48 protein-coding genes and 2 pseudogenes (2 of these 50 cut by a window edge) are annotated in these 55,894 nt (G+C 61.1%); 32 read left to right on the top strand and 18 right to left on the bottom strand.

Annotated features, from left to right (window positions below):
• Together HZZ13_RS11020 and HZZ13_RS11015 are read right to left on the bottom strand one after the other, a co-directional pair.
• Positions 1–743 carry the 5' portion of a Crp/Fnr family transcriptional regulator gene (locus HZZ13_RS11020; RefSeq protein ID WP_197959628.1) on the bottom strand. It extends 16 nt beyond the left edge of the window, so only the first 743 of its 759 coding nucleotides appear in the window; its start codon is at positions 741–743; its stop codon lies off the left edge, out of view.
• Entirely contained in the window at positions 743–3,910 is a 3,168-nt protein-coding gene (locus tag HZZ13_RS11015; RefSeq protein ID WP_197959627.1) for a CheR family methyltransferase, read from the bottom strand. The genes HZZ13_RS11020 and HZZ13_RS11015 overlap by 1 nt, the downstream gene beginning before the upstream one ends.
• Before the next feature lie 168 nt (positions 3,911–4,078).
• Here HZZ13_RS11015 and HZZ13_RS11010 point away from each other — a divergent pair, with 168 nt between their 5' ends.
• Complete coding sequence (locus HZZ13_RS11010) at positions 4,079–4,255, top strand: hypothetical protein (protein ID WP_197959626.1); 177 nt, start codon at positions 4,079–4,081, stop codon at positions 4,253–4,255.
• Here HZZ13_RS11010 and HZZ13_RS11005 read toward each other — a convergent pair.
• Positions 4,252–4,518, bottom strand: coding sequence for a hypothetical protein (locus HZZ13_RS11005; protein ID WP_197959625.1), 267 nt, complete (start codon positions 4,516–4,518; stop codon positions 4,252–4,254). The genes HZZ13_RS11010 and HZZ13_RS11005 overlap by 4 nt on opposite strands.
• Positions 4,519–4,528: 10 nt before the next feature.
• Positions 4,529–5,536, bottom strand: coding sequence for a chemotaxis protein CheB (locus HZZ13_RS11000; protein ID WP_197959624.1), 1,008 nt, complete (start codon positions 5,534–5,536; stop codon positions 4,529–4,531).
• 85 nt (positions 5,537–5,621) lie between these two features.
• Between HZZ13_RS11000 and HZZ13_RS10995 the strand changes: the two genes are divergently transcribed.
• Complete coding sequence (locus tag HZZ13_RS10995) at positions 5,622–6,017, top strand: response regulator (protein WP_197959623.1); 396 nt, start codon at positions 5,622–5,624, stop codon at positions 6,015–6,017.
• A gap of 54 nt (positions 6,018–6,071) precedes the next feature.
• Positions 6,072–6,263, top strand: a complete 192-nt coding sequence (locus HZZ13_RS10990; RefSeq protein ID WP_197959622.1) for a hypothetical protein — start codon at positions 6,072–6,074, stop codon at positions 6,261–6,263.
• A gap of 361 nt (positions 6,264–6,624) precedes the next feature.
• Here HZZ13_RS10990 and HZZ13_RS10985 read toward each other — a convergent pair whose 3' ends face one another.
• Positions 6,625–7,407 (bottom strand): SDR family NAD(P)-dependent oxidoreductase, encoded by a 783-nt coding sequence (locus HZZ13_RS10985; protein ID WP_197959621.1) that lies wholly within the window; start codon positions 7,405–7,407, stop codon positions 6,625–6,627.
• 163 nt (positions 7,408–7,570) lie between these two features.
• Between HZZ13_RS10985 and HZZ13_RS10980 the strand changes: the two genes are divergently transcribed.
• The 12 genes from HZZ13_RS10980 (at position 7,571) to HZZ13_RS10925 (ending at position 18,141) form a co-directional block, all read left to right on the top strand.
• The gene (locus tag HZZ13_RS10980; RefSeq protein ID WP_197959620.1) at positions 7,571–8,746 is read left to right on the top strand and encodes a zinc-dependent alcohol dehydrogenase; all 1,176 of its coding nucleotides are present in this window, start codon (positions 7,571–7,573) and stop codon (positions 8,744–8,746) included.
• 11 nt (positions 8,747–8,757) lie between these two features.
• A complete protein-coding gene (locus tag HZZ13_RS10975; protein WP_197959619.1) occupies positions 8,758–9,327 on the top strand; it encodes a hypothetical protein in 570 nt (189 codons plus the stop codon).
• Complete coding sequence (locus HZZ13_RS10970; protein ID WP_197959618.1) at positions 9,308–10,912, top strand: alpha-amylase family glycosyl hydrolase; 1,605 nt, start codon at positions 9,308–9,310, stop codon at positions 10,910–10,912. Before HZZ13_RS10975 ends, HZZ13_RS10970 begins: the two co-directional genes overlap by 20 nt.
• A gap of 162 nt (positions 10,913–11,074) precedes the next feature.
• Positions 11,075–11,254, top strand: coding sequence for a CsbD family protein (locus tag HZZ13_RS10965; protein WP_172783307.1), 180 nt, complete (start codon positions 11,075–11,077; stop codon positions 11,252–11,254).
• Positions 11,255–11,316: 62 nt separating this feature from the next.
• A complete protein-coding gene (locus HZZ13_RS10960) occupies positions 11,317–12,396 on the top strand; it encodes a DUF305 domain-containing protein (protein WP_197959729.1) in 1,080 nt (359 codons plus the stop codon).
• Between the two features lie 73 nt (positions 12,397–12,469).
• Positions 12,470–13,027 carry a c-type cytochrome gene (locus HZZ13_RS10955; RefSeq protein ID WP_197959617.1) on the top strand — a complete coding sequence of 186 codons (558 nt, stop codon included), beginning with the start codon at positions 12,470–12,472 and terminating at the stop codon, positions 13,025–13,027.
• Complete coding sequence (coxB, locus tag HZZ13_RS10950; RefSeq protein WP_376707030.1) at positions 13,027–14,031, top strand: cytochrome c oxidase subunit II; 1,005 nt, start codon at positions 13,027–13,029, stop codon at positions 14,029–14,031. Before HZZ13_RS10955 ends, coxB begins: the two co-directional genes overlap by 1 nt.
• A complete protein-coding gene (gene ctaD / locus HZZ13_RS10945) occupies positions 14,028–15,941 on the top strand; it encodes a cytochrome c oxidase subunit I (protein WP_197959615.1) in 1,914 nt (637 codons plus the stop codon). The genes coxB and ctaD overlap by 4 nt, the downstream gene beginning before the upstream one ends.
• Positions 15,938–16,540: a cytochrome c oxidase subunit 3 gene (locus HZZ13_RS10940; protein ID WP_197959614.1), complete on the top strand. Its 603-nt coding sequence runs from the start codon at positions 15,938–15,940 to the stop codon at positions 16,538–16,540. Before ctaD ends, HZZ13_RS10940 begins: the two co-directional genes overlap by 4 nt.
• Positions 16,537–16,881 (top strand): hypothetical protein, encoded by a 345-nt coding sequence (locus tag HZZ13_RS10935; RefSeq protein WP_197959613.1) that lies wholly within the window; start codon positions 16,537–16,539, stop codon positions 16,879–16,881. Before HZZ13_RS10940 ends, HZZ13_RS10935 begins: the two co-directional genes overlap by 4 nt.
• On the top strand, positions 16,869–17,753 hold the full coding sequence (locus HZZ13_RS10930) for a cytochrome c oxidase assembly protein (protein WP_197959612.1): 885 nt from the start codon (positions 16,869–16,871) through the stop codon (positions 17,751–17,753). Before HZZ13_RS10935 ends, HZZ13_RS10930 begins: the two co-directional genes overlap by 13 nt.
• Positions 17,734–18,141, top strand: coding sequence for a c-type cytochrome (locus tag HZZ13_RS10925; protein ID WP_197959611.1), 408 nt, complete (start codon positions 17,734–17,736; stop codon positions 18,139–18,141). The genes HZZ13_RS10930 and HZZ13_RS10925 overlap by 20 nt, the downstream gene beginning before the upstream one ends.
• Positions 18,142–18,148: 7 nt before the next feature.
• Here the strand turns inward: HZZ13_RS10925 and HZZ13_RS10920 are convergent, their stop codons facing one another.
• Entirely contained in the window at positions 18,149–19,066 is a 918-nt protein-coding gene (locus HZZ13_RS10920; RefSeq protein ID WP_197959610.1) for a c-type cytochrome, read from the bottom strand.
• Positions 19,067–19,286: 220 nt separating this feature from the next.
• On the opposite strand from HZZ13_RS10920, the gene HZZ13_RS10915 reads away from it, so the two are divergent.
• Positions 19,287–20,069, top strand: a complete 783-nt coding sequence (locus HZZ13_RS10915) for a Crp/Fnr family transcriptional regulator (protein WP_197959728.1) — start codon at positions 19,287–19,289, stop codon at positions 20,067–20,069.
• A 37-nt stretch (positions 20,070–20,106) separates the two neighbouring features.
• Here the strand turns inward: HZZ13_RS10915 and HZZ13_RS10910 are convergent.
• Together HZZ13_RS10910 and HZZ13_RS10905 are read right to left on the bottom strand one after the other, a co-directional pair.
• Positions 20,107–20,716 (bottom strand): annotated as a pseudogene (locus HZZ13_RS10910) (cysteine hydrolase family protein).
• A gap of 35 nt (positions 20,717–20,751) precedes the next feature.
• Entirely contained in the window at positions 20,752–23,073 is a 2,322-nt protein-coding gene (locus HZZ13_RS10905) for an FdhF/YdeP family oxidoreductase (protein WP_197959609.1), read from the bottom strand.
• Between the two features lie 176 nt (positions 23,074–23,249).
• On the opposite strand from HZZ13_RS10905, the gene fdhD reads away from it, so the two are divergent.
• Positions 23,250–24,137: a formate dehydrogenase accessory sulfurtransferase FdhD gene (fdhD, locus tag HZZ13_RS10900; protein WP_197959608.1), complete on the top strand. Its 888-nt coding sequence runs from the start codon at positions 23,250–23,252 to the stop codon at positions 24,135–24,137.
• Here fdhD and HZZ13_RS10895 read toward each other — a convergent pair.
• Positions 24,119–27,907, bottom strand: a complete 3,789-nt coding sequence (locus HZZ13_RS10895) for a LuxR C-terminal-related transcriptional regulator (RefSeq protein WP_197959607.1) — start codon at positions 27,905–27,907, stop codon at positions 24,119–24,121. The two genes, fdhD and HZZ13_RS10895, sit on opposite strands and share 19 nt — an antisense overlap.
• A 637-nt stretch (positions 27,908–28,544) precedes the next feature.
• Between HZZ13_RS10895 and HZZ13_RS10890 the strand changes: the two genes are divergently transcribed.
• Positions 28,545–29,333, top strand: a complete 789-nt coding sequence (locus HZZ13_RS10890) for a Crp/Fnr family transcriptional regulator (protein WP_197959606.1) — start codon at positions 28,545–28,547, stop codon at positions 29,331–29,333.
• Between the two features lie 180 nt (positions 29,334–29,513).
• Here HZZ13_RS10890 and HZZ13_RS10885 read toward each other — a convergent pair whose 3' ends face one another.
• From HZZ13_RS10885 to HZZ13_RS10880, 3 genes and pseudogenes are all read right to left on the bottom strand, one after another.
• A complete protein-coding gene (locus HZZ13_RS10885; protein WP_197959605.1) occupies positions 29,514–29,750 on the bottom strand; it encodes a hypothetical protein in 237 nt (78 codons plus the stop codon).
• Positions 29,751–30,122: 372 nt separating this feature from the next.
• Positions 30,123–30,470 (bottom strand): annotated as a pseudogene (locus HZZ13_RS36750) (hypothetical protein); the annotation flags it as partial.
• 551 nt (positions 30,471–31,021) lie between these two features.
• A complete protein-coding gene (locus tag HZZ13_RS10880) occupies positions 31,022–31,711 on the bottom strand; it encodes a response regulator transcription factor (protein WP_197959604.1) in 690 nt (229 codons plus the stop codon).
• A gap of 930 nt (positions 31,712–32,641) precedes the next feature.
• Between HZZ13_RS10880 and HZZ13_RS10875 the strand changes: the two genes are divergently transcribed.
• Positions 32,642–32,986, top strand: a complete 345-nt coding sequence (locus HZZ13_RS10875) for an H-NS histone family protein (RefSeq protein WP_197959603.1) — start codon at positions 32,642–32,644, stop codon at positions 32,984–32,986.
• Between the two features lie 69 nt (positions 32,987–33,055).
• On the opposite strand, the gene HZZ13_RS10870 is transcribed toward HZZ13_RS10875, so the two are convergent.
• On the bottom strand, positions 33,056–33,319 hold the full coding sequence (locus tag HZZ13_RS10870; RefSeq protein WP_376707028.1) for a hypothetical protein: 264 nt from the start codon (positions 33,317–33,319) through the stop codon (positions 33,056–33,058).
• Between the two features lie 473 nt (positions 33,320–33,792).
• Here HZZ13_RS10870 and HZZ13_RS10865 point away from each other — a divergent pair, with 473 nt between their 5' ends.
• Both HZZ13_RS10865 and HZZ13_RS10860 read left to right on the top strand, forming a co-directional pair.
• Positions 33,793–34,368 carry an acyltransferase gene (locus HZZ13_RS10865; RefSeq protein WP_246504376.1) on the top strand — a complete coding sequence of 192 codons (576 nt, stop codon included), beginning with the start codon at positions 33,793–33,795 and terminating at the stop codon, positions 34,366–34,368.
• A 290-nt stretch (positions 34,369–34,658) separates the two neighbouring features.
• On the top strand, positions 34,659–35,576 hold the full coding sequence (locus tag HZZ13_RS10860; protein WP_197959602.1) for a sialate O-acetylesterase: 918 nt from the start codon (positions 34,659–34,661) through the stop codon (positions 35,574–35,576).
• A gap of 577 nt (positions 35,577–36,153) precedes the next feature.
• Here the strand turns inward: HZZ13_RS10860 and HZZ13_RS10855 are convergent.
• Entirely contained in the window at positions 36,154–38,088 is a 1,935-nt protein-coding gene (locus HZZ13_RS10855; protein WP_197959601.1) for a PQQ-dependent sugar dehydrogenase, read from the bottom strand.
• A gap of 531 nt (positions 38,089–38,619) precedes the next feature.
• Between HZZ13_RS10855 and HZZ13_RS10850 the strand changes: the two genes are divergently transcribed.
• Genes HZZ13_RS10850 through HZZ13_RS10835 form a run of 4 tightly spaced genes read left to right on the top strand, consistent with a single transcriptional unit; the run spans position 38,620 to position 41,580 of the window.
• Positions 38,620–39,021, top strand: a complete 402-nt coding sequence (locus HZZ13_RS10850; RefSeq protein ID WP_197959600.1) for a glycosyltransferase family protein — start codon at positions 38,620–38,622, stop codon at positions 39,019–39,021.
• Positions 39,018–39,500, top strand: a complete 483-nt coding sequence (locus HZZ13_RS10845) for a glycosyltransferase (RefSeq protein WP_197959599.1) — start codon at positions 39,018–39,020, stop codon at positions 39,498–39,500. Before HZZ13_RS10850 ends, HZZ13_RS10845 begins: the two co-directional genes overlap by 4 nt.
• A 26-nt stretch (positions 39,501–39,526) precedes the next feature.
• Entirely contained in the window at positions 39,527–40,621 is a 1,095-nt protein-coding gene (locus HZZ13_RS10840) for a Gfo/Idh/MocA family protein (protein ID WP_197959598.1), read from the top strand.
• Positions 40,622–40,647: 26 nt separating this feature from the next.
• Positions 40,648–41,580: a hypothetical protein gene (locus HZZ13_RS10835; RefSeq protein WP_197959597.1), complete on the top strand. Its 933-nt coding sequence runs from the start codon at positions 40,648–40,650 to the stop codon at positions 41,578–41,580.
• Between the two features lie 148 nt (positions 41,581–41,728).
• Here HZZ13_RS10835 and HZZ13_RS10830 read toward each other — a convergent pair whose 3' ends face one another.
• Positions 41,729–42,322 (bottom strand): transglutaminase-like cysteine peptidase, encoded by a 594-nt coding sequence (locus HZZ13_RS10830; protein WP_197959596.1) that lies wholly within the window; start codon positions 42,320–42,322, stop codon positions 41,729–41,731.
• A gap of 227 nt (positions 42,323–42,549) precedes the next feature.
• Between HZZ13_RS10830 and HZZ13_RS10825 the strand changes: the two genes are divergently transcribed.
• Complete coding sequence (locus tag HZZ13_RS10825; RefSeq protein ID WP_197959595.1) at positions 42,550–43,131, top strand: hypothetical protein; 582 nt, start codon at positions 42,550–42,552, stop codon at positions 43,129–43,131.
• On the opposite strand, the gene HZZ13_RS10820 is transcribed toward HZZ13_RS10825, so the two are convergent.
• The 3 genes from HZZ13_RS10820 to HZZ13_RS10810 all read right to left on the bottom strand — a co-directional run bounded on the left by HZZ13_RS10820 (position 43,118) and on the right by HZZ13_RS10810 (position 49,013).
• Positions 43,118–44,431, bottom strand: coding sequence for an HlyD family type I secretion periplasmic adaptor subunit (locus HZZ13_RS10820; RefSeq protein ID WP_197959594.1), 1,314 nt, complete (start codon positions 44,429–44,431; stop codon positions 43,118–43,120). The two genes, HZZ13_RS10825 and HZZ13_RS10820, sit on opposite strands and share 14 nt — an antisense overlap.
• Positions 44,428–46,131: a type I secretion system permease/ATPase gene (locus HZZ13_RS10815; RefSeq protein WP_197959725.1), complete on the bottom strand. Its 1,704-nt coding sequence runs from the start codon at positions 46,129–46,131 to the stop codon at positions 44,428–44,430. The genes HZZ13_RS10820 and HZZ13_RS10815 overlap by 4 nt, the downstream gene beginning before the upstream one ends.
• 326 nt (positions 46,132–46,457) lie before the next feature.
• A complete protein-coding gene (locus tag HZZ13_RS10810; RefSeq protein WP_197959593.1) occupies positions 46,458–49,013 on the bottom strand; it encodes an Ig-like domain-containing protein in 2,556 nt (851 codons plus the stop codon).
• Between the two features lie 948 nt (positions 49,014–49,961).
• On the opposite strand from HZZ13_RS10810, the gene HZZ13_RS10805 reads away from it, so the two are divergent.
• From HZZ13_RS10805 to HZZ13_RS10780, 6 genes are all read left to right on the top strand, one after another.
• A complete protein-coding gene (locus HZZ13_RS10805; protein WP_197959592.1) occupies positions 49,962–50,822 on the top strand; it encodes a glycosyltransferase family 2 protein in 861 nt (286 codons plus the stop codon).
• 398 nt (positions 50,823–51,220) lie between these two features.
• The gene (locus HZZ13_RS10800) at positions 51,221–52,264 is read left to right on the top strand and encodes a glycosyltransferase family 2 protein (protein ID WP_197959591.1); all 1,044 of its coding nucleotides are present in this window, start codon (positions 51,221–51,223) and stop codon (positions 52,262–52,264) included.
• Positions 52,265–52,369: 105 nt separating this feature from the next.
• Complete coding sequence (locus HZZ13_RS10795; protein WP_197959590.1) at positions 52,370–53,431, top strand: Gfo/Idh/MocA family protein; 1,062 nt, start codon at positions 52,370–52,372, stop codon at positions 53,429–53,431.
• Positions 53,432–53,480: 49 nt separating this feature from the next.
• Positions 53,481–54,950 (top strand): oligosaccharide flippase family protein, encoded by a 1,470-nt coding sequence (locus HZZ13_RS10790; protein WP_246504375.1) that lies wholly within the window; start codon positions 53,481–53,483, stop codon positions 54,948–54,950.
• Between the two features lie 38 nt (positions 54,951–54,988).
• Positions 54,989–55,465 carry an acyltransferase gene (locus tag HZZ13_RS10785; RefSeq protein WP_197959589.1) on the top strand — a complete coding sequence of 159 codons (477 nt, stop codon included), beginning with the start codon at positions 54,989–54,991 and terminating at the stop codon, positions 55,463–55,465.
• Positions 55,466–55,574: 109 nt separating this feature from the next.
• On the top strand, positions 55,575–55,894 hold the start of the coding sequence (locus HZZ13_RS10780; RefSeq protein ID WP_197959588.1) for a DegT/DnrJ/EryC1/StrS family aminotransferase. Its footprint extends 850 nt past the window's final position; the window shows 320 of its 1,170 coding nt (coding positions 1–320); the start codon lies at positions 55,575–55,577; its stop codon lies beyond the right edge, outside the window.

The following is a 55,894-nucleotide window of genomic DNA, read 5'->3' as shown; positions in this document are numbered from 1 at the left end:
GTCGTCCGGTAGAGCCGCAGATAGCTCGGCGAATACAGCGCCGCGTTCTTGAGCGCATCGAGGTCGGGGATCGTCAGCGTCCGCTCGCGCAGCACGACCAGGCCCGCGGCGCGCAGCTCCTGGAGCGTCCGATTGAGGTGAACGACGGAAAGCCCGGTGGCATCGGCAAGATCCATTTGCGTCACCGGCATGAGGCAGGAATTGCCGTCGACCATTCCCACCGGTCGAAGCCGCTCGAGGATTTCGCAGAACAGATGCGCCACGCGCTCGAGCGCGACGCGGCGGCCAAGATTGATTGCCCATTCGCGCTGGATTGCGCTGCTGAGCAGCGTCTCGCACCAGAACGCTTCCGAAAGCGTGGGGTTGTTGGCCAGGAGGCTCTCGAAGCGGGCGCGCTTGATCTCGGCATAGACCGCAGGCGTCAGCGCCACGATCGAATGGTCCATCTCCGAGAGCAGGTAGGCATGCGCATCGCAGCTTTCGCCCGGGAAGATGAAATTCACGATCTGCCGCCGGCCGTCCTCCAGCATCTTGTAGCGGCCGAGCCAGCCCGACAACAGCACGCGGACGGCATCGACGGGATCACCCTCGGCGATCAGGTCCTCGCCCGATCCGGCACGTTGCAGGCCTTCGAGCAGGGCGTATTCGAGCAACGCGCGAGCCTCGCTCGACAACGGCCGCAGCGCGCTCAGCCGGCGGATGACCGGCTCCACGACGCTGCGATCGGCTGTCGACAACGGCATCAGGCGGCCACCACCGGCGTGTGGAAGGCGCGCTTGGTCAGGGGGATGGTGATCGTGCATTGCAGCCCCGCAGGATTGAATACCATCGTGGTCTGCCCCTTCAGCTCGAACGCCAGTGTGCGCTCCAGAAGCTCGGTCCCAAAGCCCTTTCGCGGTCCTGTCGTGACAGCGGGTCCGCCGCGCTCCCGCCACTCGAAGACCAGCTCCGCCGGATCGGTGCTTTCGTCGATGCGCCAGGTCACCTCGATGCGCCCGCTCGGCTGACTGAGCGCTCCGTATTTGAGCGCATTGGTCGCGAGCTCGTGGATGGCGAGCGCGAAGGTTTCGGCGGCCTTGGGCTGGAAGCGGACCCTGGGCCCCGAGACCCGCATCTGCTCGCCTTCGCGGGCATTATAGGCGAGCAATTCCTCGACCACGAGATATTCCAGATCGACGCCGCCTTCGGGATCGCGCGTCACCAGCGCCTGGGTGCGGGCGAAGGCGTTGAGACGGCCGTCGAGGTGGGAGGCGTATTCTTCCACGGTCGAGCTCGTTTCCGCCGAGCGGCGCGCGATCGAGCGCACCACGCCGAGCGTGTTGCGAACCCGGTGCTGGAGCTCGGCGAGCAGCAGGCGCTGCCGCTCCTCGGCACGGGTGATTGCGGTGACGTCGATGAAGGTGATAACGACGCCCGCGATGAAATTGTCGATGCTGCGATATGGCAGGATGCGCACGATGTAACGCGTGCCGCTGTCCGGCGCGCTCAGCTCGCGCTCGACGCTGGCGAGCGTGCGCAGAACGCGGCGAACGTCATCATAGAGCTCCTCGATCGGGATACGCGCCTTGATATGGCTGATCGGCCGCCCCGTATCGGTCTCGACGAGATGCAGGAGCTGGGTGATCGCCGGCGTGAAGTTCATCACGCGCAGATCGTTGTCGAGGAACACCGTCGCGATCTGCGTGCTCTCGAGAAAATTCTTGAGGTCGCTGGTGGCACGCGTCAGCTCCTGAACGCGGTGCGCCAGCTCGCCGTTGACGGTGGTCAGCTCCTCATTGACGGACTGCAGCTCCTCGCGCGAGGTTTCCAGCTCCTCGTTGGCCGACTGCAACTCCTCATTCAGCGATTGATATTCCTCGTTCGAGGATTTCAACTCCTCGTTGGTGCTTTCGAGCTCCTCGATCGTCGCCTGGAGGCGCTCGCGGGTCGCACGCAGCTCGCTCTCAAGGCGCTCGACATGCTCGGTGCGCACCAGCGCGTTGGGATTGGACTGGTCGGCCTCGATGGTCCGCGCCGGGCCGTCCTTGAACAGGACCACGAAATTGCGGTGGCCGCCGGCGCCCTCCTGGATCGGCTCGACCGTAATGTCCACCAGCATGCGGTGACCGTTCACCCCGAGTTGAACCTGCTCGGCATGGACGGTCTCGTTGGTCTCGGCGGCGCGACTGAGCGCGGTGCGCAATTCCAGCCGCAGATCGCGATGGACGAGCTGCATCAGGTCGAGCGTGGCGGCGCCGGCGGTCGGCTCGATATAGCGACCGGTGCGCCCGGAGAAATGCAGAACCTGGAAATGGTCGTCGGTGATGACATAGGCCGGCGCGTAGCGCTCGGCGATGCGCTGGGCGCGCCGCTCGAGGCCGACGTCGGGGCCGAAGGCGCGCGTTGCGGGCACTTCGACCGGCACCCGGCCGGCCGTGGTGGTGATCGGAAATTCCGGCGGCAGCCGCGTTCCGGTGTCCAGCTTCTTGAAGATCCGGGCACGGCGGTCGATCGGCGCGAACAGCTTGGGATGCCGGGTCACGTTCTCGGAATTGCCGAGGAACAGGTAGCGCTCCGGCAACAGCGCGAAGTGGAACAGCGGTATCACCCGGTTCTGCAGCTCGGCATTGAGATAGATCAGCAGATTGCGGCAGGAAACGAGATCGAGCTTGGAAAACGGCGCATCCTTGATAACATTGTGCTGCGAGAAGATGCACATCTCGCGCAGCTCTTTCACGACGCAGAAGGTATCGCCCTCGCGCACGAACCAGCGGGCCAGCCGCTCGCTGGTCATGTCCGCCTCGATGTTGGTGCGATAGCGGCCGACGCGCGCGGTTGCCAGCGCCCGCCCATCGATATCGGTGGCGAAGATCTGGACCTGCGGCACGGAGTCCATCCGCGCCATGTGCTCGCGCAAGAGAATGCCGATCGAGTAGGCTTCCTCGCCCGTGGCGCAGCCGAGCACCCAGACGCGGACCTGCTGGCCTGCGCCCTTGCCCTCGAAGATCTTCGGAATGATCTGCGTCTCCAGCACCTCGAACTCGCGCTTGTCGCGGAAGAATTCGGTGACGCCGATCAGGAGGTCATTGAAGAGGTGCTGAGCTTCGTCCTTGTCGTTCCGAAGGAAATCGACATAGGCGGCAATGTCGTCGATCCGGACCACCTGCATGCGCCGCTGCACGCGGCGCAGGAAGGTATTCTGCTTGTAGCCGTGGAAATCGTTGCCGGTCTTGTTGCGCAGGATGTCGGCGATGCGCGACAGCGAGGTGGCAGCCGCCGCCAGAACCTCGTCGAAGCCCTGCTTTTCCTCCAGACGCCTGAGATGGCGGGCATAGACCTGGATATGCTCGGGGATATCCTCGGGCGGCAGCACGTAATCGGCGATCGCCGCAGGCGTGTTGCCGTTGAGATGCCCGGCCTCGTCTGCGTCTCCAATCCTCTCGGCAATAGCGAGGCCGCCGTGATCCTTCAGTGTCGCCGTGCCCAGCGTCCCGTCGCCCCCGGTGCCCGCAAGGATGACGCCGATGGACTGCTCTGCCCGCTCCTCTGCCAGCGAGACCAGGAAGCTGTCGATTGTGGCGCGTTCGCCGGGCGCCTGCTCCGCCTTGCGGATTGCGAATCGATCACCCTGAATGGTGGTGATCATGGCTGGTGGACACAGATAGATGGTGCCGCCTTCGATCGGACGGCCGTCGTCGATCTCGGCGAGCTTGCCGCCATCGGGCGCCTGAAGGATCCCGCGCAACCGCTGCTCGTCGTAAGTCTCGTGATACTGAAGCGCCAGCACGATGGCCTGATCGGCGCCGACAGTCAGCTTGCCGAAGAACCGCTCGATGCTGTCAAGAGCTCCAGGCGAAGCGCCGACCCCTATGATCAGAGGAGTCTTGACCTGGCGCTCTCCTTGGACCGGCTGGTCGCCGACATCATGCATGGCTCTGGTGGCTCTCGTTCGCTCCCGGGACCAACGGGCGCCCGGCTCCTGCAAATAGCAGAAATCGATATTATCCCAACACATTAAACACAGAAATGTCCCCGGCCTTTCAGCGTCGTCAGCTCCGGCCGGCTCTGCATACGCCAAGGCGCTCTGGAGGAACCCGCGATGCCAGTCTCCAAGGAGCGCACCACCCTGATCAGGCGCCCCGAGCGCGCCACCGCGGGCACTCGCCGCCTGCTAGCCGGAAGCGAGCGCTGGCGCCGCTGCGCGGAGTGGCAGCTCGATGCCATGTTCGTCGACCTCAGCGCAGAGTTCGGGAGACCTGCCGCGCGCTCCAACTAGCCCGCCGCGACCTCCTGCCGGAGATACTCGATCCGCTCCTCGATCAGGACGCGGTGCCGCTCCCACTCGACCAAGGTCTGCCTGAGCAAGTCGACCAGCCGCTCCGCCTGGCGCGTGTCGTGTCCGCCGGCCATGAGCTCACGCACGCGATCTTCCTGATCGCGGATGCGCTTCCAGCCCTCCTCGATGTCCTTATCGGCTTTCACCAGGAGGCTCTGCTCGGCATTGAGCTGCGCGGTGCGTTCGGCAAGGGAAATGGCCATGGCCAAGCCTTCAAGCCTCCCGTTCGCCGATGGGAGGATCGAGCGACTTTAGCACGACACGCCGGATCATGTCGGCATATTCGCGGTATTCGCGTGACCGAGCCTCGTACATCTCCGCGACGGCAGCGCGCCCGCTGCGACGGCCGTCCGCTGCCATGCGCTGCACAAGCTCCGCGCGCTCCTCGATGATGCGCAGGGCCACGCGCAGGGCTTCGTCAACGCGCCCCTCCTGTTCCTTGGCGAGCGCGTCGGCCGTGAAGCCGTGCCCCACCTGGCAGCGGAAGCGCATGGGGCGCGCGTCCCTGACTTCCGAGAGCACGCCGCCGCACGCCGGGCAGGTCAGCGCGACAGGTTCGGCAACCGCAACGAGAGTGTCGCTGCCGACGCGCTCCCCGGCCGCAATTTCCACCTCGAGCCTTATCTCGGGCGGAATGGGCAGCGCGGCGCCGGCCTGCTCCCTGACCAGTTCGGACAGCACGTCACCCATGGTGGCGCCGGGAACGCAAAGGTCGACCGTGGTCGCCTCCATGGCGCGCCGCGGCATCTCGTCGGAGATCGCATCGGCGGGGTCCTGCACCACGGCCAAGCCGCCGCAGCGCTTGATGGCGTTGAGGCCGGCCGCACCGTCGGATAACAGGCCGCTCAGGAGCACGCCGATGACGCGCGGACCGTGATAGAGTGCGGCGGAGCGGAACAGGGCATCGATCGCCGGCCGGACCATGTTCTCGCGCGGCCCGCGCCCGAGAAAGATGCGGTCCTCCGCGACGAGAAGGTGATGGTCCGGCGCACCCAGGTAGATCTGACCGGGCTCGATCTTCATGCCGTTTTCGGCCTGCCGCACCGGGAGCGGCCCGGCATTGCTGGCGACGGTGGAGAGGATGCCAATGCCCTGCGCCGGGATGTGCAGCACAACGAAGACGGCGGCCGGCAAATCTGCAGGCAGGCGACCCAGGATCTGCTTCAATGGCGCGGTCGCTCCGGCCGAGCCTCCAATGACAATGATGTCGCGGTTGCTCATGGAACCCGTCTCCAATTGCATCGTTTGCAGTTTGCATCAAGGCGGACCGCCGGCCTATGTTCCTATGCTTGGAGGCCGAGACAGCATGGCGACATCGTCGCATCGAGGCGCGGAGCTCAAGGGGCGCCGCATCTTCGTCGTCGAGGACGAGTATTTTCTCGCCGACGATATCGGCAAGACGTTCCGCGCCATGGGCGCGGAGATCGCCGGTCCCGTCGGCCATCTCGAAGACGCGCTCAAGATCCTGCACGACGGCAGCGTTCTGGATGCCGCCGTGCTCGACGTCAACATCCGCAGCGAGATGATCTTTCCGATCGCCCGCGAACTGAGGGCACGGAACGTGCCCTTCCTCTTCACCACGGGGTACGACAAGATCACGCTCGGTCCTGAGTTTCAGGACGTGCCGCTGCTGGAAAAACCGATCGATCTTCCGGCGATGGCACAGAAGCTGGCTGGACTTATCGGCGCGTCCAGGGCTTGATCACGCAACGAGGCGTGTTCCTTCGCCTTCTTCGCAAGACTCAAGGAACGCTCGATGATCTACGCACCCAATTCTACTGTCGACAAGCAGCTCGTGAAACATTCCCGCGATCTGGTTCGCAAGGCGATAGCATTGCTGCGCAAGAGCGATCATCTCGTCACTGAGCACCGCCTGCGCGATGAGCGCGGGGAAGCGCAAACCATGCCGCCGCGCCATGACGAGCGGAAATCCGGTCAAGACCGCTGACTTGGTCTTGGCTGATCGCGGTCAGAAGACATGCGCGAAGGCAAGCCAGACGGTCACCGCCACGCATAGGATAATTGCGGCGTAAGGTAGCGCGATGCGCAAGGCGACAAGCTCCCCCACTTCAGCTCATCATCATCCAGATGATTGCCACCATCATCACGAGAAAACCCGTAACCGCAGTCGCGACAAAGGCCTGTTCGATACGATCCATCGCCATCGCAGCCCCCGCTTGGTCCAGCTCTTACAATTTGACGGTTTGAGGGCCGCGCCGCATTAGGCTATGTGAATCGAAGGTCTCGTTTCTCCGCCTCACCCCCCGCAAAGCGGTCGCGCCGCTCCGTAAGATTACGAGCGCGTCGCCTTACGATCTTGCGGTACCGGGCTCCGCCATCTTGCGATGCTGCTTGGCCAGCATCTCGTTCGGCGTGACGTTCGCGACCGTCGCCTGGATCTTGTTCTTCAGCCCGGTGACAATGTCGGCTTCCCCGCGCATCATCGCATCGAAGCCGGCCTTGGCAACATCGTAGGCGCCGTCCTTCCTGTCGGTGCCGACCTTGGTGTCCATCATGTCGGCGCGGCGGAAGAACTCGGTCTCGGTCGCACCCGGCATCAGGCAGGTCACCGTGACGCCGCTGTCGCGCAGCTCCTCGCGCAGCGCAAACGAGAATGAATCGAGGAACGCCTTGCTGGCGTTGTAGGCGGCCTGGAAACTGCCCGGCATGAAGCCGGCGATCGAGCCGGTGATCAGGATGCGGCCGGCATTGCGGCGAAGCATCTCATTGCCGACGCGATGGATCAGATACAGCGTGCCGGTAATGTTGGTGTCGATGAGGTGTTTCACCCTGGCAAAGTCCTGGTCGAGGAAAGCCTTGCCGAGGCCGATCCCGGCATTGGCCAGCAGCGCATCGATCGGCCGGTCGCCGATCGCGGCGCAGAGCTTGTCGACGCCCTCGGTGGTGGCGAGATCGGCCTCGACCGGCTCCACGCTGCCGCCGAGCCGGCGCAGATCGACGGCCACCTGCTCGATCTGGGACTCGTCGGCCGCGATCACGAGGTTGAACCCGGCCTGCGCGCAGCATCGTGCGAGTTCCAGACCGATTCCGGTTGAGGCGCCTGTGACAATGGCGAGTTGATTGGCGGACATGCGGCAAATCCTTGCAATTGAGCGCTTGGAATCGAGGTGATCACGCTCAATCGCCGCCCTGCTCTCCCGTTCCAATTTGCGCAGTGCGAAGAATTAGCACGATAGCAACCAATCGTTCGTGCCTGGACTTAGATGGCACGTGGCTCAACCGGGAGGACGGACGATGAAGGCGCTGGTCTGGCACGGCAAGGAGGACATCAGGTGCGACACCGTCACCGACCCCGAAATCCAGGATCCGCGTGATGCCATCATCAAGGTGACGAGCTGCGCCATTTGCGGCTCCGACCTGCACCTGTTTCACAACTTCATCCCGGGCATGCTGCCCGGCGACATCATGGGCCACGAGACCATGGGCGAAGTGGTCGAGGTCGGCTCGGGCGTCGACGGCAAGCTGAAGAAGGGTGACCGCATCGTCGTGCCGTTCACGATCATTTGCGGTGAATGCGACCAGTGCAAGCGCGGCAATTTCTCGGTGTGCGAGACCACCAACCGCAAGCGTCACCTGGCCGACAAGGTGTTCGGGCACACGACGGCGGGCCTGTTCGGCTACACGCATCTGACCGGCGGCTATCCCGGCGGCCAGGCTGAATATCTCCGCGTGCCGTTTGCCGACGCCACCCACATCAAGGTGCCCCCAGGCATGCCCGACGAGCAATTGCTGTTCCTCAGCGACATCTTCCCGACCGGCTGGCAGGCCGCGGTGCAATGCGACATCGAGCCGACCGATACGGTCGCGATCTGGGGCTGTGGCCCGGTCGGGCAGATGGCGATCCGCAGCGCCATCCTGCTCGGCGCCAACCAGGTGATCGCGATCGACTGCCTGCCGGAGCGGCTCAGCATGGCGGAAGCCGGCGGCGCCACCACGATCAACTTCGAGACCGAGAGCGTGGTGGAGCGGCTCCAGGAGCTGACCGACGGCAAGGGCCCGGAAAAATGCATTGATTGCGTCGGCATGGAGGCGCATGTGATGCCATCGCTGCCCGACACCCTGCTCGATCGCGCCAAGCAGATGGTGATGGCCGAGAGCGACCGGCCCCACGTGCTGCGCGAGATGATCTATGTCTGCCGTCCCGGCGGCATCATCTCGGTGGCAGGCGTGTACAGCGGCCTGTCCGACATGCTCCCGATGGGCGCTTTCATGAACAAGGGCCTGACGATGCGGACCGGCCAGACCCACGTCAACCGCTGGACCGACGACCTGCTCCGCCGCATCGAAGAGGGCGAGATCGATCCGTCCTTCGTCATCACCCACACCGTCCCGCTCGCCCAGGGACCGGAGATGTACCAGGTGTTTCGCGACAAGCGCGATTCCTGCGTCAAGGTCGTGCTGAAGCCCTGAAGGAGCCAGCCATGTTTCACTTCTCCAACATCGTGCGCACCAAGGGCGACCCCAAGATCGTCGAGGGCGGACCGAGCCTGAAGCAGCCGGCGGACCAGCTCGCGCGCGCGCTCGGCTGGTTCAGCATCGGTCTCGGCGTGGTCGAATTGTTCGCGCCAAGGCGCGTCACGCGCACGCTGGGCATGGAAGGCCATGAGACGCTGGTCCGCGCCTTCGGCATGCGCGAGATCCTCGCCGGGATCATGTCGCTCTCGGTCGACAAGAACGCCGGTCTGTGGGCCCGCGTCGGCGGCGACGGCCTCGATGCCGCCGCGCTGCTGTCCGGGCTGACGGCGGACAATCCCAAGAAGGGCAATATCGCGCTGGCGCTGCTGATGGTCGGCGGCATCGCCGTGCTCGACTACCGTGCCGCGCAGGACACCAAGCCGCGCCGCCCGCCGCGCGATGCACGGCGCAAGCTCTATCCGAACCGCAGCGGCTTTCCCAAGGGCATCGAGAGCGCCCGAACTGCGGCAAGGCAGATCGCGGCCCATGCCAAGACAAACGAGGTGAAGCAAGGTGATGAGCGTCGAGTCCCGTGACGAAGCTCCGTGGTGGGAATCCGCCGTCATCTACGAGATCGCGCCGATCTCCTTTCAGGACTCGAACGGCGACGGCAAGGGCGACCTTGCCGGCCTCATGTCGCGCATCGATTACCTGAAGTGGCTCGGCGTCGACGCGGTTTGGCTGACGCCGATCTACAAAAGCCCCTTCCGCGACCTCGGTTACGACATCTCCGACTATTGTTCGATCGATCCCGTCTTCGGCAGCCTCGAGGAGTTCGATCGCCTGCTCGAGGCGCTGCACGCCGCGGGCATTCGGCTGATCCTCGACCTCGTGCCCAATCATACCGCGAACGACCACGCATGGTTCGTCGAGAGCGCGAGCTCGCGCAACAGCGCGAAAGCAGATTGGTACATCTGGGCCGATCCTGCCGAGAACGGCGGGCCGCCCAACAATTGGCTGAGCCGGTTCGGCGGCAGCGGCTGGGAATGGTGCGAGGCGCGGCGGCAATATTACTATCATTCCTTCCTGGTGGAGCAGCCCGACCTCAACTGGCGCAACCCGCAAGTGCGCGCCGCGATCGCCGACGCCATGCGGTTCTGGCTCGACCGCGGCGTCGACGGCTTTCGCGTCGACGCCAGCGCCGTCCTGATCAAGGACCGGCTCTTGCGCGACAATCCGCCGAACCCGAACGCCGAAGGCAAGCCGCCGCCGCAGCGGCATACGACGGTGTTCACCGACGACCGGCCTGAAACGATGGATTGCATCGAGTTCATCCGCGAGGTGATTGATTCCTATCCCGGGCGGATGCTGTGCGGCGAGGTCCAGGGCAAGACCGACCGCATCGGCCATTTCTACGGCAACGACCGGCCGCGCCTGCACTTGCCGCTCAATTTCGCCCTACTTGATTCCGAGTGGGACGTCCTCTCGCTGCAGGCAACGATCGACGCCTATCTCAACGCCATCCCGGACGATGGCTGGCCGGTCTGGGTCATCGGCGGCCACGACAAGCAGCGGATCGCGAGCAAGATCGGCGAGGCGCAGATGCGCGTGCTGGCGATGCTGCTGATGACGCTGCGGGGAACGCCGTTCTTCTTCATGGGTGACGAGATCGGCCGCAAGCGCGTGCCGATCCCGCCCGACCGCGTCCGTGATCCCTTCGATAAGCTCGTGCCCGGCTATGGTCTGTGCCGCGATTCCGAGCGCGCACCGATGCGATGGGATGACAGTCCGGACGGCGGCTTCACCACGGGTCATCCATGGCTGCCGCTGGAGCCATCCGATGGTGCGGCCAACATCGCCGCACAGCAGCGCGACGAGCGCTCGATCCTCGCTCTGTTTCGCGCGCTGATGGCGCTGCGGCGCAAGCATGCCGGCCTGCAACGGGGCGAATACGAACCGCTGCGGTCGCAGAACAATGTCCTGGCCTACAAGCGGAGGGATTGCCATAGCGAGATCCTGGTCGCGCTCAATATCGCGGCCGAACCGCGGAAATTCCATTGGCAAGGTCGCGGCCGTATCTTGATGTCGACGCATTTGGATCGGCCGCCCGAGCCGGTGCCGGATGCGTCCATCCTGCTCCGGGGCAACGAAGGCGTGATCATCGCGCTCGAACCTCGGTGACGTCAGGAGGAACCATCCGCGTCGCGAGGAGTCTGATCAATGCTTCCGGCGCCTCCCCCCGCCGCCGGAGGCAATTTGCAAGACCGCAGCCCCGGCGCCCACGCCCCCCTTCAGGCGCCGGGGCGGTGTGAGCCCGACGGCAGGACATAACGGAGGCAGCTCATGGGCAAGACCAAAGGTCTGCAGCAGCGGATCGCCGGCAAGACCAAGCAGGCCGTCGGCGAGATCATTGGCGACCAGGATCTGCATGATGATGGCAAGGCGCAAGCCGAGCGCGGGCGCGCCGAACAGGACAAGCCGAGCGAGCTCAATCCGCTGAAGAAGCTCAAGCAGCTGACGTGAACGCAGAGCCGCGACCAGCACTCGCGGCGTGGCGCACCACCGGCGAGCGGCGTTCGCGCTGGATGGCCGCGGCCGCACTCGGCCTGATCAGCAGCACTTTCTCGACCATCGTCAGCCAGCTCTTCGCGGCCCGCATCGGCCGCGATGCGGCGGTCGACTGGATGACGGTGGCCGCAATTCCCGCGCGCGACTGGGCGATCAGCTCCGAGCCATCCTGGAGCGCAATCCTGGCCGGGATCGCCTTTCACCAATGGGCCGATTTTTCCTGGGCGCTGGTCTTCTTTGGCGTGCTCGGACGCTGGACGGCCGACTTGCGGCCGACGATGATCCTGCTGCTGGCGCTGCCCTGGACCGCGTTCTCTTCAGGCATGGAATGGTTCGTGCTGGTGCCGCTGTTTCCCTTCTGGCAACCGTTGTTCACGCTGCAGCAACCCTACTGGATCGGCCTGCTGGTCCATGGCTCCTCGGCCGTGATGTATCCCCTGTTCGCGCGGCTGCGCTGGAGGCGCCGGACTGCGCCGGCACGCGACGTGCGGTTCACCAATATGTGGATCACCGGCGCGCTGGCCGTGATTGCGCTGCTTGGGGCGGTCGCATTGTTCGGCAATCATGGCTACGAGCCGCCGTGGATGGGCCGCGACAGGGATCAAGACCAGGCCTACATCCGTCACATGACCGCGCATCATGCCCAGGGCATCGAGCTGGCACGGACGGCTGCCGAGCGCGCGCAGGATCCGCATCTGCGGAAGCTCGCGATGCTGATGGTGGCGAGCCAGACCGGAGAGAACCAGATCTTCGAGAATTGGTGGCTGAGCTGGTTCGACACGGAGATGCCTGATTGCAGCAACGAGGAGCGTGCGGCGATGCCTGGCTTCCTGACGCCGGCCGAGATGCGCCAGGTCAAGACCGCGCCGCCGGACCAGTTCGATATGATGTTCGTCGAGGCGATGAGCCGGCATCACCGCGGTGCGGTCAGGATGGCCGACCGGATGTGGCACAGCCGCGGCGACCCTCGCCTGCGCATCATGGCGCACGCCATCCGCCACGAACAGCAGGGCGAGATCGCGCTGATGCACGGCACGAGCGGCTTCGCCGCCGTCACCACAGGCGTCCGCAACATGTTGGGCGACAACGTCAATTGAGCGCGAGGAACCTTGGATCGCCGAGCCGATTGAGGATCTTAGGTTCCTGAATTCAAGCGATCAGATGCAACGGATGGCCGGCGTTCTCCTTGGTCTTGCAGCTGCCTTGGCCGGGTGCCAACGTGAAGAACGGCAGTTGCGGCTGGATCCACCGATCGCCGACGCGCTCGACAAAATAGCGCTGATGCCGAACCGCATCGGCGGCGCGCCGCCCGACGTCTATTTCGTGCTCGGCAGGCCCTATGAGGTCAACGCCTACAATCTCAGCCAGGGCAAGCGGCTCTATGCTTGGTTCGGCTGCAAGAGCTGCCATGGCGACGGCCGGGGCGGCAGCGGCCCCGGCTTCCTCGACGGCTGGTGGTCCTACGGCCCCGAGATGGTCTCGATCTTCGCCTCGATCCGGGACGGGCGGCCGCATGGCATGCCGGCGTTCGGCGGCAAGATGACGACGGATCAGATCTGGCAGCTCGCCGGCTATGTGCAGACGATCGGCTCCTACGAAGGCAAGACTGCCGCGCCGAGCCGCAACGACGAAAAACAGACCCGACCGGCCGAGAACCGCGCGCCAGCAAAGCTGCTGTTCGATGAAGGCCCCTCGCCCGTCCATCCGGATCAGGGACCGACACCGTGATCCGCCTCCGCCGAGCCTGTTCGAGCGCCCTGCTCGCCGCACAGCTGGCCGGCTGCAGCGGCAATTGGCAATCCGCGCTCGACGCCAGCGGCACCTCCGCGATCTCTCTGAAGCATCTCATCATCCTGATCGTCGCGGTGTGCTCATTGGTCTGGATGCTGGTCATGGTTGCGCTGATCGCCGCCCTGTGGCGAAGCCGCGATGCGCGGCCGGCCTCGCCCGAGCCCGGACGCGAGCGACGGCTGACCGTTGCCGTCACCGGCGCGGTGGTCGCCACGGTTCTCATCATCAGCACCTTCACCATCATGAGCTTCGTCGCGACGCGCGCGCTCAGCGTTGCGGGCCGGGACGAGCTGACGATCCGCGTGCGCGGGCTGCAATGGTGGTGGGGTCTCGAATATATCGGCCCCGATCCGACAAGCCGGTTCGAAACCGCCAACGAGATCCACATCCCGGTCGGCCGCAACGTGCGCCTCAAGCTCGAAGGGCTCGACGTGATCCATTCGTTCTGGGTCCCGAGTCTCGCCGGCAAGCAGGATATTGTGCCCGGCCGTTCCAACGAGCTCACCATCCGCGCCGAACACGCCGGCATCTATCGGGGCCAATGCGCCGAGTTCTGCGGCATGCAGCACGCCCATATGGCGCTGCTGGTGATCGCCGAGCCGCAGGCCGATTACGACACATGGGCGGCAACACAGCGGCAGGCGGCAGCGCGACCGACCGATGAAGAGACCGCGACGGGATTGCAGACATTCCTGGCCAAACCCTGTGCGGCCTGCCACACCATCCGCGGCACGTCCGCGGCCGGCACCACCGGGCCCGATCTCACCCATGTCGGCGGCCGCCGCACCATCGCCGCAGGCCTGTTCGAGACCACGCGCGGCTCGCTCGCCGCCTGGACCGCCGATCCTCAGACCATCAAGCCCGGCAACAACATGCCGATGGTGCCGCTGACGCCCGACGAGTTGCGCGCGGTATCCGCATATCTGGCGAGCCTGAAATGAACCGTCCCGTTGCGGCGCCCGATACGCGCGATATCGATATCGAGCGCACGCGCCTGACCGACGCGCTCGCGGAGACATGGAAGACTCCCTCCGGCATCTGGGGCGCGCTCGCGACCGTGGATCACAAGATCATCGGTCGCCGCTACATCTTCACGGCCTTCGTCTTCCTCGCCCTCGGCGGGGTGCTCGCCGCCTTGATGCGAATTCAGCTCGCCCAGCCGGAGGCCCGCCTGCTCGGTCCCGACCGCTACAACCAGATCTTCACGATGCACGGGGCGAACATGATGTTCCTCTTTGCGGTGCCGGTGATGGAAGCGGTCGCGGTCTATCTCGTGCCGCTGATGGTCGGCACCCGCAACATCGCCTTCCCGCGCCTGAATGCTTTCTCGTACTGGATCTATCTCGCCGGAGGCACGCTGCTCTGGACCGCGTTCGCGCTCGACATGGGGCCCGACGTCGGCTGGTTCGCCTATGTGCCGCTGTCCGGTCCGCAATACGGCGCCGGCAAGCGGGCCGACATCTGGGCGCAGATGATCACCTTCACCGAGATCTCGGCGCTCGCGGTCGCGGTCGAGCTCGTCGTCACCATCTTCAAGCAGCGTGCGCCGGGCATGACGCTCGACCGCATCCCGGTGTTCGTCTGGGCCATGCTGGTGACCTCGTTCCTGGTGATCATGGCGATGCCGGCGATCGTGCTCGAGAGCACCAGCCTGATCCTCGACCGCCTCGTCGGCACGCATTTCTTCAACCCGGCCGAGGGCGGTGACGTGCTGCTCTGGCAGCATCTGTTCTGGTTCTTCGGCCATCCCGAGGTCTACATCATCTTCCTGCCCGCCGCGGGCATGGTCTCGACCATGATCGAGCCGTTCGCGCGGCGGCCGGCCTTCGGTTATCTCGGGCTCGTGATGGCGCTGATCGCCACCGGCATCCTCGCCTTCGGACTGTGGGTGCATCACATGTTCGTGGCGGGGCTGCCGCGGCTCGGCGACAGCTTCTTCACGGCGTCCAGCATGGCGATCGCGATTCCCGCCGGCATCCAGGTGTTCTGCTGGCTTGCAACGCTGTGGGACGGCCGGCTGGTGTTCAAGACGCCCCTCCTCTTCATCATCGGCTTCATCGTCACCTTCGTCATCGGTGGGTTGACCGGCGTGATGGTCGCGTCGGTGCCGTTCGACACCCAGGTGCACGACACTTATTTCGTCGTCGCGCATTTCCACTACGTGCTGATCGGCGGCGCCGTGTTTCCGTTGCTTGCCGCCATCCACTACTGGTTTCCCAAGCTGACCGGACGGATGATGAGCGAGGCGCTCGGCCAGTGGTCGTTCTGGCTGATCTTCGTCGGCTTCAACGCGACGTTCTTTCCGATGCATATCCTCGGGCTCGAGGGCATGCCCCGTCGCGTCTACACCTATCAGCCCGATTTGCCCTGGCATGGACTCAACCTGTTCATCAGCCTCAGTGCCGTGATCCTCATTGCCGGCTTTCTGCTGTTCTTCATCAATGCCATCAGGAGCGCGCGCGTCGGCGAGGTTGCGCTGGACAATCCCTGGGATGCGCCGACCCTGGAATGGGCGACCACATCCCCTCCGCCGAGCTACAATTTCGCGATGATCCCGGTCGTCGGCAGCCTGCACCCCCTGTGGGACGATCGCGATAGCCTCGCCGTCGCCAACGGCCTTCGCACCGATCGCCGCGAGCTGGTCGTGACCACGCTGGCGGCAGCCGAACCGCAGGCGCGCGAAGCTTCGCCGCGAAATTCGATCTGGCCGCTGTGGGCGGCGATTGCGACCGCGATCATGCTGATCTGGTCGATCTTCTCGCCCTGGGCCGTGGTCTGGGGCTCCGTCCCCGTCGCGGTCGCACTGATCGGCTGGTTCTGGCCCAAGGGCGCGCCGGAGGACGAGTCATGAGAGAGAAGATCGTGCTCGATCTCGCCAAATTACCCCTGCACGGGATGGGCACAGCGAGCGTCACCTGGTGGGGCACGCTCGCCTTCATGCTGATCGAAGGCACCGGCTTCGCACTCGCGATCGCCATCTACCTCTACCTGATGAGCCTGGCGACGGCCTGGCCGATCAATGCACCGCCGCCCGATCTGCTCCCGGGCACGCTGGTGACGCTGGTCCTGCTGGCCAGCCTCGTCCCCAACATCCTGGTCTCGCGCTGGGCCGAGCAGCAGGACCTGCGCAAGGTGCGGCTCGGGATGGTGATCATGTCGATCGTCGGCATCGTTCCGCTGGTCGTGCGCGTCTTCGAATTCCCCGCCCTCAAGGTGAGCTGGGACAGCAACGCCTACGGCTCGGTGGTGTGGACCTTGCTCGGCCTCCACACCACCCACATCATCACCGACCTCGTCGACACGCTGGTGCTGGCGGCGCTGATGGTCACGCGGCACGGCCGGAACCCGCGGAGGTTCGGCGACGTCCAGGACAACGCCATGTATTGGAACTTTGTCGTCGCGACCTGGCTTCCGATCTACGGCTGCATCTATTGGTTGGCACGGCTATGAGCGCGTCGAAACTCCTCACCCATCTCTCGGTCTGGGCGGGCCTCTGGCTCGCGCCGCTGGTGTGGGCCGCGAACATGCAGCTCGGGCAGATCCTTCCCTATGCCGATTGCCGCTCGCAGCTGCACGCCTCGGCCATGACCTCGTTCGTCGGTGCGGCACTCACGATCGCGTCTGGCCTCGCATCATGGCTCACGCCACGGAAGCTGACCGCCGACCGCGAGGAGCACCGGGCCAATGCCGATTTCGGCAGCGCCGTCAGTGCGCTCTCCGCAGGCCTCTTCACATTCGCCCTGCTGATGCAGGGCATCGCTGCCATGGTGTTAACCGGATGCGAAAGATAACCGTCTCCGCGATCGCTTGCTCGATACCGCAGGCGGTCTATGCCCATGGTTCGGCGCCGCAGGCTGCGGCACCGGGCTGGACGATCGACCCGTGGATTGTCACACCGCTGGTGCTTTTCGGCCTGATGTACGGCATCGGCAGGCTCATGCTGGCACGGAAGGGCCGCAAGGGCATCGCGCAGGGTGTCATATGCGGCGCGGGCTGGCTTGCGCTGGCAGCCGCGTTGGTGTCGCCACTGCACTGGCTCGGCGAGCGCCTGCTCTCGTTCCACATGATCGAGCACGAGATCCTGATGGCGGTGGCGGCTCCGCTGCTCGTGATCGCAAGGCCGGTCGGCCCGTTGCTGTGGTCGCTGCCGCGCCGGGCGCGGCTCGCGGTCGGCCGGGCGATGCGGCATCCGCTCGCCACGCGGCTCTGGAGCTTGCTGAGCGCTGGCGGCAACGCCACGCTGCTGCATGGGATCGCGATCTGGGCCTGGCATGTGCCTGTGCTGTTCGACGCGGCGGTGGAGAATGTCCTCCTACACCGGATGCAGCATCTGAGCTTCTTCCTGACCGCGGTGCTGTTCTGGTGGTCGGTGTTCCGGCGCAGCCAGACCGGCAGCGCGGCCTGGCATGTCTTCGTCACCATGCTGCACACGAGCATCCTCGGTGCGCTGATGGCACTGGCCCCGCGCCTGCTCTATCGGCAGCAAGCCGACGTTGCGGCGGCCTGGGGCTTGACGCCGCTCGAGGACCAGCAACTGGCCGGCATCATCATGTGGGTGCCGGCAGGAACGATCTATGCCGGCGCTGCGCTGACGCTGATCGCGCTTTGGATCCGGCGGGCCGGGCAAGGCAGGGAGCGAGCCGATGCGCTTCACGCGCTCTAGATGGATGACGCTCTTGATCGTCCTGGCAGGTCTCGTCGCCGCCGCGGCTGCGGCAGGCTTCGCCTGGAGCGAGCGTGTCCAAAATCAACGCATCGCCCGCGCCATGACTGGCGGCGATCCGGCCCGGGCGCCCGCCCTGATCCGTCGCTACGGCTGCGCTGGATGCCACACCATTCCAGGGATTCCCGGCGGCGACGGCCAGGTCGGCGCGTCTCTCGCCGATCTCAGGTCGCGCGTCTACATCGCGGGCCTTGCGACCAACACGCCGGACAATCTGGTCCGGTGGATCGTGACGCCGCAGGCGTTCTCGCCGCGGACGGCCATGCCCGCAACCGGCATCACCGAAGCCGAGGCGCGCGACGTCGCGGCCTATCTTTATGCGCAGTGAGAGATTCTCAGGGACTGGGCGTTGGCCGCGCCGGCAGCGATTTCACGAAAGCGGCGATCGCCTCACGGTCGCTTTCAGGCAGCATTGCCAGATTGGTGACGACGGCGGCCATGGACGAGCCGACGCGCCCGTGATTTGGCGTGACGCCAGTCTTCAGCATGTCCGCCAATTGCGCCTCCGACCAGTCGCCGAGCCGCGCGGCTGTGATGTTGGGATAGAAACCGGTGCCCACAGGGTCCTTCCCGCCGGCATAGCGCGTGCTCGTCTTGATGCCGCCGAACATGTCGCGCGAGGAATGGCATTCGGCGCAATGGGCCAACGCTTCGCTGAGATAGCGGCCGCGATTCCATTTTTGGTCGTGAGCCGGATCTGGCGCGATCGGACCGGGCTTGAAATACAGCAACTTCCAGATTCCGACGAAGCGGCGAATCCCGAACAGCGGATTGAGCTCATGATCCGGCGGACGCCCCTTCACCGCGGGCAGCGTTCGCAAATAGGCCATCAAATCCCGCACGTCTTCGGCTCGCATCTGCGCGTAGCTCGCATAGGGAAACACCGGATAATAGTGGCTCCCATCCGGCGACACGCCGCGCAGCAGCGCATTGGCGAGATCCCTGGCGGTCCAGTTCCCGAGGCCATCGTTCCGGTCCGTGGAAATGTTGGGCGCGCGAAAGGTCCCGTAAGGAGACGCGAGCGCGATACCTCCGCCAAGGCGCAAACGATCGGACTGGCCCGGCGAGGCGTGGCAGGACGCACAATCGCCGGCCGCAAACACGAGCTTGCCGCGCTCGGCGTCGCCGCCTGCGTCGGATAATGTCTCCGCCTCGCGCGAGGCGACGCTGTCCGGCGCGGTGATGAACCATACCCCCGCAGCAGCCGCGCATGCCACCAGGAGTGCCGACACCAGCCAGAACCGCCCGCGCATCCGCTTTCCGTGTCCTCCACCGAACCCGCCATCCAGTAACTGAGGCGAACCCCGGCTGTTCCTGCTCGGCGGCGTCCCGCTCCGATCAATCAGATCGATAGGAAAACACGGCAAGTCGAGCTGCTTGCTGCCTCGCCGATACCCGGAGCGAACGTATCAAACGTTAATGCCTTCTGCCGTGGTTATCGGCCACACTTGGAGCCGGGCTATCGGAGATCAAATGCAGGCAGGATTTGCTTTCTCGAAACTCGCCGACCGTCTGACGAGCCTCGCCGAACTGACCCCGGACGATCTCGATCTGCTGGCGGATATGCCGAGCAGCATCGCGCATTTCGGCGCGCATCAGACCATCCTGCGGCACGGCGATGAGGCAACGCAATGCTGCCTGGTGCTTCAGGGATATCTCTCGTGGCAGAATCACGAAAGTGCAGATGGCCAGATCACCGCGATCTGCGTGCCCGGCGACATCGCCAACCTGCAAAGCCTTTATCGCCCGCGCATCGAGGGCAATCTGACCGCGCTCGGGCCCGCAATCGTCGCGCTCGTGCCGCACCGCTTCTTTCGCGAGCTCGCGGTGCGTTCTCCGGCGATGTCGCACGCCCTGCTGTTGATGCTGCTTGCCGATCACGCCATCCAGCGCAACTGGACGGTGAATCTCGGCAGTCGGGATGCATTGACGCGCGTGGCGCATCTGCTCTGCGAGATCACCGTTCGGCTGCAAACCGTCGGCCTCGCCAGAGATTTCAGATTGTCCTCCCCCTTCACCCAGTCCGACCTTGCCGCGGCCTGCAGCATCTCCCCGGTCCATGCCAACCGCACCATCCAGGAGCTGCGCCGCTGCCATCTGCTGCAATGGCAAAGCAAGTCTTTGACCATCACCGACTGGCTAGGCCTGGTCCGGCTCGCCGGCTTCGACCCGACCTACCTGAGCATTCGGTTCGGCGCGGACGATGCTCGGCCGGCGCATGCAAGACCGGTAACGGCCGACGTTGCGGTCGCTTGATCCGCCTCGCGGCTCGATGAAGTCGGATCGTAGCTCCCTACTCCCGCCAGACCTCGGTGAGCTCTTCTGCCGTCATCAGGTCGACCTGACCGTGGAAGCGGGTGCGATACATTGTCATGAGCGCATCGTGGCCGACGTCGGAGGAGCTGCACAGCGCGTCCTCGATGATGACGATCCTGAAGCCGAGATCGACGGCGCTGAGGACCGTCGAGAGCACGCAGACGTCCGTCTCCGCGCCCGATATCACGACGGTGCCGACATTCTTATCGACCAGCAGGCTCGCAAGAGCGGGATTGCTGAACGCGGAATAGGCCGGCTTGTCGATCATTGCTGCCGGCGGAACGAACCGGGCCAAATCCGGCACGAGCTCCAGAGCCGATGATGGCAGATGCCTGCGCGTCGCCTGGCGCCAGCGGCGGAAATAGCTCTGCCATTGGCCGGGACGATCCTCCGGGATCCTGGGGAGTGATGAAGCGTGTGAAGATCGTTCTCTCCGCATGGCGCGCAACGACGGAGACGACCGTCGGCAGGACGCGCTCCATCCAGGGCGTCGCCCAAAGGCCGTCGGGAGCGAAAATGTTCTGCATGTCGATGCACAGGTGAACGGCACCGCTGATGTCGGCAACATCGGACGTAGCGTCCCTCATCGTCCTCCCCCCATCATATGGCCATCATCCAGCATTCACGACGCCGCGATCGGAGCCTCTCGGCCGTCCATGATCTCCGGCGGAACGTCCTTGAACAGGCGGACCGGGACGGACTTGGCGGCGGGGACCTTGCTGCCTTCCGCATAGTGCCAGAGCGGAACGAGCACGTTGCATTCCGGGTAGTAACCCGCAATGCTCCGCCTCGGAATGCCGTAAGGGACGACCTGAAGCTCGCTCAAGCTGCGCGCGATGCCGTCGCCCGCCTCTGTCACCAAGGTCACGGTATCTCCCGATTTCAGTCCGTCCTCTTCCATGTCGGCAGGATTCATGAATACGACATAGCGGCTGCCCTCGATGCCGCGGAAGCGATCGTCTTCCGTATAGATCGTGGTATTGAACTGCCCGTCGGCGCGCATCGTCATCAGCTCATAGACGCCGTCGGTCTCGCGCGGCGGCGCAAAGGCCGCCTTTGGAACGGTGAAATTCGCCTTACCGTTCGGGGTCTTCCACGTCCGCTCGCGAGCCGCGAGCGGCCGCGGAAAGCCGCCGGGCTCGAACATGCGCTTGTTAAAGTCCTTGAACTGGTCGGGATAGGTGCGCTCGATCGCGTCCCGCACTTGCGAATAATCGGCGACCCATGCATCCCAATCGACATTCGGATTGGGCGGCAACGTCGCCTTTGCGAGCGCGGCAATGATCGCCGGTTCCGACAGCAGCCGTTCGGCCACCGGCTTGCGCTGCCCGCGCGAGCCGTGGATGCAGGCGGTGGAATCCTCGATCGACACGGCCTGCGGACCGCTGGCCCGCCGGTCGATCTCGATCCGGCCGAGACACGGCAGGAGATAGGTGACCTCGCCCGGCACGATATGGGTGCGGTTGAGCTTGGTCGCGATCTGCACCGACAGGCGCAGGCCCGACCACGCGGGCTCCATCAACGACCGCTCGGGCACGGCGCGCAGGAAATTGCCGCCGAGGCTGACGAAGCCGCGCACCTTGCTCTTAAGAATAGCCTCGCAGGCGTCGACCGTAGTCAGGCCGTCCGATCGCGGCGGCTCGAAAGAATAGAGCTCGGCAAGCTTGTCGAGCGGCACGAGCTTGGTCTTCTCGGAGATACCGACCGTGCGCTGGCCCTGAACATTGGAGTGGCCCCGGATCGGCGAGATTCCGGCGCCGGGTTTGCCGATATTGCCGCGGAGCAGCAGCAGGTTGACGATCATCCTGGTCGTCTCGACCCCATGCTTGTGCTGGGTGATCCCCATGCCGTAATTGGCGATCACGGCGTTGGCGGCCATGTAGGTATTTGCAGCCTCTCGCAGCGCCATTCGGGAAAGCCCCGAGGCGCGCTCGATCTCGTCCCAGTCCTGCACCCGGCAGAACGCGGCGAATTCCTCGAAGCCTGAGGTATGCTGGTCGATGAACGCGACATCGACGACGCGCAGCCCCCCATTGGCTCGGGCGAGGTCGTCCGCCTCGATCACCCATTTGCAGATGCCGGTAATGGCGGCGGCATCACCGCCGACCCGCACCTGATAATATTGCGAGCTGATGCGCGTGCCGCCAGCGATCATCTGAACCGGATTTTGCGGATTGACGAAGCGCTCCAGGCCGCGCTCCCGGAGCGGATTGAAGGTCATGATCGGGACCCCCCTCTGCGCTGCCTCCTGAAGCGGATGCAGCATGCGCGGTGCATTGGTGGTGGTGTTGTGTCCGAAGAAGAAGATGCAATCGGTGGTCTCGAAGTCCTGCAGCAACACCGTGCCGACCGGAACGCCGATCACCTCCGGCAGCGCCACCGACGTGCTCTCGTGGCACATGTTCGAGCTGTCGGGGAAATTGTTGGTGCCGTACATGCGGCCGAACAATTGATACATGTAGCTCGCTTCGAGCGAGGCGCGGCCGGACGTGTACATGACCACCGAGCGCGGATCGAGCCGGTTCAGCTTAGTGCCGATGTGCCGGAAGGCCTCGTCCCAATCGACCGGCAGGTATCTGTCGCTGGCGCTGTCGTAACGCATCGGCGTCGTCAGGCGCCCCTGCTCCTCCAGCTGATGATCGGACCAGGTTCGCAGCTCGGACAGCGTATGCTGCGCAAAGAACTCGGGCGTCACGGTTTTGCGTGTGATCTCCCAGGCGGTCGCCTTGGCACCGTTCTCGCAGAACTCGAACGGACGCGGCTTGGCCGGCTTGGCCCAGGAGCAGCTCACGCACATGTATCCGTCGGGCTTGTTCTGCTTCAGCAGGATCTCGCTGCCGAGGATCGCAACCTCTTCCTGCGTGAGAATGTGCCCAAGGGCGTTGAGCGAGCCCCACCCGCCGGCCGGACCGTCGTAGTTCTCGACCTTCGCCTTCTGCCGCATGACGTGTCCTTCGATTGCAGGCCCCGCACCCAAACCCGAAATGCCATCGCAAGTTCCTAAGCGTTCGGAACCTTGCGCAGGCTCGCGCGTCATGCTCCGACGCAGGACGAGCATCCATGCACGGCTCTCAATTCGGCGCACGCGATCGCGCATCCACGCCTACGGCTTCGGTCACGATGCCGAGGCTCACCTCGAGCGGTGTGCATGATGCTCGCATCGTGGCAGAGGAATGTCCCGTCGCCCTCGTCTACGACGGAACGACCGCCGCCGTCCTGATGGCCACACCCGCCGATCTGACTGACCTCGCCCAGGGATTCAGCCTGACTGAAGGAATCATTCACGATATCGGCGAGATCGAGGAACTCACGGTCGTTCCCGGCCCCGAGGGCATCGAGCTGCGTCTCTGGCTGCGGCCCGACGCGGGGCGGCGGCTGAAGGAGCGACGGCGGCACCTCGTCGGGCCGACGGGCTGCGGCCTGTGCGGCATCGACAGCCTGCGCGAAGCGGGCCGGATCGCGCCGCGCGTCGAGCACGGGTTGTGCCTCTCCTCCGAACAGATCGGCACGGCGATCGCGGCCCTCACCGACGCTCAGGTGCTCAACCACAGCACCCACGCGACCCATGCTGCGGGTTTCTTCGAGCGGGACCAAAAAACCATGCTGGTCCGCGAGGACGTGGGCCGCCACAACGCGCTCGACAAGTTGGCCGGCGCTCTTGCCATGGAAGGACGATCCGGATGCACCGGCACCGTCGTCCTGACCAGCCGGATATCGGTCGAGATGGTGCAGAAAACGGCAGCGATCGGCGCCGGACTCGTCATCGGCATGTCAGCGCCGACCGCGCTTGCAATCCGAACGGCGGAGGCCTGCGGCATCACGCTCATCGGTATCGCGCGAGGAGACACGTTCGAGATCTTCAGCCATCCGGCGAGGGTCGCGACGGCTACGGCCGCGGAGCGGCCTCTGGTGCCGCCGCGTCGAAGCGGACTAAGATGCCATGTTGGTGCGCCAGCTGAAAGGCGCACCCACATCAATCATGCACCGCTTCAAATCAGCAAGTCATGAGGCGCAGGTACAGTGACGTGATGCGGACTGCTATTGCCGTGGTTGGCCGCGTGATCGTCCAGTGCATTGGGCAGGATTTTGACCAGCATATCCGGGTTGGTCGCATGAGCGGGCTGGACGTGTGGATCGAGCGGAATGTGGATCTCCTCAGGCTCAACCGCGGCGATGAGAGTGAAAGGAGTTGCATCGCTATCGAAGCGGAACACCCGCTCTTGATCCGCGCCACCGGTCTCGAACGCAGCTTTAGCCGGCTGTGCGGCTACTGATGCGATTGCAGCAGGTGGCGTAGTCTGCTGCGAGTTTCCGTTTTCGGCGCTATCGCCTTTTGCGGCGCCCCATTCGGCGATCTCGGTTGCTGCTGATGCGTCTGCAGGGGTCGAGGGTAAATTGTGTCCCGAATTGCCGTCCTGCAGGTCGGCCAGTTTTGCCGTCGTCACTGCTGCCGACGCGCTCGCGTCCGGAGCTCGATGATCGGCACCATCGCCGACACCGTTGCCGGTTATGAAGTCAGTTTCAGCCAACTCGGCAGGTGCCGCCGCCTTTGCGGGTGCCGGCTCGGTAGCGTGTTGCGTGCTACCGCGGTCCGCGCTACCGGCCGTTGCAACACTCTCATCTGCTTCCGGCCCGTGGGCAGAGGTCGAGTGCCCCCATTTGCTGCTGTGATCCGCGAGGCTAGGCTCTGCCTTCTTCGCTGACTCAGGCGTATCGGCCGGAGTCCAGGAATGATGCTCATTATCATTGTCAACTCCGTTGTCCGGTATGGCCTTCGCTTCGGCCGTCTCCGTGGCGGCCTTTGCCGACCCTCGCTCCGACGCGTGCAAGTTGCTGTGGTCCAGGCCACCTGGTTCGGCCGTTGTCGCTGGCACTGACAAACCGTCCGAAGCCAGTGAATGACGCTCATCGTCATTGCCGGCGCCCGGTTTGGACTTCACTGCGGCCGTCTCCGTGGCCGCCGTGGCCGACCCTTGCTCCGATGCGTGCAAGTTGCCGTGGTCGCGGCCGCCTGGTTCAGCCATTTTCGCTGGCCCTGGCGAACCGTCCGAAGTCAGTGAATCATGCGCGTTGTCATGGCCGGCGCGATTGCCCGGTTTGGACTTCACTTCGGCCGTCTCCGCGGCGGCCGTTGCCGACCCTTGCTCCGACGCGTGCAAGTTGCCGTGGTCGCGGCCGCCTGGTTCAGCCATTTTCGCTGGCCCTGGCGAACCGTCCGAAGTCAGTGAATCATGCGCGTTGTCATTGCCGGCGCGATTGCCCGGTTTGGACTTCACTTCGGCCGTCTCCGCGGCGGCCTTTGCCGACTCTTGCTCCGCTGCGTGCAAGTCGTTGTGGTCGCGGCCGCCTGGTTCGGCCATTTTCGCTGGCCCTGGCGAACCGTCCGAAGTCAGTGAATCATGCGCGTTGTCATGGCCGGCGCGATTGCCCGGTTTGGACTTCACTTCGGCCGTCTCCGCGGCGGCCGTTGCCGACCCTTGCTCCGACGCGTGCAAGTTGCCGTGGTCGCGGCCGCCTGGTTCAGCCATTTTCGCTGGCCCTGGCGAACCGTCCGAAGTCAGAGCATGACGCTCATCGTCATTGCCGGTGCGATTGCCCGGCATGGACTTCACCTCGGCCGCATCTCTGGCGCCCGCCCCCCTTGCAGACATTTGCTCGGGAGCGTGCCGTTGTGCCCCCTCGCGGTCGCCGCTGTCGGTTGCCGCGAAGCTCGATGCACCGAACTCGGCTGCTTCTGGTGCGTCTGTAGAGCTTGAATGCACCGGCTTGCCATGTTCAACGCGGTCTGTTTCTGCGGTCTTCGCTGATCTTCCCGAAGGATCCGAAGCTGGGGATTGATGCTCGTTCTCATCACCGACATTACTCCCGGGTATGAAGCCGGCTTCTTTCGGCTCCGCGCTTGTTTCCTTTGCAGGCCATGGCTCCAGAACATGCTGTGAGTTACCGCCGCCCGCGTTACCGGCCGCTGCGATGCTAGGGCCGGTACCTGCATCGATCCGCCGACTATTCAATGTGAGACTTTCAACCGCCGTGACCGCCGCAGCATGAGCAAGCACGATCGGTGACACGCCAGCCGACCCGTCGGCTCCATCGACGCCCTTTTCCCTGGTGCGGGCCGGCGCGAATTCGGTCCTCAAGCCGACATCAGCCTGAATGTCCCAAATTCCAGCGGTCCCGAGTGCACTCTCCCTCGTACCGACAAAGGTATTGGCACTGTCCATACTCAGAACAGTCTCGTTGGCAGCCAACGATATCAGCGCCTCCTCCAGCTGCTCCAAGGTGAGAGCGGCGGCCGCGGCCGTCGGCCGGCCGGCTAAATCCGCTTCTGCAATGGATACAACCCCCTGCAGATGGATTTCCAAAAGATCGCGATCCCCGATGTCCAGAACATGATCGGTCGCATTCACGTAGACGATCGTTTCATTGCTTGCGGGGTTGAAAATCCAAGCGATGGTGTGTGGCGGTATGGACTTGCTTGCTGCTGTCATATGAAGCGCGGCAAGGGCTCCGAAAGCCGCAAGATTGATCCTGCTCGGCCCAGATGCGAAATTGAAGCTAGAGCTGGAAGAGGTAGAATTGGACTCGAAGCTGTCGAGCGGCGCTTTGGCCGGGTCGTGCGACAGCGATGCCAAAGAGGGATCGCTCAATGCGCAGATCAACGCACCGGTGAGAGTGGCGAAAGTACCGTACCCCGCGTGAATCAAGGTCGGATTGGATGTAAGCCGCGAGACCCCGGTAGGGTCTCCTCCAATCTGCGCGTCGTTCATTCCCCGCAGGGAGGCCGTGGCCAGATCAGGTGTGCTTGATCCAGCAGAACTGTAGTCCTTCGACGATTTCGAGCCTGCGGATTGCTCAGCGGTGCGCAGCGCTTCCATTGCCGATGCCGCGATTGAGATTTGGCTCGCCCCGACAAAAACGCCTCTCTGGGTGAGCGCTGGCTTCTCGTCGGATTCCGCGACGATGACGCGGAGAATAGCTCGCTTCCAGAACTCATATTCGGCATGCTCCGCTGCGGAGCCGGTGCTGTCGTCATTCGGAAGCGTGTCGTTCGCCTCCGACGCCTTGAGTTCGTCCGCAATGGCGACCGCCAGAAGGGCCAGCGAGAGCATGCCGAACCCGGACGGGCGTTGTAGCAATGCGCGGGTGGCGAGCACCGTCCTGTTGGTTATTTCAAGCTTCTGAAATATGTTGTGCAGGTGGACTTTAACGGTGCCATCGGAAACGTTTAGCTGGTGCGCGATCTCCTTGTTGGACATTCCTTCTGACACAAGCCGTACAATTTGACGTTCGCGCGGCGTCAATAGCTCCAATTGATTCTCGATTTTGCTGCTGTCAGCGTCCTCGGCGGTTGGCGAGAGATCGGACTGCTCCAAAAAGCTACGCTTCGTCATCGATCGCAGTGATCGCAACATAGCGTCCGGTGCGACATGCTTCGCGATTGCATCGCACGCGCCAGCAGCAATGGCCGAGGTTAGATCGTGGTCCGTGTCGGATTCGGTAAAGAACACCAGGCGCGTGGGCAGGCGCTCAGCTTTGGCAATGGCGAGGATCTCTGATGCCGTCAGATCTGGCAGGGTGTCAGCAAGAAGTGCAACGTCGGGTGTCAAATTCCGGATCGCTTGGATGCAGCTCGTCCCGTCGCTGCACGACGCGACAACGTCGAAGTCCAGCTGCGCCCCGAGTACCGACTTGAGCCCCTGTAGAACGATCGGCTGCCGGTCTACGATCACAAGCCGGGTGCGCTTGGGTATCCGCTCTTTCGCAGACGTGTCTAACATGGACCCTGCCCGACCCGGCCGTCTATGTCCTTCGGCATATAGCCGAGACCGAGTGAGGACATTAAAATACAACGAATAGAATAAAGGAAGAGATTTAATCTCTTTTAACCATACTTAGAATCGTTAATTTCGACGTGCAAATGTGCTCATTTGCCCGAAGTCTGTTTATTTGCCCGAACAGCACAGCGACGCCAAAGCCGTTGGTTGGCTTCGAGGGGCACTCGGTCAGGTCACGGCCGTCATTCCACGAGTGTTAGTCCTGCTGGCCAGAACACTATCTTAGAGGTTGTTCGTCCTGAGACGAGACTTTCAGAGCGCGCTCGCGATCCACACCTGGCGCTTCACCACTCGCAGCCGAACAGCTGTTTGGAGAATGAAGAATGATCGTTGGCTGGGATGCTGTTCGGGCGCCCCGGCTACCATCGGCGAGCTGACTGCATTAATTGCGCGTCCGCGACAGGTCTGCATGAGCTGGCTGGAGTCGCGGACGCAGGCTGTTCGTGCGATTGTCAGACCAGCGCATGCTAGCCTTCATCGCAGGAACCATATCTGTAGCTGCCAGTTAGCTGCTCTTGAGCTGGCCCGCAGGAGAGCAGCTCGACAAGCCTGCAAGCATCCGTCGGGGGTTGATCCCGTGATGGACCACGCGACCAGAGTTGGTAATCGTTTGTTAGCAGCGTTGCCGCCAGCGGATTTTGCTTTGCTTGCGCCTCATTTGCGGAAGATCGTGATCGAGCGCGATACGGTGCTCGTCCGATCGGGCGATCGGATCGAACATCTTCTCTTCCCCCTGAGCGGCGCGATAGCCACTATCATGGAGCTGCCGAACGGGCAGACAGTTGCCACGACGATCGTCGGCCATGATGGGGCTGTGGGTCTGACCACAGCGCTTGGCGCATCCCACTCGCCCACGACGGCCGTTGTTCGCATCTCGGGGGCCGCGCTGCAAATATCACCCGCGCAATTCCTGGCAGCGCAACAATGCAGTCCCGCCATCGGAGCGATGGTGCAGGTCTTCACGAGATCGTTGTTGACGCAACTCCAGCACGTGGCTGCCTGCAACGCGTTACATTCCGTTGAAGCCCGCATGGCGCGCTGGCTGCTTCACATTCACGATCGGGCAAATGGCAGCGATCTCCTCCCGCTGACCCAGGAAACGTTGTCGGAATTGCTGGGTGTCCGCCGCACCACCGTCACACATGTCGTGAGCACGATGCGGGCATCAAGAGCACTAAGATCCAATCGACGTGGCCAGCTTGAAATCGATCGGCCGCGGCTCGAAGCTGTGGCATGCGAGTGTTACAAGGTCCTGAGCCGCAGAATCGATCGGATAATCTCGCATGGCACGGTGGGGCTCGTTCATAGGCCTCCAGCGCGGAGCGCCTCCCGCCCGCCTGGCAGCCGAATAGCCGGGACAGGCTGTTAGAACCAGTTCGTTTTCGCGAACCACCCGCAAGTACCCTCGCCATTCGGCAAAACCGCGCGAGGCCCGGTCGCTGCAAACGTCCAATCCTGCTTGGCAATTTTTTCGGCTTTGCGGCCGGCTTCCGGCCGAAGCGAACAATCGACGGAAAAGTCCCGTCATCCATTCGCCTCGGGACGCTCGTCACAACAGCCCGACGTCTTGCGAATAAGCAGTATGGGCATGAGCTTTGCCTGTGCGAAGCTGGAAGGTCCGAGCTGGGTTATTGGCGGCGCCCGCCTTGCGCAGCTTGCGCTGAAGATTTTCCTCTCGACCTACCCGCTCTCTGAGCCTTTCAAGTTCTGCGAGCTGTGCGACCAGCGCCTCGAGACGTTCTCGAAGCATAGCCGCAGAGCCCTCTACTCGAACGCGGGTATTCATGACGCGCCTCCTGATGACTTGAGGAGAAGTTGCTCAGTGATGAGCCGGGAAAAGTATGCAATTCCAACACAATCGCGCTAACATTTGGCATGTTGCACCCGCAAAACGCGCTGCGGCGGCGCAAAAAGGGATCACTTGCCCGGACGCTTAAGCATGGGAAAAAGGTCCAGCCTGCCAAACCATACGGTGGCCCGCAGGCTCACGCATGGGCTGAGAAGTCTGCTATCGGCGGGATTCGGTTGCACTCGAAATCCTCGTGTTAGCTCCCGGACAGTCGGCCTTGCGCTTTTCCTCGTCTTCTTCTGCGCAATCGAGCCCACCAGTTGCGTTTGGGATTCCAGAGCTGCCGCCAGTTGCGAAAGGCCCTTTCGCACCGCCTCCGCCACCACCAGACCCGCCACTACCGCCAGATCCGCCACCGCCGGCTGCCCCTCCGGGGCGAGATGATCCAGCAGAGCGACCGCCAGGCGCTCCCCCGCCCCCTGATGACCCGCCGCTGGAGCTCCCCGGCCCTGACACGGACGACCGGTCGTTATCGAAGAACGACCGCTTTTCGTCCTTCTGCGTCACTCCATGCAGCCCCCCCGAGCCTGCAATGGCTCTTGAGGTCAGGGAAGTGGATAGAAGCAGAGTCATCACTGGGGGTGTCACGGCCGCAAATCTTCCGCAGGTTTTCAAAAACGCCCGCCGGTCGTCATCTTCGTTGCCGTCCCGGGTCACAACGCGCTCTCCTCGGTTTAAAATTATATTTACGGTATTATATATTAAATACGCTTTCAACCGATAATTTTCTTTATGTGACTGGCGTTATTTAACGTGCGCGCCGCGGGTTGATCGTCGGCAACTTCCGTGCTCGTTATTGCACTTCCTGGTGCATTCCCGCCGTTCAGGCGCAGTTTCGGAGTTGCGCACGCCATTTAATTCGATTAATTTTTGTTTAACAGGTCGAGCGCACGACTCGATTGCAACGGAGCATTACGATGCCACTGCAATTCCATCGGTCCGTCCGGGACATGGAGATCTGGAGCGCGACCAGCGAGGGCTTCTCGTTCGTGATCAGCTTCGGAAGCCCGAGCGGCCCCGGCTTTCATGGACGCGCCGGCTATTTGGCGAGTTGGCGTCCGCTCCACAAAAACCAGGCCGCAATCAGGATTGGCGGTTCGCCCTTTCGAACGTTAGCCGAGGCCGAAAGTGCCTGCAGCGACATGGCTGGGCATCTGGCGCCACGATAATCCCCCGCGCGCACGCTCCGGAAGAAGCCAGACCTCCGGTCATTTCACGCTCGCCGGATCCTGAGGCAACAGATCAGGGGGATCCATCTCACGTGGCGCAGCATGCAGCTCGTTTCGCGAAATCGCCATTGCCGCGAGAACCGTGCGATTGCTGATGTCCAGCTTTTGGAAGATATGATGAAGGTGGACCTTGATCGTACCGTCGGCAATGTTCAACCGACGTCCAATCTCCTTGTTCGATAGACCTTCCGACACGAGCCGCATGATTTGCCGCTCCCGGTCCGTCAGTTGCGTCAGGGGCTTCTCATCGGGGCGGGCCTCATCATTCGCTTGCCAGGCGCTCGGCGAGGCCGCTGCTCGGCCCTGGGCGGCTTTCCGCAGGGTTGAGACCAGCATCTCGGCATCCGAATCCTTCGAGAGGACGATGCAGGCGCCGCTCAAGGCCAGCCTTTGCAACTCACAATCGGCCGCGACACCGGCAAAGAAGACTACCGCGGGACCTGGGGCTGAAACGTTCGTAGGAGCGAGAATCTGCTGCCGGCTGACATCTGGCAGCGCAGCATCGACGAGCGCGACGTCCGGCACAAGAAATCGGATTGCCTCATTGCAGCTTGCACCATCGCTGCAGGACGCAACGATCGTAAAATCGCGCTGCGTCGCAAGAACGCTCCTGATCCCTTGCAAAACGATCGGATGTCGATCCGCGATGACAATTCTGGTGCGGTGCATGCTTCCCCTGCCTATCGCTAACAACCCCCCGTGCAGCCGTTTAATCCAACAATCTCTTCGAAATGGGAGGATGGCCAATCCGCTCGGCCATAACGTCACACCGTCTCAATCCCGGACAGCCCGGCATTCGACGGCTGCGCCACGGTAACTTGACCGCCAAATATGCGCAGCACCGTAAGAATGCGGGGCTCAAAATTCAGCTGCAAGCTCCTCGACGGAAGGAGCGTTCTTTCGACAACGCCTGATAGATTCAATCAGCAAATTCCCCCAGAGAATGTCGTCAACGCACGGATCGGCTGCTCTGTTTATGATGGTCAACATCCAATTAACTTCGTTGGCACCGTTATTACCAACGATATATTGGGCCATTCACGATTCAAATCTAACATTCGACGAAGTTTCGATGAACGCGAGACCGTTTCAAAAAGCCGCGCTTTTGAAGGGAGGAAAAGTAATACTATTCATCAAGGCGAAGTTGGGTACGGAAGTACGAAATTGGCTGCGTCGCATAGCCCGTGTAGCAACGATGAAAACCGGTCACTCAAATTGTAGCTGCATCTTCGTTGATTCAGCAACTTCAATGAGCGGTCATGGAGGGCGTCGTTGGCAATGAGTAGGTGGTCACATGTATTCTTCAGCAGTTTTGCGTCAAACTCATCAGGCTCTCATCGTTCAATTCACTGAATTGCAGAACTTGCGTAGTCGCGTGTTGAAGGCCGAGCAGCGATTGCTTGCGCCGAGGCGACGAGCCCGCGGGCGGAGGGCGCTTGGGAAGCGAACACTCGCTCGGAGGCAGGGGCCCAGCCGGTAACTCCGACTACCGCGTTGCACACTGGCGCAGCCGCGCGAGTGGATCGTGCTTGCCGGACCCCGGTTTGACCTGATAATCCCCCCTCCTGTTTCGGTTCGGAGGTAGTGGGGACGGCTTCCATGGAGAACGATGACTGGGCATCCATGACCACAGCCGAGCTGTGGCGACTCTACGATGAGGTCACGGCTGTTCTCAGTCGCAGGATGACCGCGGAAAAAGCCAAGCTCGAAGAGCGGCTTCGCAAGATTGAGGGGACGGCCGCTCCGGCGCAGAACGAGCAACGTCCTCGCCGTCCCTACCCCCCAGTGCTGCCGAAATACCAGAACCCGAAGAATCCGTCCGAAACTTGGTCCGGTCGCGGCAAGCAGCCCCGCTGGCTGAAAGCCCAGCTTCGAGCCGGCAAGAAGCTAAACGATCTGCTGATCGATCGCTCGTCCGCGCAAAGGCGACGCCGGACCGGCTGAGCCCCGAATGTCATCGTCGGACCGGCGCTTGCGCTTCTAGCAGAAAGTGGTCCGCCGTAGGCGCCACCTTCAGCGGTTGATATCCTCTTTGTTTCCGCCGTCGTTGCCACCATTTCCGAAGCCATTGTTGCCACGCACAACGTTGCCGCCTGAGGCGGCTATCGCGGCTGACGTCAGCGAGGTGGAGAGCAACAGCGTCACAGTCGGAGGTGTAACCGCGGCAAATCTTCCGCAGTTCTTCAGGAATTCGCGACGATCGTCGCCTTCTGCGTCGAGTTGGGTCATCGGCTCGTCCTGCTCCAATCCAGCCCCGCTTTCAACATAGACCTCCATTATCTTACCTCAAGTTAAATATGTTAATTCAACCATTTTAATGTCGCCTTTCCGCATCGGGTGGTCCACGGCCACTAACCTTGGGTTTGCGAAAAGCACGTAGCCCAAATTCCCTGCGAAGAGGGAGGGAAATCCTTGTGGTTGGGGGCAATTTGGCCAGGGGATTCCACGAAAAAGCCTGCGATTGTAAGCTATTGCGGCACTGGATGCCCAAATCTACAACAGGGGAATCTCTTCTGATGTGATCTGGGAATGGGCGCGCGCTGAACAGGGAAACCGGCAGCCGGGCCGCGATCATTTGATTCAAAACGGTCGGGGCGGAAAAATAACGCCACTTAAATAATTGAAATCCACGAAATATAACCCTAGTTTCGGAATCGGCGGTTCGCCCGGACAAGTATCTCGTTTCCGCTCCGCAAAGCCGTCGATCTTAGATGGACGCAGTCGGAGCAAGTCAGTTCACGACGACGCAAATGGGCTTTCTGATGCATTCAAAGCTCGATCCCGGCATGTCTGATCACAATTTGGACCAATGGCTCGCCTTCGCGCGCGAGTTCTTGCGGGCTCTCGCAGTTCGCAAGAGGAATCAGTTCGATCGGAGGGTGTCGATCGGAGACCTTCTCACCGAGCGCGATGATAACGCCGCAGCATATGGCTTTGGAGAGGGCAGCACGATGTACGACAACGTGCTGGTTCTGGGGCGTGTCAAGGTCGGACGAAATACCTGGATTGGACCAGGATGTATTCTGGATGGTTCAGGTGGAGATTTGCAGATCGGGGATTGGTGCTCCATCTCTGCTGGCGTTCAGATCTACACACATCACACCGTAAACCGCTCAGTTTCGCTCGGCCGGGATCCGATCGATTGCGCGCCCACCTGGATCGGCAATGGAGTCTATATTGGCCCGAATTCGGTGATTCAGATGGGGACAACGGTTGGTGACCGCGCCATTATAGGCGCGAACTCGTTCGTCAATAGGGACATTCCCACGGGCGCGAAGGCGTTTGGCTGTCCAGCGCGAGTTCAACCTGCGTCTAAAGCCACATAATGCAAGCCGCATCAGTTATGCTCTGGCGGTCGAACTCGAAGCTGCTGCCGTAGGCCTCGGGCAAGATCTCATTAGAGGTCACAGTAATCATTCAAGGCTTCGCCGAGAAGCCGAGAAACGAGAGACTTTCTGCATTTCGGCGAACAACAACAACAAGGTCGAGCGTGCGATCCGGTTTTGGCCAACCGCGGTCAAAACAACGCACTGCTCTTCAGGGCGCTTCCGCACGCTCATTCGTTGCGCTAATTTCCGAAGACGCTCGGGGCCAAATGTGCAGGTGTTTGAACCCCATGTCGCGCACCAGCTTTTTGCTAGCGGTTCTTGTCTTGACCGCGACTTATTTGTTTGGAGCATATAGCGCTCGCCATGAACTATTTCCCTTCCCTTTTTTTCAAGCGCTGAAATCGCGCGCGGGCGGGACGGCTCCGGACGATCTCTACACATTTGATCAAGCGGGGCGGCTCGCATCGGGCGATCAGAAAAAAGCTATCACCTGCCCGCAGCAGACGGACCGTACGGCCGTGCTGCTGCTGATCGGCCAGTCGAACGCTGGAAATCACGGGGGGCAGCGCTTCCGCTCGGAACACGGAGGTGCGATTATCAATTTCTTCGATGGGCGGTGCTATGTGGCCGGGTCGCCTCTGCTGGGATCTGACGGCATTAGCGGTGAATATTGGACCGAACTCGGCAACCTTCTGCTAGATCGCGGATGGTTCGACCAAATCATACTGGCGCCCGTAGCCATAAGCGGGGCGGAGATCTCCCGTTGGAGTCCCGGCGGCGATCTGAATAGAGCGATGACCGATACTGCGTCCCAGCTGCAGCAGCGAGGTTATTCTGTGACGCACGTCCTCTGGGTCCAAGGTGAGATCGACTACGTGAAGGGGACGAACGAGAAGGACTACCGCGATCGCTTCCTGTCGCTGGTCAGCTCATTGAGATCTCATGACGTCGCGGCGCCGGTGTATGTTGCCATCGCGACCAAGTGTTTGGGCGCAAGCAACGGCGGAACACGCAACCACTCTGCCGATAACCCGGTCGCGCGCGCTCAATTGGCGCTGCCCGCTTCAGCCGCCAATCTGAGCGGCGGCGTCAATTCAGACGCCCTGCTTGACGACCTGGATCGGTACGACGACTGCCATTTCAGCGCTTCGGGGGAGCGGAAGGTCGCGAGAGCCTGGGCAGACCTGCTCTCACCCGCGCGCTGAAGCAGAGCAGAAAAACTGTGATCGGCGAGGCGGTGATTCAGGGCCCTGTGCTTCCGCGCATCTTGGGACGAGTCGCTGTCGGGGTTTCGGAATGCTAAACTAGAAAGATGCGGTCGCAATCATCGTCCACGCCTCCTTCCGCATTTGTCGCGAGCCGACCAGCCCACGCGCTTGCCCGTGGTGCTCCAAGAAGATCAAGGCTCGCAAACGGCGCGCGCAAGCACCTCGATGAGATCAGGAGATCACGGAAAGGACCGAGCTGGATAGGACCGCAGCTGTCAGCAGCCCTCGTGGTACTATTTGGTCGTACCATTCGATCTTTTTGCTGAAAGAGGTCGCTGCCTCGCAGGAGCGCGCCTCTGAAGTCCAACGCGCGGATCGGCAAATTCGCGTATCTTAAAGAGGTTGGAGCAAGCGTCCCAGTCGACAGCATGGAAAGACCCGAGTAGATCTCAGGCAGGACCGAGGCGGCGAGACCTTGATCCCGAACACTCCGACCAACGCTCAATCGGTGGGACGGCCAAGATCTTCGTCGTGTTCGAGAACCCGCCGATCAGCTCGAAACCGGTGTTCTTTGTCAAAGCGTACGCAGGTAGCTAATGATGGCTTGACGTTCTGTCGCGCTGGCAGCGCCCACGAAATCCATCATGGTCCCGGGGCAGAACGTGCTCGGGCTTCGGAGGAATTCGTCGAGGCGCTCTTCGGTCCATATGCCCCCTTTTCCGCGCAAGCTTGACGAATAATCCGGATAGCTCTCGATCGACGCAATTCGACGCCCCACGATGCCGAGCAGGTCCGGTCCGATCCGGTTGCCACTGATCAGGCTCGACTGGTGACAGCCGCTACACTTCTCCGCAAAAAGAGCCTCACCTGTAGCGCCTTCCTTTGGACGAAGCACGATCAACTTCTGATCGTCCGTCAATAGGATGAGGCTGCCGTCATGGCCCTCGATGAGGTCACGAATCCGACTCCCGATCGTGATCGCCTCGAGGTATTTGACTTGACCATCCCGCACGCGTGCACGAAACAGCGTCGCGGCTTTGAGCGTGCCGATCAACAGATCACCTTGCCAACCCGAGAACAATCCACGCTCTACCCCGATCAAATTAGAAACTGCGATCGATGGCACCCACGCAAATACCGGACCTTCATAGCCTTTCTGCTCCGGTTCGGGCTTGTTGAGCGGCCATGAAAACGAACCATAATCCGTACCATACGTCGCATATGGCCAACCGTAATTTGCACCTTTGATTAGGCGATTGAGTTCGTCGCCGCCCTGCGGGCCATGCTCCGTGGACCATATCGTTCCAGAGGGATCAATGTAGAGGCCCTCTGGATTCCTGTGACCAACGGTGAAAATCGCGGTGTGACCGTCGGCGATATTAATCGCTATCGTCTTACCATACGATGCCGCCGGATCCTGCGAATAAGCGTGAACAGAGGCAAGTCCATCAAAGCCGAAATCACCTACAGTCAACAACAGCGTATCGGGATCGAGGAGCGCCATTCGGCCTCCTCCAAAATAGCCGACAAATGGAATGCCGCGACGGCGATTTTCGCCAAACACTGGCAGACAAGGTGTGGTTTCATACAGAGTTTTCCATTCAGATGGAGCTTCGCCGCGGAGCATCGCCGCGCGGTTTGATTCGAGCAGGGATACGCGCTCGGTCCAACATTCTTCAGCGACATGCCAATATGGATGCGAGACGAAGATGCGTGTACTGACGCCGGCCTCTTGAACAAGCAAGCCATACGTTCGGAACCACTCGGCGTTGAGAACTTCGTGTCCGGCCGCCCTCCTCTGGGCCTCCTGTGGAAGCTTCACGTCAGAGTGCTCGCTCCACGGACGTCCTGCAGCGGCAGAAAAGGCGTCACCGTTGATGGGCACCCGGTACGGGAGCGTCTTCCTCATCAGGCGGCCGCCCGCTTCCCAGGAGAAGATGTGGAGATGACCGTCTCCACTCAACAGAAGATACTCATCCGCGATCCGGGCCAATGCGCCTCCGCGCACCGCTGATGATGGGAATGCTCCCGAGTAGGTATGAACATCCAAGTTGTGGAACTCGGTCGTAATCAGGGTCGATGTGTGCGCCGGTACCTCGGGTGCAAAGCGCACCACGACCGAACCCGTCACCGCTGCAGCTGTCAGCGCGCCAAGCGCCAAAGCTTGGCGCAGCCCCGACGCGCCGACAAAGTAGGGAGCCGGAACCAGCATCAAGGCAGAAATGAAAACACCGAATGTAATGACGCGGGGATAATCGGTTTTGGTGAGAAGAAATCCAAGAAAGACCGCACCAAAAATCGCCACCGTGGATACGGCCGTCCACGCCAACTCCCGCCGGCGCATTGAAGATCGAAGGGAAGATGTGCAGGCGGCGCTCAGAACGAAGGCGACCACAAGACAGCCAAATGGAAGCAACTGGGCAACGGGGGACAGCCACAGCCGAAAACCAAAGCTCAACGCAGGAAACAGAACCAACAGCGCCGTTGAAACACCATACCACAACAGCAAGTAGACCCGTAAAGGTCGTGCATATGCTTTTGATTCAACTTTTACTCCAGCGGCTTGAGGGGCGATCCTGGGCCGCGAGGCGAGTTCCTCTACGCCATTGTTTCCCTGTCGAGCAAGAGGACCGCCCTTCTCCAACAGAACAGAGGGCCGAGATATCATCGAGTGCCCCTTTTTTAGCGAAGAACGTCGCTCCGCCTGGCTCGGCATTATAAATTGCAAACTCCGGCATTTAATATTTAAATCGCGCATTAAATGTAGTCAACCGATACGAGACGCAAACTGGCGCTTTTCCGGGCGCAACTCGGTGCCCCGCCGAATATCCCCGATCTTTGGTTTGCGTCACCTCGCAATCAATCCCAATATTTAGTTTTAATTATTATTCTGGTATTTACTGCAGAGCCATTATATATTTAAATGCCTGGATGCAGCAACCGCCCACACCGGGCTGTTGGCGGCTCGATGTTGTACTGGAGCGCTATCGTGTCGAAAAGGGTACTCATTGTAGCGTCTGGAGGTGGGCACTGGATCCAAATGCGCCGGCTCCAACCGGCATTCGATGGGTTGCAGGTGGCGTTTGTAAGCGTTCAATCGGCTTACGCGGAGGAGGTCGCGGGTCATCGCTTCTATGTCGTCCGCGACGTGACGCGTTGGGATCGGATCGGACTGGCGATATTGGTCGTTCAGCTGACATTGATACTGCTGCGTGAGCGTCCGCATGTCGTCGTCACGACGGGCTCGGCTCCCGGCATGATCGCCCTAGCCCTTGCAAAATGCCTGTTGCGATCAAAAACGATGTGGATCGACAGCATCGCCAATTGTGAACAGTTGTCCCTGTCGGGAATGCGGGCCAAACGCTTTTGCGATGTGTGGCTCACCCAGTGGCCGCATTTGCAGCGGACGGGCGGCCCCGACTGGTGGGGGGCAGTACTATGATCTTTGTGACTGTCGGCTCGATGATGGCGTTCGATCGCCTGATCGTTTCCATGGACAAATGGGCGCTGGTGCATCCAGGCAGTGATGTCCTGGCTCAAATTGGCGCCGGCACTTATCGGCCAATTCATATGCGCTGGACGCGAATGCTTCCGCCGAGCACATTTCAGGAAGCTGTCCGCAAATCGGCGATTATCGTCGCCCATGCCGGAATGGGCAGCTACTTCGTCGCTGCCGAGATGGGCAAGCCTGTAGTGATGCTGCCGCGGCTCGCGGCAAATCGGGAGCACACAACTGACCATCAGTTGCATACGATCAAATGGCTTCGCGACCGACCGGGCGTTTATGCCGCCATGTCCGATGCCGAACTGGATTTTGCGATCGACAGAGCCATGACAGGCGGAGGTATTGCCGGCGCCGACTTCACGAATTTTGCACCCGAGCCATTCCTGAGGCGGGTGCGAGATTTCTTGGTCAATTGAGGGCCGTTCTCATTGAGGAGAATTCCATGATCAATGTTGGGCTTATCGGGCTGGGCAAAATGGGACTCTCCCATCTTGCGATTGTCAACGCCCACCCTGACGCTAAGCTGATCGGCGTTTGCGACACCGCAAACTATTTGTGCAGCATCCTGCACAAATATACAGGCACTCAAGTCTTCTCGAACTATCGGGAATTGCTCGACCAAAAACCGCTGGATGCGATTATCATCGCGACGCCCTCGCGATTTCATAGCGAAATAGTGCGTGAAGCCCTCCACAGAAATCTCCACGTCTTCTGCGAAAAGCCATTCTGTCTCGATGCGGCCGAAGGGCTCGAACTAGCCGACCTCGCTGACCGCAAAGGTCTCATCAACCAGGTGGGATATCATTATCGATTCGTCGGGGCGTTCAACGAGGCCAAGCGTTTACTCGATGTGCATGCACTTGGCCGACTCCATCACGTGAGAGTCGAGGCGTATGGCCCGGTGGTGTTGCGGCCCAAAGCCGCGACCTGGCGGGCGAAAGGCAGTGAGGGCGGAGGTTGCCTCTATGACTACGCGTGCCATGCTATCGATATCATGAACTATCTCGTTGGAATGCCCGAAGCCGTGAGCGGAGCAGTACTCAACAAGGTATTTTCTCAGCATGTGGACGACGAGGTCTACGCGACGATGCATTTTGCCGGTGGCCTAACAGGTACGATCGCCGCCAATTGGAGCGACGATAGCGTTCGCCGAATGTCGATGCAGGTCACGCTATGGGGTACTAACGGCCGGATCATCGTCGACCGCCAAGAGGTGAAGACATTCATTCGGGCCAAAGCGGAGAACACGATTGTGGAAAAGACGGGTTGGGACACTCGCTACACAACCGATTTTCACAGCGATGTTTGGTACTATTTGCGAGGCGAGGAATACTCCGCGCAGCTCGACTACTTTCTCCAATGTATCGTAGAAGGCCGACCGGAGAGTGTCTCGTCCTTCGCATCTGCAGCCCAAACGGATTGCGTAATCTCCGCGATCCTACAGAATGCCAACGACCCGAAACGGCGAGTCGATTCGAGACTCACGACCCCATCTCGGCGCGGCCTGTTGTCCTCGGTCAACGGGGCGCTGAGGTAGAATTGCCAGAAGGGGAGGAGGATACAATGGATCGAATCCTATTTGGCGACAACCAATTCTTCGGCATCAATCACATGTCCGAAGAAAAGGCGCGGGCGCAGGCGATGCGCTTTGGGGACCTCCGGGAAATCATTGATTTGCTTGACGCGGCATATGACAGCGGAATTCATGTCTTCATGTGCACGACGCACGACCGAATCAGTGAGATCTGTGCGCATGTTCGCTTGCACCCAGAACGTTATTCCGAGCTCGAATTTTATCCCTGCATGCCATACGCCCACAAATACGCAAATGCCGTGACCGAGCACGGAATGATCGAGGCACTAAAACGATTCTTGCCCGCGGAGGGCACATTTAGTGCGCTTCTGAGGGGTGGGCTGTCGATTGCGACGCGAGACATAGAGGGCATGGCGCGGCTCCTGATCGACGCAGAGATGAAAATGTTCAGCGGCCTGAGAACACCGGTTATCTTTCTCCAGAACGTGGTCACTGACCTGTTGCTCGGGATAGGGATTAAGGACGCATTTCGTATCTTTGCCGATCACGTTCACGAGCGTTACAATGCGGAACCGGGCTTTATAACCATGAATATGCCGCGCCTTCTCGATGTTCTTGAAGAGATAGGCATACCGAATCCGATCATATGCGCCAATATAAACAAGATAGGTTTTCGAATGTGCGGAGGTGTCCAGCTTTATGAGGAGGAAATTGCGTCTCGGAACTTCAGGCCCGTTGCGATGTCGGTCCTGGCTTCCGGTGCGATTACGCCGCACGAAGCTATCGAGTATGTTTGCCGACAGAAGAAGATCCAGTCCATCGTTTTCGGTGCTTCCAGTAAACAGCACATCAAAGAGATAAAGCAGCACATTGACGCCTTCGATGGCCGCGCACAAAATCTGGTCACGCCGATCGTGCCCGGTCGACGAGTCTCATCGAACGGTATAGGCTGGCACCAATAGCGCCACTCTTGGAATTCATTGTGCTTCCCGACTATCCGCGTCCTTTTGCTCAGCCGGATTTTGAGCTTGAGAGTTCGCGTCCTGCGACGGAGCAGATACGCTCTCGTACCTGCACAAATGTGGTTATCTGACCGCAGTTAAAGGGGCCTCACACCCCTTCCCGGCCAACCGTGGCCCACAGCCCGTCACGGCCCGGGCTCTGCACGCGAATCCAGCGATAGGGCGTTCGCGCCCACGGCTTGATCTGCGACGTGAGATTGTCGAGAATGAGATCGCCTCTCCGCGTGCGCACGAGAAGCACCAGATGGTGCTCTCCGGAGTTGACGACGACTTCGCTTAAGAGCAGGACGCGCGCCGGCCAGCCCCGCTGAAGCAGCTCGTGACGCTTGCTGACCGCGTAATCGTTGCAATCACCACGTGCGGGGTTGATGGTCCACGCCTCGCCCGCGAGACCGAGCTCGTTGCGAACCGGCTCTATCGCCAGATTGACGGCACGGTTGATCTCCAGCAGGTCGGCCCATCGCTTCTCAGTCAACTGGATCGGCCCGCCGCGGAAGGAGCGTCGCGGGCGACATTCGGCCTCATAGCGCAGGCAAAACATTGTGTAAGTGAGGGGCGGAAGAGCGGGGCGTCCCAGCTCGATGTGCGCAAGGTCCGCTCGGGGGGCCGCACGCGCCCACTGAACGCCCCCGATCGCGATCGCTATGGCTGCGGCGATGATCGGGCCCGAGGTTCGCTGCATCTGCCGATCCCCCTCCATACGCCGAACCGTGTCCCGCCGGCCTGCGTCCGGCCACACAAGCTATTTAATACATTATATATAGGTCTATTAATTTAAATAGCAATAAATATTAAATCGGCGACCAACTGCGAAAGGCCGCGGGCAGTGACACCGGAAGGACAAGTGGGAATGAATAGAAGGGGAACGAGACGGCCTCGATCGACGCCATTGGTTCTCGGCGGAAGACGGTGAGCGCGGCGACGCCAGTCGCGCCGCGCAAGGTCGACAATTATTTGCCACCATACGTTTTTATCGTTTATTTAAATATTTACCGCGGCCAGACAGGCTTTCTCGGGCAGGACCTATCTCACATGCCAGTCGAGCTACTCGTCATTCTGGGAGCCGAAGCTTCAATACTCGGCTTCATGGCCGCAATGAGCCTGCATGCCAAGCACATGGACGTACTGAGCGGACGATCGTTCGAGCGTCCCATCATCTCTCCCAGAGAAAACAGGCATCTAGCGCGGTCGGCGCGCGATTTACTACAGTTCACCGGGAGGTGGGCGACCTCGTCACGTTCGTTCCACCCGATTTCTTGCGGCGCGCCGATAACCAGAATGCTGCGGTGGATACTTCAAATCAGACCGCAGACGCCGGTCTGGTTTGCGACGCGCGCTCCTTGGATCGGCACGCCCGCTCGCGGTGCTTGCGACCGCCCGGCGGTGCTTTCCGGGACTGGTCGCAACACAGATGCCCACGGAAAGGACGCCAGTCCCGAATTCATGCAGTCGCGCGCTGCTGCCATCTTGCACGAGCTCAGCGTTCCTTGAACGCCCGCCCGGCCTGATCCTGCAGCGGCTTGAGCAAGTATGAAAGCGCTGTCCGGCCTGCCGTCTTGATGAAGACCTCGACCGGCATGCCGGGCACGAGCTTGGCCGAGCCAAGCTTCGCCAGCTCTTCCGTCTTCAGCAGGACGCGGCCTGTGTAGTAACTCGTGCCGGCACGCTGATCCTGCGTGATGTCTGCCGAGACCATGCTGACCTCGCCGTCGATTTCGGGCGTGGTCTTCTGGTTGAACGCTGCAAAGCGCATCGTCGCGGTCTGCCCTACATAGACCTGGTCAATATCCTTCGGTGCGATCTTGACCTCGACCGCGAGCGAGTCCGCATCAGGGACGATCAGCATGATTTGCTCGCCGGGAGAGATCACGCCTCCGACCGTGTGGACGCTGAGCTCGTGGACGCGGCCGGATTGCGGCGCCCTGATGTCGACCCGATTCAACTGATCGACCGCCGCAGTCTTGCGCTCGCCCAGCTCGGAGAGTTTCGAGCGGGTCTCGATCAAGTCCTTGCCGACCTCCGTCCGGAGGTCCTGGTCGATTTGAATGATCTGGAGTCCGATTTCGGAGATCTTGCCCTTCGACTGAGCAATCATTCCTGCGAGCTGACTGCGCTCGCCCTCGATGCGGGCGGAGTCGCGCTCGAGGGAATTGAGCCGCGTGATCGGCACCAGATTCTTCTGCCAGAGGCTGCGTACGCCCTCCAGCTCCTGGCGGATGAATTCGACTTCCTTCTGCTTGGCCTCGGACTGCCCCATATAGCCCTTGATCTCGTTTTCCAGCTGCGCGCTTTTCTCCTGCAACTGCGCTTTTTGGCCGCTCCTTGCCTGGCGGCGAAGATCGAACAGCTTTCGCTCCGCAGTGATCGCACGGCTCGCCTCGGAGTTGCTCTCCTTGGCCCGGTCGAGCAGCACCTTCGGAAACACGACCTGCTCGGCACCGTCGCGCTCGGTTTCGAGGCGAGCCTGCCGCGCCAGCAGCTCATCGATGCTGTTGGTGACAATCGTCGCATTCGCGAGCGTCTGCGTCTGGTCGAGGCGGATCAGGACGTCGCCTGCATTCACCCGATCGCCCTGGCGCACACGCAGCTCCCCCACGATTCCGCCAGTGGCGTGCTGAACCTTCTTGACGCTCGAATCCACCACGACCACGCCCTGAGCGATGACCGCACCCGACAATTGGCTTGTTGTCGCCCAACCGCCGACCCCAAACGTCACCAGACCGAGCATGATCATACCGACGATCATGTAGCGCTGGATGGACTGCATCGCCGGCGTCACCTGGCCGTTCATCGGTTGCCTCCCTGAGCTTCCGCGACCACCTTGAGCGGCACGGGATTTCGCAAGACCTTCTTGAGGACCTCCTCCCTCTTGCCGAAGGACTGAACCCTGCCGTCACCGAGGCACAACACATGATCGACGCCTTCGAGCGCCTTCGGGCGATGGGCGACAACGACGACGATCCCGCCACGGCGACGCACGTTCAGGATCGCCTCCGTCAGCGCCTCCTCGCCTTCAGCGTCGAGATTTGACGAGGGCTCATCGAGCACGACCAGGAACGGTTTGCCGTAGAAGGCACGTGCAAGTCCGATACGCTGCCGCTGCCCCGCCGACAGCGCCAATCCTCCCTCGCCAATTTTCGTGCTATAGCCATCCGGAAGCGAGAGGATCAGATCATGCGCGCCCGCGGCATGCGCGGCCTCCAGAACAGCCGCGGCCGTCGCCTGCGGATCAAACCGCGCAATGTTCATCGCGATGCTGCCGTCAAACAATTCGACATCCTGAGGCAGATAACCGATATGCTTGCCGAGGGCGTCGGAAGACCAGTGCTCGAGCGCGGCGTTGTCCAGCCGTATCCGGCCTCGAATGCACGGCCATACCCCAACCAGCGCTCGTGCCAGCGTCGACTTGCCAGATCCGCTCGGACCGATGATTCCGACTGCCTGCCCGCTCCGCAGCTGGAACGACACTTCGCTGAGGGTAGGCCTCTCGGAGTTCGGGGCACCGATATAGAGGTTCTCGGCGGTAAGGGTTTCAACAGGCGCAGGCAATGCCAACCGCTCCTCCTCGTGAGGCAGAAGCTTCAGCAAGTGATCGAGCCGTTGCCCTGATTGTCGCGCGGCAACGAATCCCTTCCAGTTCGCGATGGCCATTTCGACCGGCGCCAGGGCCCGCGCGGTGAGTATCGATCCGGCAATGATGATGCCCGCCGTCGATTCCTGATTGATGACGAGGACGGCGCCAACGGCAAGAACCAGCGATTGCAAGATCGCCCGGAAAATCTTCGAGGCACCACCGAGGCCGTTTGCGACGTCGCTGGCCCGTTCATGGGCCGCGAGATACTTCGCGTTGACATCCCGCCAACGCAAGGCCGCCTGTTGCCGCATGCCCATGGCCTGCAGAACTTCGGCATTGCGCCGTCCCTCGAGTGCGAGGGCAGTTCGCGAAACGGCGAGACGCGAGCTCGCCTTTGCCGGACCCCGGGTGCGCGTTTCCGTAAGCATCGTAATGCCGACCAGCACCAGCGCACCAACCAGCGCGGTGACGCCGATCCAAAAGTGAAAGAGAAAGCAAACGCCGAGATAGATCGGCATCCAGGGCAGATCGAACAGCGCGGTCGGCCCGCCGCTCGACAGGAAGCTGCGGACCTGATCAAGATCCCGCACCGGCTGCAAGCCGTCGCCATCGGCCCTCGTCTTTAACGGCAGACGAACAAGCGCGTCGAATATGCGGAGGCCGAGCCTTTCATCAAAATACCGGCCGACCCGCGCGCTGATCCTGCTCCTGACGAAGTCGAGCCCCCCCTGAAACAGGTACAGGACCGTAGCCAGAACCATCAAGGCGACCAAGGTCGGTATGCTGCGCCCAGGCAGCACGCGGTCATAGACTTGCAGCATGAAGAACGAGCCGGTGAGCATGAGGAGGTTGCTCATCCCGCTGAAGGCCGCGAGCGCCCAGAATATCCTGCGGCAAGACCGCAGGAATGCCGACATCTCTGAGTGCGGCTCCTCATAGTTCTCCGCCGGCCGGAAACGACTGACGAATATCCGTTGCCGAAGGGCTTCGACCAAGCGCGTTACCCAGCCGACGAGCCGCGACGTCGGCAGTTCGGCATTGCCCGCCAGCCGACGCCCGGCCGACCATAGTCCTGACAAATGCATGATTGGGATTCGATAGAGATTCGCAGGCGGAGGGATCATCCCCCGCCGTCCAACGTCAGTCATGGCGCCTGCCCTTCAGTCATGCCTATGTCGGGGGATCCCCCAAGAGACCCCCCGAGGCAGTTGTTGAGTACCAGCTTCTGTGGCCGAACTGTCCCCTACGCGAAGTGGAAGTCGTGGCTGTTCAGCTTGTCGAGCTGCGTGTTCTTCAGCGTGAGGGTGTCGCTCCCCGCCGCGATGACGACGTCGTGGCCTGACTGGGCCGCGTGGGAGAGAACGCTCGCAAAGCTGTCGAATACGCTCTTGCTGAACTCGATCGTGTCGTGAGCAGGTCCGCGGGCGGCGAAGCCCTTGATGACGTCCTGCCCGAAGTTCGACGCAAACTGGAACGTATCCGCCCCCGCTTTGCCCACCATGACATCGTTACCAGCGGTGCCGGTCAACATGTCGCTGCGGCCCGTGCCGATGATCGCCGCGCCCGAGCTGGCCCCGACCACGTGGCCCGTGGTGTCGACCTGCTCTGCGGTAAAGGCGTGGGACTTGCCCGACAGGTCGGAGGTCTGGAAGCTCCACTTGCCGGCGGCATCCGTCGTGGCCGAACCGACCGAGGTCGTGCCGTCATACAGCTTGATCTCGCTGTTGGGATCGGCCGTGCCCTTGATCGTTGCGGTGTGATCCCAATGCTGACGCACATTGGTGACTTCCACGGCTGAAGCGTCCTTCGTGCCCCCGTGCGAGCCGATCGGCGGATCGATCGGCTGCGACAAGGCGCTGGTGTTGCCGGCTGCGTCAGTGGCCGTCGCGGTGAAGGTGTGTGACCCGTGCTTGAGATTCGGGGTCGTCACGCTCCAGTCGCCATCACTTGCAACGGTTGCGGTGCCGAGCAGGGTCGCGCCCTCATAGAGCTTGATCAAGCTTCCGGCTTCCGCCGTACCCGATACGGTTGCGCGGTTGTGTGTCGTCGGATCGCTCAACAGAACCGGAGCAGCGGGGGCAGTGCTATCCACCGTGACATCCAGCGCAGCCGATGCCTTGCTGGTGACGCCAGAGACCGTGTCGGTCGCAGTGACGCTGTGCTTGCCGTCCGGCAGCGCCACGGTGGTGTAGTGCCACGCCCCGGTGGCATCCGCCGTGACCGAGCCGAGCTGGATGGTGCCGTCGAACACCTTGACCGTGCTGTTGGCAACCGCAGTGCCCGCGAGGGACAGCGTCTTGTCGCTCGTGATATGATCACCGGCGACACCGCTGTCAGTCGAGAACGAGGAGATTGTCGGCGCGGCGGGTGCAGTGGTGCCCGTGCCCGACGTGCCTGAGCCGGACGTACCCGAACCGGACGTGCCGGACCCTGTTGAGCCGGGCGATCCGATGACAGGATCAAAAGGCGCTGACGCGGCGCTTACGTTGCCCGCAACGTCGATCGCCGTGGCCGTGAGAGCGTGCGTGCCAGCCGCCAGAGCAGCCGTCGTCACCGTCCAGGCCCCGGTAGCGTTCGTCGTAGCGGTACCGACCTGAGTCGTGCCGTCATACACCTTGATCGTGCTGTTGGCTTCGGCGGTCCCGGACGCCACCACCTGATTGGCGCTGTTGACGGTGTCGCTGGTGATCGTCGGTGCAGCCGGCGCCTTGGTGTCGACGGTGACGGTGAGCGCAGCCGATGCGGCGCTGGTCTGGCCGGACGCGTTGGTCGCGGTCGCTGTTAGCGTGTGCTTCGCATCTGACAGCACCTGACTAATGTAGTCCCAGCTGCCGGTTGAAGTCGCGGTCGTCGAACCGATCTGGGTCGTTCCGTCGTAGATCTTGACGGTGCTACCGGCAGCAGCGGTGCCTTTGAGATCGAGGGTATTGTCATTGGTGATCTTATCGCCAACAACGCCGCTGTCGGTCGAAAACGAGGCGATCGTAGGCGCGTTTGGCGCCGACGGCTGTGTGACAGGCGCCGATGAAAGCGTGTTGTCCACGGACACGATCTGACCGGTCCCGTAATCGATGTTGTTCGTCCAGACAGGCTCGGTCAGTTGAGTATTGGCCCAGAACCAATACCCTTTGCCAAGCACATTGTTGGTGACTTGAACGTTGGTGATCTGGGCGGGATTATCGGCCTTTTCATAGACATATATGGTGGCCGCTGCATCGTTTTGTCCGAGGAGCAAGTTTCTGTCGACCACAATGTTGTCCATCGGTCCGAAGTCGTTGCAGATAAATATGCACGACGTGTCGCGTCCGAATACGGTATTCTGGCTTATGGTGACGTTGTTGAATCCGCCATCGACCTGAATGCCGTCATAGTGACCCGCTGCACCGGCAGAATCATTGAGGTCGTGAATGTAGTTACCTTTGATGACGGTATTGCTTCCTTCAACATTGATACCGTTTTCCGTACCGTAAATGTTGTTGTTCAGGAACGTTCCCGAACCGCCAATTCCATTTTGGCCTTGTGGACCAGCACCGGTACCGCTGATCGTACAGTTCTGAATCGTCGTACCCGTAATCCCATCGTAAATGTTTACGACAGCGAAATCGGTGGACGTGATCTTGCAATTCTCAACCGTCACGTTGGGCGCCTTGATAATGACGCTGCCAGTGATGTCTAGTCCCGAGATAACTGCTCCAGCAGTGGTAACAACAAGGTCCCCGATGTGAGGCGTCAGTGCCGTTCCTGCAGGAACACCGGTGTTCGTGGCATCCGGATAAACAGTCCCGTTGTACGTGGTCACCCAAGTTCTCCTTCGAATCTAAATTCTCATCTCGCCAACGTGGCGCGGGCCTCACATCTCAATCCCCCAATGCAAGGCACGCCGCGTATGCTCCACCCGCAGGGACTTTTTTAGGACCAGATGTGGGCGCGGCCGCGACCTTTTGTGCGCGGCGTCTCACGGGCCGCAGCCACGCATTAAATAGAAATAACAATTATACCTTCCTGAAGCCGACTCATTTTCTACGCCGCATCTAAAATCTCTCCCACACGCGCGACAATAAAAAAGAATCACGAAAACATTCTCGCGACGGACGGCTCATCGAGCAAGGCGACTCTAAATCGACTGCACAGGCTTTTTCTCGCACTTGCTCGCCACCAACCACAAGAGCAAGCGCAAATGCGGCTTTCACACGCAAAACACGTGTCAAATCCGTTACTCCAACCCCGCAGCCTGTGCCCGCTATTTAAATCGTCGGACGTAGCCGTTACCCGCGCACAATCGAGGCATAATTTTGCCAAATGACGTCGAGGCATGGTCCTGGCCGTTGCTGACCCGCTCCATTCGCCTCTCAAAATTTCGGTTGTCTCGGTAGCCCGCCCGAGAGTTCTGAGTTTGCGATGGCCGTGGTTCGCTTGGCCACAACCACCTGCAACTCGCACCGGCGGAGCCGACGTACGTTCAAGACGCCCAACCGCTCGGTCGCCAGACCCCTGATGCGAGTGTTACTGCCGCGCCGCGCTCGTGCTGAGTTCTGCGAAATCATACCCAATGAAGTATTTGTCGGGCTTGCCTCTCCGCTGCAGCTTCCGAGTCGGTCGCGCTATCCACCCCAGAGACTCGCGACCCCGCACTCGAGCGCTTCGGCTCTGGCGCTCAGAGTTTCGCTAGAATATCGTTTGCATTCAAACTATATTAAATCGACTCGTAAAACGGACTCGTCCAGAGACAGAGAGTTCTTCCGCAGCCATGACATCAATTGTCGTCCCTGCCCACAACGAAAGCTCCGTGATTGCACGGGTTCTGAAACCATGGGTAGACGCACCTGGAGCGGAGGACCTGAGCGTCGTCGTTGTTTGCAATGGCTGTAGCGATGAAACTGCGAGCATCGCGCGCGGTTTCGGCCGGACCGTTCGCGTCATCGAGTCCGAGATCGCCAGTAAAACCCACGCATTGAACCTCGGCGATCAGACCTCCCACACTTTTCCGCGAATTTATATTGACGCTGACATCTGCATTACGCTTGACTCCATCCGCGCGCTGACACGCCGCCTCGAGCGAGGTGATGTACTGGCCGTAGCCCCCACGCCCGATATCGACCTGACCGGCTGCTCCTGGCCCGTACGTCAGTACTTTCTCGTTCGATCCCGCCTACCCTCGGCCCGGCAGGGGTTTGGCGGATCGGGCGTGTACGCTTTGTCCGAAGCGGGCCGTAGACGCTTCGCTCAGTTCCCCGACGTCATCGCAGATGACACCTATGTCCGTCTTCATTTTAAACCAGAGGAACGCGAGACACTGACTTCTGCGAGGTCGACGGTATTCCCGGCACGCGCGATCCGGCAACTCGTCGCGGTCCGAACCCGAGCTTACGCCGGGACCTTCGAAATCGCCCGTCGTTTCCCCGAACTCTCCGCCAACAAGGGCGAGACCAACAATCGGGCGCTCGTCGGCTTGTTCAGAGAACCGCGTTTGTGGCCCGGCCTGTTGATCTATTGCTACGTTAGTATCCTTGCACGATCGAAAGCCCTGGTCCGCTCCCGGATCAGAGCCGCCGCCTGGCAGCGAGACGATACTTCCCGCCGGCCCCCTCCCCCTCGTTCCCACCTTTGAGGCCGCATCGCACTGGCTCCGGTTGGGTCGGGGGCGCAGCCGATCGCACGGGCCGGGCAAGCCCCCTATTTATCCTGATTTAATTTGACTTGTACCGCGATTTAATATAATTATTATTTAACAAGAATATGCTAAAAGAAGGCTGTTTCGCTGCGCAAATGGAACTGAGCGTTCATCTTCCATCGGAGCGTCGCGCCTTTACGAAAGTTTTTGGACCAATGCTTCGGAACAGTCGGCGACACAAAGGCGGAGAACGCCGGCCACAATCATTGACAGCCCCTCATCCGATATTGTTGGCAGCCGACGCGCTTGGCGCGCATGGATCGGCTCTCATGGCCACCACTCAAACTCTCTATCAAAACTGGACGGCCCTCATTTCGAGAAGAGAGATGGCATGAATGCAAGTGTATAGCGTGGAATTGCAGGATCATCGATGCTCCGCTCCTCTTCTGGCGTACCGTGATAACGCCAAGAGCCAACTTACGGCCGTGCCCGTCAGCAAGTTGGACGTATCCGTTGTGATCGTCAGTTGGAACACGCGCGACATTCTGCGTGACTGCCTGCGCTCCGTCTTCGAGCAAACGCGGGCGGCTTCCTTCGAGATCTTCGTCGTCGACAACAATAGCCAAGACGGATCGGCCGATATGGTGCGAGCAGAGTTTCCGGAGGTGAAGCTGATTGTTAACGCGGAGAACCGTGGGTTTGCGGCCGCATGCAATCAAGGCATCCGGGCGGGCGCTGCGCGATTCACTCTGCTGCTTAATCCCGATACCCTAATATTGGATGATGCGATCTCGCAATGCGTCCAATATGCAGACCTCCATTCCGATATCGGAGTAGTCGGCTGCCAAGTTCTGGAAGATCAACATCACATCACCCCGACCGGCTTTTCCTTTCCCAGCCCGCTCAACGTATTCCTTGCCCTCTCAGGATTATCCAGGATCTTTCCGCGCTCTCGACTATTCGGCCGTCCAGAGATGAGTTGGTGGGACCGCACGACAGAACAGGATGTGGATGTCGTTACAGGCATGTTCATGCTGGTCCGCCGCGAAGCGATCGCGCAGGTCGGACTGATGGACGAATCCTACTTTGTTTACTCAGAGGAGGCAGACTGGTGCTACCGCTTTTCGCAGGCTGGATGGCGGCGCGTGTTCACACCATTGGGCCGGATCGTACATTTAGATGGCGGCGCCAAGAGCACGTCGCAAGTGAGCATCAAGATGTTTGTCCAGCTGCAGAAGAGTTCGATGATCTACCATCGGAAGAACCTTGGCCTCGGCGCCTGGTTGCTGGTCAAGTCCATCTACATTGTCTCGAACCTTGTTCGCATGATTGCGTGGTTCATCTTATCGGTCATCAAGCATGATCCTAAGACCCGTCGCAAATCCACGGCGGCGAAGGCGGCGCTGCTGTACCACTTCTTCGGTCTCGAACCAAGATGATTGCGCAAAGCCTCTGCTATTCGAGGAAAGCGACACCATTGAGTGAAACGTTTGACAAAGTCGCCATGAGAACTCTGCAAGCGGTCAGTCGGATACGGTGTATCAATGTCGAATGAATCGATAGGAATTGGTGTTATCGGATACGGATATTGGGGTCCGAACCTGGTCCGAAATTTTGCTGACAGCGGGTCGTCGCACATTGTTGCGGTTAGCGATCTCGATGCGGCTAAACTGACCCTCAGTAAACGTCGCCACCCCGAGATAGAAACAACATGCAGCTTCAGAGACCTTCTGCAAAATCCCCGGATAGATGCTGTTGCAATCGCAACGCCGGTCCATACGCATTTTGATTTGGCCCTCGCCGCGCTAAATGCGGGAAAACATGTATTCGTGGAGAAGCCGCTCGCTCCCACATCCGAACAGGTGCATCGCCTGATCGAGGAGGCAAACAGGCGAAACCTCACGCTCATGGTCGACCATACGTTTCTCTACACGTCAGCAGTACAGAAGATACGTGAATTACTGCTCCAAGACGCGCTTGGTGACATTTACTACTACGACAGCACACGCTCCAGCCTCGGCCTGTTCCAGAGCGATGTGAATGTCATCTGGGACCTGGCGGTCCATGACATCTCGATCATCCAATATCTCCTCGAGGAAGATCCGGTAGCGGTGTCGGCCACGGGTTCATGTCATGTGGCCGGCTCGCCCGAAAACATGGCCCATATTACTCTCTTCTTCGAGAGTAAATGCGTCGCTCATGTAAGCGTCAACTGGCTCTCACCCATCAAAGTGCGGCAGACCTTTGTAGGTGGAAGCAAGAAGATGATCGTCTACGACGATCTCGAGGCGACCGAGAAAATCAAGGTCTACGACAAAGGGATCGTCCTGAATGGATCGCCCGAGGATGCCCATCAGTTCCGGATTGGCTATCGGGCAGGCGACATGTGGGCGCCGCACATCTCCGCAAGGGAGGCTCTGCAGACCGAGGTCGAGCACTTCATTCATTGTATGCGCACTGGCGCCGTTCCACTCTCCAGCGGCATGTCGGGCCTCCGGGTGATCGAGATCCTTGAAGCAGCCTCCCGCTCTATCGCCGAGCATGGCAAACCCGTCGCGTTGAAGCCGCCCCGAAGGATGCCGGAACGTGCAAAGGTCCTCGCCTGATCTCTCGACCACCTTCCGTGCTGGTCCGTCCAACACAATGCGGGAATGCTTGCCCTCAGTACACCGTTCCATCGTCCTTTCCGCCCTCGATCGCTACGCGAACTTTGCGCTGTTCTTTGTCGCCACCGCGGTTCTCTCCCGCTTGCTGACCCCGCAGGAATTCGGACTCTATGCGATCGCAAATGCCCTTACCGCGGTAATAGCCGCTTCCTTTCAGGAGTTTGGGGGCGCCAACTATCTGATACAAAAGCGTGACCTGTCTCATGCAAGCCTGCGCACAGCGTTTACTGTCACGCTAGCGGTTTCCTCCCTGATCGGCGTCACGATGTTTGCCGGCGCCGGCGCCCTATCCCGGCTCTTCGAGCAGGACAGCTTAAGGCGTGGTCTCGAGGTTTCGGCACTGAATTTCTTGCTCTTGCCCGTATCCGGAACGGTATCGGCCTTGTTTCGCCGCGACATGGAGTTCGGCAAGCTCGCACTCTGCAATCTCGCAGGGGGTTGCTCGGGCTCCATCGCGTCAATGGCGCTGGCAATGTGGGGTTTCAGCTACATGGCGCCAATTTGGGGTAGCGTCGTCGGCAACCTGATCCTGGCGGTATTGCTATTGAGTTGCCGACCGGATCGCAGCTGGTTTCGCCTGTCTCTGGCAGAGTATCGTGACGTCATTGGTTTTGGTCTCTATTCCAGCGGGGTCGCTGTCATCAACGTCTTCTATAATCTTGCGCCCCAATTGTTCTTAGCGAAGATCCTCGACGTTGCGTCGGTCGGTTTGTACAGCCGAGCGATCAACATCACGCAGGTATTCGACAAGGTGGTCGTGCAGGTTTTGAACCCCGTTATTATGCCGGCGATCGTCGCGCAAACCAAAGGCAGAGCGGATCTGAGGCAGGTATATCTCGAGGCCATTGAATTGCTTTCCGCAGTGCAATGGCCCTTCCTGATTTCCGTTGCAATTGTAGCGCAACCGCTCATTCTGATCTGGCTTGGCCCGACCTGGCTGGAGATCGTTCCGCTGGTGCGTCTTCTTTGCATCGCGAATTTGTTTTTGTTTGCTGCTTGCCTGAGCTATCCGGTGCTCGTGGCCGTCGGAAGTATCCGAGACGCACTGTCTTCGTCATTAATTTCGCTACCGCCTTCTCTTCTCGTCATCCTGTGCGCCTCCTTTTTCGGCGTGCAGGCCGTCGCAGCGTCCGCGCTGCTGACGCTGCCGTTCCAAGCGGTGGTGGTAATGTATTTTATCGGGCAGCACATTGCTGTGGGACCGCGAGATCTTGCGCGAGGTCTGATCAAGAGCGGCGTCGTCACGGCCATCACCGGCTCCGGCGTGGCGAGTTGCGCTGCGCTGATTCAGGCCGGGATTGCCACACCGCTTGCGGGTTTGATCGCAGCATTTGTTGCTGCTCCGCTCTGCTGGTGGCTCGGGCTCCTGCTCACCGCACATCCGCTGCTACGTCGAATTCAGGATGCGGCGAGTGGTCTTGCCGTCGTCGCGCCGCGGCATCATGCACGGCGTTCGTGAGAGTCCGCAGTGTTTGATCGCATCAAGAGAGGTTGAAGATGGCCATAACAAAGGACGTGCAGCTCGGCCATGATGTCCGGATTTTGCATCCGGACCTCGTCAATCTCTATGGATGTTCGGTCGGCGACGAGACCAGGATCGGGACATTCGTCGAAATCCAGCGCGGAGCAATCATCGGTGCGCGTTGTAAGATATCTTCGCACAGTTTCATCTGCGAGGGCGTGACTATTGAAGACGAGGTGTTCATCGGACATGGCGTCATGTTCACGAACGACAAATATCCGAGCGCAACCACAATCGATGGCCGCCCACAGGGAAGCTCCGATTGGACATTGCAGAGGACGCTTGTCGGCAAGGGGGCCTCGCTCGGCTCGAACGCCACAATCCTCTGCGGCGTGACGATCGGTGCCGGGGCGACTGTTGGCGCCGGGGCGGTAGTAACGAAGGACGTTCCACGGGGGAGAGTGGTCGTCGGAGTGCCTGCCCGGCTCCTCACAACGGCGGTAAAAAGATAAGAAATCCTTTAATTGTGACGGGCGCTTCATTCATTTTTAATTGTTGAATAAAATGCAGAATTAAATATATATTAAACCTTCATAACGCATTCAGCGGAAAGGCTCCGTCTTGATACCCTTTCTGGATTTGAAAGCCCAATATGGACAGATCAAGCCCGAGATCGACGCCGCAATAGCGCGCGCCATTGGAACTGCGCAGTTTGTGCTCGGGCCAGAGGTGGCTGCTTTCGAGGAACGTTTTGCGGACTACTGCAGGGTCGCTCATTGCCGATCGGTAAACAGCGGTACTTCGGCGCTTCATCTCGCACTGCTCGCAGCCGGCATCGGGCCGGGTGATGAAGTCATCACGGTCTCGATGACGTTCGTTGCGACGACGGCTGCCATTCTCTACTGCGGCGCAAGACCAGTTTTCGTTGATGTCGATCCTGT

Source organism: Bradyrhizobium agreste, assembly GCF_016031625.1.
Lineage (GTDB): Bacteria > Pseudomonadota > Alphaproteobacteria > Rhizobiales > Xanthobacteraceae > Bradyrhizobium > Bradyrhizobium agreste.
Note: the sequence above shows the minus strand (reverse complement) of the source record. Positions and strands in the feature narration are given on the sequence as shown.

What these genes read in the sequence shown, in the direction of transcription:
- HZZ13_RS11015 (WP_197959627.1), bottom strand. Translation starts at nt 3,910, where the DNA reads ATGCATGATGTCGGCGACCAGCCGGTCCAAGGAGAGCGCCAGGTCAAG.
- HZZ13_RS11010 (WP_197959626.1), top strand. Translation starts at nt 4,079, where the DNA reads ATGCCAGTCTCCAAGGAGCGCACCACCCTGATCAGGCGCCCCGAGCGC.
- HZZ13_RS11005 (WP_197959625.1), bottom strand. Translation starts at nt 4,518, where the DNA reads ATGGCCATTTCCCTTGCCGAACGCACCGCGCAGCTCAATGCCGAGCAG.
- HZZ13_RS11000 (WP_197959624.1), bottom strand. Translation starts at nt 5,536, where the DNA reads ATGAGCAACCGCGACATCATTGTCATTGGAGGCTCGGCCGGAGCGACC.
- HZZ13_RS10995 (WP_197959623.1), top strand. Translation starts at nt 5,622, where the DNA reads ATGGCGACATCGTCGCATCGAGGCGCGGAGCTCAAGGGGCGCCGCATC.
- HZZ13_RS10990 (WP_197959622.1), top strand. Translation starts at nt 6,072, where the DNA reads ATGATCTACGCACCCAATTCTACTGTCGACAAGCAGCTCGTGAAACAT.
- HZZ13_RS10985 (WP_197959621.1), bottom strand. Translation starts at nt 7,407, where the DNA reads ATGTCCGCCAATCAACTCGCCATTGTCACAGGCGCCTCAACCGGAATC.
- HZZ13_RS10980 (WP_197959620.1), top strand. Translation starts at nt 7,571, where the DNA reads ATGAAGGCGCTGGTCTGGCACGGCAAGGAGGACATCAGGTGCGACACC.
- HZZ13_RS10975 (WP_197959619.1), top strand. Translation starts at nt 8,758, where the DNA reads ATGTTTCACTTCTCCAACATCGTGCGCACCAAGGGCGACCCCAAGATC.
- HZZ13_RS10970 (WP_197959618.1), top strand. Translation starts at nt 9,308, where the DNA reads ATGAGCGTCGAGTCCCGTGACGAAGCTCCGTGGTGGGAATCCGCCGTC.
- HZZ13_RS10965 (WP_172783307.1), top strand. Translation starts at nt 11,075, where the DNA reads ATGGGCAAGACCAAAGGTCTGCAGCAGCGGATCGCCGGCAAGACCAAG.
- HZZ13_RS10960 (WP_197959729.1), top strand. Translation starts at nt 11,317, where the DNA reads ATGGCCGCGGCCGCACTCGGCCTGATCAGCAGCACTTTCTCGACCATC.
- HZZ13_RS10955 (WP_197959617.1), top strand. Translation starts at nt 12,470, where the DNA reads ATGGCCGGCGTTCTCCTTGGTCTTGCAGCTGCCTTGGCCGGGTGCCAA.
- ctaD (WP_197959615.1), top strand. Translation starts at nt 14,028, where the DNA reads ATGAACCGTCCCGTTGCGGCGCCCGATACGCGCGATATCGATATCGAG.
- HZZ13_RS10940 (WP_197959614.1), top strand. Translation starts at nt 15,938, where the DNA reads ATGAGAGAGAAGATCGTGCTCGATCTCGCCAAATTACCCCTGCACGGG.
- HZZ13_RS10935 (WP_197959613.1), top strand. Translation starts at nt 16,537, where the DNA reads ATGAGCGCGTCGAAACTCCTCACCCATCTCTCGGTCTGGGCGGGCCTC.
- HZZ13_RS10930 (WP_197959612.1), top strand. Translation starts at nt 16,869, where the DNA reads ATGCGAAAGATAACCGTCTCCGCGATCGCTTGCTCGATACCGCAGGCG.
- HZZ13_RS10925 (WP_197959611.1), top strand. Translation starts at nt 17,734, where the DNA reads ATGCGCTTCACGCGCTCTAGATGGATGACGCTCTTGATCGTCCTGGCA.
- HZZ13_RS10920 (WP_197959610.1), bottom strand. Translation starts at nt 19,066, where the DNA reads ATGCGCGGGCGGTTCTGGCTGGTGTCGGCACTCCTGGTGGCATGCGCG.
- HZZ13_RS10915 (WP_197959728.1), top strand. Translation starts at nt 19,287, where the DNA reads ATGCAGGCAGGATTTGCTTTCTCGAAACTCGCCGACCGTCTGACGAGC.
- HZZ13_RS10905 (WP_197959609.1), bottom strand. Translation starts at nt 23,073, where the DNA reads ATGCGGCAGAAGGCGAAGGTCGAGAACTACGACGGTCCGGCCGGCGGG.
- fdhD (WP_197959608.1), top strand. Translation starts at nt 23,250, where the DNA reads ATGCCGAGGCTCACCTCGAGCGGTGTGCATGATGCTCGCATCGTGGCA.
- HZZ13_RS10895 (WP_197959607.1), bottom strand. Translation starts at nt 27,907, where the DNA reads ATGTTAGACACGTCTGCGAAAGAGCGGATACCCAAGCGCACCCGGCTT.
- HZZ13_RS10890 (WP_197959606.1), top strand. Translation starts at nt 28,545, where the DNA reads ATGGACCACGCGACCAGAGTTGGTAATCGTTTGTTAGCAGCGTTGCCG.
- HZZ13_RS10885 (WP_197959605.1), bottom strand. Translation starts at nt 29,750, where the DNA reads ATGAATACCCGCGTTCGAGTAGAGGGCTCTGCGGCTATGCTTCGAGAA.
- HZZ13_RS10880 (WP_197959604.1), bottom strand. Translation starts at nt 31,711, where the DNA reads ATGCACCGCACCAGAATTGTCATCGCGGATCGACATCCGATCGTTTTG.
- HZZ13_RS10875 (WP_197959603.1), top strand. Translation starts at nt 32,642, where the DNA reads ATGGAGAACGATGACTGGGCATCCATGACCACAGCCGAGCTGTGGCGA.
- HZZ13_RS10870 (WP_376707028.1), bottom strand. Translation starts at nt 33,319, where the DNA reads ATGGAGGTCTATGTTGAAAGCGGGGCTGGATTGGAGCAGGACGAGCCG.
- HZZ13_RS10865 (WP_246504376.1), top strand. Translation starts at nt 33,793, where the DNA reads ATGGGCTTTCTGATGCATTCAAAGCTCGATCCCGGCATGTCTGATCAC.
- HZZ13_RS10860 (WP_197959602.1), top strand. Translation starts at nt 34,659, where the DNA reads ATGTCGCGCACCAGCTTTTTGCTAGCGGTTCTTGTCTTGACCGCGACT.
- HZZ13_RS10850 (WP_197959600.1), top strand. Translation starts at nt 38,620, where the DNA reads ATGCGCCGGCTCCAACCGGCATTCGATGGGTTGCAGGTGGCGTTTGTA.
- HZZ13_RS10845 (WP_197959599.1), top strand. Translation starts at nt 39,018, where the DNA reads ATGATCTTTGTGACTGTCGGCTCGATGATGGCGTTCGATCGCCTGATC.
- HZZ13_RS10840 (WP_197959598.1), top strand. Translation starts at nt 39,527, where the DNA reads ATGATCAATGTTGGGCTTATCGGGCTGGGCAAAATGGGACTCTCCCAT.
- HZZ13_RS10835 (WP_197959597.1), top strand. Translation starts at nt 40,648, where the DNA reads ATGGATCGAATCCTATTTGGCGACAACCAATTCTTCGGCATCAATCAC.
- HZZ13_RS10830 (WP_197959596.1), bottom strand. Translation starts at nt 42,322, where the DNA reads ATGCAGCGAACCTCGGGCCCGATCATCGCCGCAGCCATAGCGATCGCG.
- HZZ13_RS10820 (WP_197959594.1), bottom strand. Translation starts at nt 44,431, where the DNA reads ATGAACGGCCAGGTGACGCCGGCGATGCAGTCCATCCAGCGCTACATG.
- HZZ13_RS10815 (WP_197959725.1), bottom strand. Translation starts at nt 46,131, where the DNA reads ATGTCGGCATTCCTGCGGTCTTGCCGCAGGATATTCTGGGCGCTCGCG.
- HZZ13_RS10805 (WP_197959592.1), top strand. Translation starts at nt 49,962, where the DNA reads ATGACATCAATTGTCGTCCCTGCCCACAACGAAAGCTCCGTGATTGCA.
- HZZ13_RS10800 (WP_197959591.1), top strand. Translation starts at nt 51,221, where the DNA reads ATGCAAGTGTATAGCGTGGAATTGCAGGATCATCGATGCTCCGCTCCT.
- HZZ13_RS10795 (WP_197959590.1), top strand. Translation starts at nt 52,370, where the DNA reads ATGTCGAATGAATCGATAGGAATTGGTGTTATCGGATACGGATATTGG.
- HZZ13_RS10785 (WP_197959589.1), top strand. Translation starts at nt 54,989, where the DNA reads ATGGCCATAACAAAGGACGTGCAGCTCGGCCATGATGTCCGGATTTTG.